This window comes from Micrococcales bacterium (assembly GCA_009784895.1).
In the GTDB taxonomy this organism is placed as follows: domain Bacteria; phylum Actinomycetota; class Actinomycetes; order Actinomycetales; family WQXJ01; genus WQXJ01.
The window spans coordinates 1-45,405 of sequence record WQXJ01000016.1 but is presented as its reverse complement, the minus strand read 5'-3'; the positions used below and the strand labels follow the sequence as shown (position 1 = coordinate 45,405).

The 45,405-nt window shown below is 61.2% G+C and carries 39 protein-coding genes, 2 tRNA genes, 1 other RNA gene and 3 pseudogenes; 12 read left to right on the top strand and 33 right to left on the bottom strand.

Annotated features, from left to right (window positions below; all coding sequences use genetic code 11):
* Positions 1 to 328: 328 nt before the first annotated feature.
* From FWD29_04525 to dnaA, 10 genes are all read right to left on the bottom strand, one after another.
* Positions 329 to 469: a hypothetical protein gene (locus FWD29_04525; GenBank protein MCL2803200.1), complete on the bottom strand. Its 141-nt coding sequence runs from the start codon at positions 467 to 469 to the stop codon at positions 329 to 331.
* A gap of 70 nt (positions 470 to 539) precedes the next feature.
* A complete protein-coding gene (locus FWD29_04520) occupies positions 540 to 659 on the bottom strand; it encodes a DLW-39 family protein (protein ID MCL2803199.1) in 120 nt (39 codons plus the stop codon).
* 144 nt (positions 660 to 803) lie between these two features.
* Positions 804 to 877: transfer RNA gene (locus tag FWD29_04515), tRNA-Ile, on the bottom strand.
* Between the two features lie 90 nt (positions 878 to 967).
* Positions 968 to 1,768, bottom strand: a complete 801-nt coding sequence (locus tag FWD29_04510) for a DUF3566 domain-containing protein (protein MCL2803198.1) — start codon at positions 1,766 to 1,768, stop codon at positions 968 to 970.
* Positions 1,769 to 1,851: 83 nt separating this feature from the next.
* Positions 1,852 to 4,374 carry a DNA gyrase subunit A gene (gyrA, locus tag FWD29_04505; GenBank protein ID MCL2803197.1) on the bottom strand — a complete coding sequence of 841 codons (2,523 nt, stop codon included), beginning with the start codon at positions 4,372 to 4,374 and terminating at the stop codon, positions 1,852 to 1,854.
* Positions 4,375 to 4,473: 99 nt separating this feature from the next.
* Positions 4,474 to 6,477, bottom strand: coding sequence for a DNA topoisomerase (ATP-hydrolyzing) subunit B (gene gyrB, locus FWD29_04500; protein ID MCL2803196.1), 2,004 nt, complete (start codon positions 6,475 to 6,477; stop codon positions 4,474 to 4,476).
* A 218-nt stretch (positions 6,478 to 6,695) separates the two neighbouring features.
* Positions 6,696 to 7,196, bottom strand: a complete 501-nt coding sequence (locus tag FWD29_04495; protein MCL2803195.1) for a DciA family protein — start codon at positions 7,194 to 7,196, stop codon at positions 6,696 to 6,698.
* The gene (gene recF / locus FWD29_04490; GenBank protein ID MCL2803194.1) at positions 7,189 to 8,265 is read right to left on the bottom strand and encodes a DNA replication/repair protein RecF; all 1,077 of its coding nucleotides are present in this window, start codon (positions 8,263 to 8,265) and stop codon (positions 7,189 to 7,191) included. The genes FWD29_04495 and recF overlap by 8 nt, the downstream gene beginning before the upstream one ends.
* Positions 8,266 to 8,355: 90 nt before the next feature.
* Complete coding sequence (gene dnaN, locus FWD29_04485; protein ID MCL2803193.1) at positions 8,356 to 9,492, bottom strand: DNA polymerase III subunit beta; 1,137 nt, start codon at positions 9,490 to 9,492, stop codon at positions 8,356 to 8,358.
* 491 nt (positions 9,493 to 9,983) lie between these two features.
* Positions 9,984 to 11,369 (bottom strand): chromosomal replication initiator protein DnaA, encoded by a 1,386-nt coding sequence (dnaA, locus tag FWD29_04480; protein MCL2803192.1) that lies wholly within the window; start codon positions 11,367 to 11,369, stop codon positions 9,984 to 9,986.
* Between the two features lie 499 nt (positions 11,370 to 11,868).
* Between dnaA and rpmH the strand changes: the two genes are divergently transcribed.
* The 9 genes and pseudogenes from rpmH (at position 11,869) to FWD29_04435 (ending at position 17,705) form a co-directional block, all read left to right on the top strand.
* The gene (gene rpmH / locus FWD29_04475) at positions 11,869 to 12,006 is read left to right on the top strand and encodes a 50S ribosomal protein L34 (GenBank protein MCL2803191.1); all 138 of its coding nucleotides are present in this window, start codon (positions 11,869 to 11,871) and stop codon (positions 12,004 to 12,006) included.
* Between the two features lie 26 nt (positions 12,007 to 12,032).
* Positions 12,033 to 12,353 carry a ribonuclease P protein component gene (gene rnpA, locus FWD29_04470; protein ID MCL2803190.1) on the top strand — a complete coding sequence of 107 codons (321 nt, stop codon included), beginning with the start codon at positions 12,033 to 12,035 and terminating at the stop codon, positions 12,351 to 12,353.
* Positions 12,354 to 12,435: 82 nt separating this feature from the next.
* Positions 12,436 to 12,594: pseudogene (yidD, locus tag FWD29_04465) on the top strand (membrane protein insertion efficiency factor YidD).
* A 190-nt stretch (positions 12,595 to 12,784) separates the two neighbouring features.
* A complete protein-coding gene (gene yidC / locus FWD29_04460) occupies positions 12,785 to 14,002 on the top strand; it encodes a membrane protein insertase YidC (GenBank protein ID MCL2803189.1) in 1,218 nt (405 codons plus the stop codon).
* A 93-nt stretch (positions 14,003 to 14,095) separates the two neighbouring features.
* A complete protein-coding gene (locus FWD29_04455) occupies positions 14,096 to 14,614 on the top strand; it encodes a single-stranded DNA-binding protein (GenBank protein MCL2803188.1) in 519 nt (172 codons plus the stop codon).
* A complete protein-coding gene (gene rsmG, locus FWD29_04450) occupies positions 14,614 to 15,318 on the top strand; it encodes a 16S rRNA (guanine(527)-N(7))-methyltransferase RsmG (protein MCL2803187.1) in 705 nt (234 codons plus the stop codon). Before FWD29_04455 ends, rsmG begins: the two co-directional genes overlap by 1 nt.
* A complete protein-coding gene (locus FWD29_04445; protein MCL2803186.1) occupies positions 15,315 to 16,304 on the top strand; it encodes a ParA family protein in 990 nt (329 codons plus the stop codon). The genes rsmG and FWD29_04445 overlap by 4 nt, the downstream gene beginning before the upstream one ends.
* A complete protein-coding gene (locus tag FWD29_04440; protein MCL2803185.1) occupies positions 16,297 to 17,307 on the top strand; it encodes a ParB/RepB/Spo0J family partition protein in 1,011 nt (336 codons plus the stop codon). Before FWD29_04445 ends, FWD29_04440 begins: the two co-directional genes overlap by 8 nt.
* 47 nt (positions 17,308 to 17,354) lie before the next feature.
* Positions 17,355 to 17,705: a VOC family protein gene (locus FWD29_04435; GenBank protein MCL2803184.1), complete on the top strand. Its 351-nt coding sequence runs from the start codon at positions 17,355 to 17,357 to the stop codon at positions 17,703 to 17,705.
* Positions 17,706 to 17,748: 43 nt separating this feature from the next.
* Here the strand turns inward: FWD29_04435 and FWD29_04430 are convergent, their stop codons facing one another.
* The 9 genes and pseudogenes from FWD29_04430 to FWD29_04390 form a co-directional block, all read right to left on the bottom strand.
* Positions 17,749 to 18,699, bottom strand: a complete 951-nt coding sequence (locus tag FWD29_04430) for a D-alanine--D-alanine ligase (GenBank protein ID MCL2803183.1) — start codon at positions 18,697 to 18,699, stop codon at positions 17,749 to 17,751.
* A gap of 73 nt (positions 18,700 to 18,772) precedes the next feature.
* Positions 18,773 to 20,065 carry a PLP-dependent aminotransferase family protein gene (locus FWD29_04425; protein ID MCL2803182.1) on the bottom strand — a complete coding sequence of 431 codons (1,293 nt, stop codon included), beginning with the start codon at positions 20,063 to 20,065 and terminating at the stop codon, positions 18,773 to 18,775.
* Between the two features lie 51 nt (positions 20,066 to 20,116).
* Positions 20,117 to 20,443: a thioredoxin gene (trxA, locus tag FWD29_04420; GenBank protein MCL2803181.1), complete on the bottom strand. Its 327-nt coding sequence runs from the start codon at positions 20,441 to 20,443 to the stop codon at positions 20,117 to 20,119.
* 79 nt (positions 20,444 to 20,522) lie between these two features.
* A complete protein-coding gene (gene trxB, locus FWD29_04415; protein ID MCL2803180.1) occupies positions 20,523 to 21,485 on the bottom strand; it encodes a thioredoxin-disulfide reductase in 963 nt (320 codons plus the stop codon).
* A gap of 11 nt (positions 21,486 to 21,496) precedes the next feature.
* A complete protein-coding gene (locus FWD29_04410; protein MCL2803179.1) occupies positions 21,497 to 23,398 on the bottom strand; it encodes a hypothetical protein in 1,902 nt (633 codons plus the stop codon).
* Positions 23,399 to 23,471: 73 nt separating this feature from the next.
* On the bottom strand, positions 23,472 to 25,064 hold the full coding sequence (locus FWD29_04405) for a murein biosynthesis protein MurJ (protein ID MCL2803178.1): 1,593 nt from the start codon (positions 25,062 to 25,064) through the stop codon (positions 23,472 to 23,474).
* A gap of 159 nt (positions 25,065 to 25,223) precedes the next feature.
* A pseudogene (locus FWD29_04400) lies at positions 25,224 to 25,355 on the bottom strand (4Fe-4S ferredoxin).
* A 206-nt stretch (positions 25,356 to 25,561) separates the two neighbouring features.
* Entirely contained in the window at positions 25,562 to 27,607 is a 2,046-nt protein-coding gene (locus FWD29_04395) for a DUF6049 family protein (GenBank protein MCL2803177.1), read from the bottom strand.
* The gene (locus FWD29_04390; protein ID MCL2803176.1) at positions 27,604 to 28,089 is read right to left on the bottom strand and encodes an NUDIX hydrolase; all 486 of its coding nucleotides are present in this window, start codon (positions 28,087 to 28,089) and stop codon (positions 27,604 to 27,606) included. The genes FWD29_04395 and FWD29_04390 overlap by 4 nt, the downstream gene beginning before the upstream one ends.
* A gap of 210 nt (positions 28,090 to 28,299) precedes the next feature.
* On the opposite strand from FWD29_04390, the gene FWD29_04385 reads away from it, so the two are divergent.
* Positions 28,300 to 29,721, top strand: a complete 1,422-nt coding sequence (locus tag FWD29_04385; GenBank protein MCL2803175.1) for a CCA tRNA nucleotidyltransferase — start codon at positions 28,300 to 28,302, stop codon at positions 29,719 to 29,721.
* A gap of 184 nt (positions 29,722 to 29,905) precedes the next feature.
* Here FWD29_04385 and FWD29_04380 read toward each other — a convergent pair.
* The 3 genes and pseudogenes from FWD29_04380 to FWD29_04370 form a co-directional block, all read right to left on the bottom strand.
* Positions 29,906 to 30,268: pseudogene (locus FWD29_04380) on the bottom strand (DEAD/DEAH box helicase family protein).
* A 699-nt stretch (positions 30,269 to 30,967) separates the two neighbouring features.
* Positions 30,968 to 32,047, bottom strand: a complete 1,080-nt coding sequence (locus tag FWD29_04375) for an inositol-3-phosphate synthase (GenBank protein MCL2803174.1) — start codon at positions 32,045 to 32,047, stop codon at positions 30,968 to 30,970.
* Positions 32,044 to 32,667, bottom strand: a complete 624-nt coding sequence (locus FWD29_04370) for a PadR family transcriptional regulator (GenBank protein MCL2803173.1) — start codon at positions 32,665 to 32,667, stop codon at positions 32,044 to 32,046. Before FWD29_04370 ends, FWD29_04375 begins: the two co-directional genes overlap by 4 nt.
* A gap of 175 nt (positions 32,668 to 32,842) precedes the next feature.
* On the opposite strand from FWD29_04370, the gene FWD29_04365 reads away from it, so the two are divergent.
* Positions 32,843 to 33,487, top strand: coding sequence for a TetR/AcrR family transcriptional regulator (locus tag FWD29_04365; protein MCL2803172.1), 645 nt, complete (start codon positions 32,843 to 32,845; stop codon positions 33,485 to 33,487).
* Between the two features lie 19 nt (positions 33,488 to 33,506).
* On the opposite strand, the gene FWD29_04360 is transcribed toward FWD29_04365, so the two are convergent.
* From FWD29_04360 to ffs, 9 genes are all read right to left on the bottom strand, one after another.
* Positions 33,507 to 34,235 (bottom strand): amino acid ABC transporter ATP-binding protein, encoded by a 729-nt coding sequence (locus FWD29_04360; GenBank protein MCL2803171.1) that lies wholly within the window; start codon positions 34,233 to 34,235, stop codon positions 33,507 to 33,509.
* Positions 34,236 to 34,255: 20 nt separating this feature from the next.
* Positions 34,256 to 35,065, bottom strand: a complete 810-nt coding sequence (locus FWD29_04355) for an amino acid ABC transporter permease (GenBank protein ID MCL2803170.1) — start codon at positions 35,063 to 35,065, stop codon at positions 34,256 to 34,258.
* Positions 35,066 to 35,098: 33 nt separating this feature from the next.
* The gene (locus tag FWD29_04350) at positions 35,099 to 35,950 is read right to left on the bottom strand and encodes a transporter substrate-binding domain-containing protein (protein ID MCL2803169.1); all 852 of its coding nucleotides are present in this window, start codon (positions 35,948 to 35,950) and stop codon (positions 35,099 to 35,101) included.
* An 81-nt stretch (positions 35,951 to 36,031) separates the two neighbouring features.
* On the bottom strand, positions 36,032 to 37,165 hold the full coding sequence (locus tag FWD29_04345) for a glycosyltransferase family 4 protein (GenBank protein ID MCL2803168.1): 1,134 nt from the start codon (positions 37,163 to 37,165) through the stop codon (positions 36,032 to 36,034).
* Between the two features lie 13 nt (positions 37,166 to 37,178).
* Positions 37,179 to 38,216, bottom strand: a complete 1,038-nt coding sequence (locus tag FWD29_04340; GenBank protein ID MCL2803167.1) for an aspartate-semialdehyde dehydrogenase — start codon at positions 38,214 to 38,216, stop codon at positions 37,179 to 37,181.
* The gene (locus tag FWD29_04335) at positions 38,213 to 39,523 is read right to left on the bottom strand and encodes an aspartate kinase (protein MCL2803166.1); all 1,311 of its coding nucleotides are present in this window, start codon (positions 39,521 to 39,523) and stop codon (positions 38,213 to 38,215) included. The genes FWD29_04340 and FWD29_04335 overlap by 4 nt, the downstream gene beginning before the upstream one ends.
* A gap of 121 nt (positions 39,524 to 39,644) precedes the next feature.
* Positions 39,645 to 40,238 (bottom strand): recombination mediator RecR, encoded by a 594-nt coding sequence (gene recR / locus FWD29_04330; protein ID MCL2803165.1) that lies wholly within the window; start codon positions 40,236 to 40,238, stop codon positions 39,645 to 39,647.
* 76 nt (positions 40,239 to 40,314) lie between these two features.
* Positions 40,315 to 42,555 (bottom strand): DNA polymerase III subunit gamma and tau, encoded by a 2,241-nt coding sequence (locus FWD29_04325; protein ID MCL2803164.1) that lies wholly within the window; start codon positions 42,553 to 42,555, stop codon positions 40,315 to 40,317.
* Positions 42,556 to 42,699: 144 nt separating this feature from the next.
* An RNA gene (ffs, locus tag FWD29_04320) (signal recognition particle sRNA small type) lies at positions 42,700 to 42,795 on the bottom strand.
* Between the two features lie 564 nt (positions 42,796 to 43,359).
* Here ffs and FWD29_04315 point away from each other — a divergent pair.
* Entirely contained in the window at positions 43,360 to 43,746 is a 387-nt protein-coding gene (locus FWD29_04315) for an SdpI family protein (protein ID MCL2803163.1), read from the top strand.
* Between the two features lie 130 nt (positions 43,747 to 43,876).
* On the opposite strand, the gene FWD29_04310 is transcribed toward FWD29_04315, so the two are convergent.
* Positions 43,877 to 43,960: transfer RNA gene (locus FWD29_04310), tRNA-Ser, on the bottom strand.
* Between the two features lie 49 nt (positions 43,961 to 44,009).
* Entirely contained in the window at positions 44,010 to 44,534 is a 525-nt protein-coding gene (locus tag FWD29_04305) for a GNAT family N-acetyltransferase (protein MCL2803162.1), read from the bottom strand.
* Positions 44,535 to 45,405: the final 871 nt, after the last annotated feature.

The following is a 45,405-nucleotide window of genomic DNA, read 5'->3' as shown; positions in this document are numbered from 1 at the left end:
TCCCGCCGTGAAAAGGACTCACCGGCGCAACACCGTGGTGGTCCCATAACTGGCAAAACAGGTGGTCCCATGCTCGTGGCAAAACAACCCCTCAACCGGTCCCATGCACGTGGCAAATGACATTCCCGAAACCCGGTATACACCGAGGCCACCAGCCTGAAACCCCTCAAACCAACCTGAAAGATGGGCGGCCAGGTGGAAGGAATCCCTAGTCTTGTCTACACGGTTTTCGGATCGGCGGGCTTCTGGTCTGCCTGGCGCCCAGGAATGATGGTGGTCGGGTCACGGCCGGCCGTAGTCCACGGCAAGAGGCCGCAAAACCGGAGACTCAGGTTTGACCGGATCGAGTTGAACGGTTGAATGACAAGTCCGGATCGACCTGTCCGGTTGAATGACTAGACCAGATCGACATGAACGGTTCAATCATCGAATCTGAGCGTTTGCCCAGGTGGGCGGAAATCGGCGTCATCGAGGTGTTCAGGTCGATTGGCCGGCGTCATCGAGACGTTCATGTCGACGGTGCCGGCGGCGGTTGAGAACTATGCCACTGGGTCGGTGACCTCGGCCCAAAGGTCAAGCTCAGCTTGATCCTTGGCGTACTTTCGGTAGGCCAACACGCCCACGGCCAGGACGGCCAGAATGATCAGAACCTTCTTCATTGAACTGCCTCCTCCGGGCCGGGTTCTGGTCCGGGTAGCCGAGCGGCCACTCCGGTGATCCTTGGGAATCTCCCTCGTCAACCCTAGCTCGCTCGGCCCAACCAACCCACCTGGCGGGCGGTCGTTGGCCTCACTCGCGTCGGGTGGGCCTAGGAGGACTTGAACCTCCGACCTCTTCCTTATCAGGGAAGCGCTCTAACCGCCTGAGCTATAGGCCCTTGGCGCCATGTTCAAGACGCCTGCGTGACATTACCCCAAGGCAGGCGTCCAAGCAACGCCGGACCGCCGGTGTGCCAATGGCCGCCGGCTCACCCGCGCTGCTCTTCGCGAAGGGTCATGTGGATGCCGCCAACTAGGGCGGACAAGACGTTGTAAATGACCGCGCCGAGCGTGGCCAATATGGTGCCAATAACCACATTGATGGCCCCAACCATCATGGCTCCGGACATGATCCGGCCCCGGCCAACGTACTGCATCAGATTCAGTTCCCTGGCCTTGGGTTCGCCGGCCAGGTCTTGGATCATCGAATCGATCTCGGCGAAGACGTGTTTTTGGTCTAACGCTGTCCACAACACCCAGATCATGACCACCCAGGCGATCCCGGCCGCCAATGAGATCAAGAATGACATTTTTGCCACTGACAAAGGCGAGACATAGCTCAGCGACAGCTTGATTTTGCGAATGGCCTTGGGCCCTTTTTTGCCCTTCTTGGCGGCCTTGCCAGTTGTGCCGGCCTCATCGCCCGGTACCAACGACGAGCCGGATAGCAAGGGGATTGGTGGGGGGGCCGGGCTGGCTGGTACTTCGCCAGGCGCGGCGGCGCCGGCCGCAGTTGATTTGGCAGCTGCGGCCTGGTCCGGCCCGGTGGCGGTCTTTGGAGTGCGGAATCGCCGGGGTTGTGGCGCCGAAGCGTCAATTTGGCCGCCCAGGCCCGGGGCCGGTGGTTGGCCAGGTGTGCCCGCGTCCGATGCCGGCAGGGCACCAACCGCTCTGACCTCACCTGTGGCGCGTTGCGGTTTGGCGGCCGGGCGAATGATTGGCGGCGGGTCCATGGCATGTCCGGCACCGGAACCGGCCCGGGAACGGCGGTCCGCGGCGGCCACTCTCATGGTGGCGGGTCCTGGCGCGAGCGGCCGGGCGGCAGCCCTGCGACCCGCCGGCTTGGCCGGTTGGTCCTTGACCTCTTCCGGACTCATCCGACACCTCCGTTGTCGCTCTGGGAGATCATTCCCCCAACGGTACCTGACTGAACAGCCTCAACGACGCTGTCTTGGCCACCATCCTCGCCCTCGTCATCGTCGCTAGTGGTGCCTTCGGCGTTACGAGCCAAGCCAATGATGCGATCGCCCGGGTCAGGTTTGGCGAAGACCACACCCATGGTGTCGCGACCTTTGGCTGGTACCTCGTCGACCCTGGAGCGAACCACTTTTCCGGCTTCCATGATCACCATGACCTCATCGCCGACCCCGGTGATCAAGGCCCCGACCAGGTCGCCGCGCTCGGCCGCCAATTTGGCCACCTTGACGCCAAGGCCACCGCGGCCCTGCAACCGGTACTGGTCAACCGGGGTGCGTTTGGCGTAACCGCCTTCCGTCACCACGAACACATCCGATCCTTCTGTCACCACGTCCATGGCCAGCAACTCGTCACTGCCACGGAACTTCATGCCGGTGACACCGGAGGTGGCGCGGCCCATTGGGCGCAGCGACTCATCCCAGGCCGTGAATCTAACCGACTGGCCTTTACGCGAAACCAGGATCAAATCATCACTGGCGTCAATTAGCCGGGCGGCGACGACCTCGTCGCTGACGCCAGTCTTGTCCTCGCGCAAGTTGATAGCGATGATTCCGCCGGATCTCGGTGAGTCGTAGTCTTGCAGCCTGGTTTTCTTGACCAAGCCGCGTTTAGTGGCCAAGACCAGGTAGTCGGCCTGTTCGTAGTCCCGCAGCGCCAGGACTTGGGCGATACGCTCATTAGGTTGGAAGGCCAGCATATTGGCGACATGCTGGCCCTTGGCGTCGCGTGAACCCTCTGGTAGTTCGTAGCCCTTAGTCCGGTAGACCCGGCCAAAGTTTGTGAAAAACAACAGCCACTGGTGGGTGGTGGTGACAAAGAAATGCTCGACAATGTCGTCTTCACGCAATTGCGCACCTTTGACGCCTTTGCCGCCGCGCCGTTGAGACCGGTATTGGTCAACCCGGGTGCGTTTGGCGTAGCCACCCCGAGTGATGGTTACCACGACATCTTCTTCGGGGATCAAGTCCTCGTCGGTAACCTCACCTTCAAATGGCAAAATCCGGGTGCGCCGGTCATCACCAAACTTTTCGACTACATTGGCCAGCTCCGAACCGACGATCTGCCGCTGGCGGTCCTGGCTAGCCAGAATTTCGTTGTAGTCGGCTATCCGAGCTTCGATGGCGGCGTGTTCGTCCAGGATCTTCTGGCGTTCCAGCGCGGCCAGGCGCCTTAGCTGCATTTCCAGAATCGCGTTGGCCTGGATTTCGTCAATCTCGAGTAGTTCGATCAACCCCTGACGCGCCACATCAACTGTGGCAGAGGCCCTTATCAGCGCAATTACATCGTCAAGACGGTCAAGGGCTTTGAGATAGCCGCGCAGGATATGGGCCCTGGCTTCGGCTTCCCGCAGCAGGAACTGGGTCCGGCGCACTACTACTTCAAGCTGGTGGCTGGTCCAGTGGCGAATAAACGAATCGATCGTCCTGGCCCGTGGCACCCCGTCGACCAGGGCCAGCATGTTGGCGCCAAAGGTTTCCTGCAATTGGGTCTGCTTGTAGAGGTTGTTCAGCACAACCTTCGGCACGGCGTCGCGTTTGAGCAGCATGACCAGCCGTTGGCCGGTTCGCCCTGAGGTTTCGTCCCGCAAATCAGCGATGCCCTGGATCCGGCCGTCTTTGACCAATTCGCCAACCCGACTGGCCAGGCGATCAGGGTTGACCTGGTACGGCAATTCGGTCACCACTAAGGCGTTACGGCCGTCGATTTCCTCAACTTCAACCACAGCCCGCATCACGATCGAACCGCGACCGGTGCGGTAGGCATCCTTGATCCCTTTGGTGCCCAGGATCAGCGCACCGGTGGGGAAATCAGGTCCCGGAATGCGTTCGATCAGAGCCTCGCGCAGGTCCTCGTAGCTGGCCTGGGGGTTGGCCAAATGCCACTGAATGCCGGCTGCAACTTCCCGCAAATTATGAGGTGGGACGTTGGTAGCCATACCCACGGCAATCCCGGCCGAACCATTAACCAGCAGATTGGGGAAGCGGGCCGGCATCACCACCGGTTCTTTGGTCCGCCCGTCGTAGTTGTCTTCGAAGTCAACTGTGTCGCGCTCTATGTCACGAACCATTTCCAGGGCCAGTGGTGCCATGCGGCATTCGGTGTACCTAGGTGCGGCCGGGGCATCGTCGCCCGGTGAGCCAAAATTGCCCTGTCCGTCAACCAGAGGGTTACGCAGTGACCAGGGCTGAGCCAAACGAACCAAGGTGTCGTAGATGGCCGAATCCCCGTGCGGGTGGTACTGGCCCATGACCTCGCCAACTACCCGGGTGCATTTGGAATAACCTCGGTCGGGACGGTAGCCGCCGTCATACATGGCGTAGATGACCCGTCGGTGGACCGGTTTGAGGCCATCACGAATATCTGGCAGGGCCCGCCCAACAATCACCGACATGGCGTAGTCCAGATAGCTACGCCTCATTTCGGCTTGTAAGTCAACCGGTTCAATCCGGCCTGTGGCTGGCGGTGGGTTAGGGGTCTGGGCCTGGCTCACAGGCGAACCTCTCTGCGATCGGTCATATCAAATATCAAGGAAACGAACGTCATGGGCATTGCGTTGGATGAAGGCCTTACGAGATTCGACATCGTCTCCCATCAGAATCGAAAAAGTCTCGTCGACGGCCGCCGCCGATTCCATGGTGACCTGCAGCAAAGTACGTGTGGCCGGATCCATGGTGGTCTCCCATAGCTCCTGGTAGTTCATTTCGCCCAGGCCCTTGTAGCGCTGGATGCCATTGTCCTTGGGGATCCGCTTGCCCTGCTCGGCGCCGAAGGCCAGCAGCGCGTCGCGTTCCTTATCGGAATAGGCGAACTCATGGGCCGAACCAGACCATTTCAAACGGTAAAGCGGCGGCTGGGCCAAAAAGACGTGGCCGTGCTCAATCAGCTGCGGCATGTAGCGGAAGAGCAAGGTCAGTAGGAGCGTTTGGATGTGTTTTCCGTCCACGTCCGCGTCTGCCATCAGCACCACCTTGTGGTAGCGCAGCTTGGCCAGGTCAAAGTCTTCGCCGATGCCGGTACCAAAGGCGGTGATGAGAGCTTGGATTTCGGTGTTGGACAAGGCGCGGTCCAACCTGGCCTTTTCGACGTTCAGGATCTTGCCGCGGATGGGCAAAATGGCTTGGGTCTCCGGGTTGCGTCCAGAGGAGGCAGAACCACCAGCCGAATCACCCTCGACAATGAATATCTCGCTGACCGCCGGGTCCCGGGAGGAACAATCCCTCAGTTTGCCCGGCATGCCACCCGATTCGAGCAGGCCTTTGCGCCGTGTGGCCTCGCGCGCCTTACGCGCCGCCATCCGGGCGGCCGAGGCCTGTTGAGCCTTTCGGATAACCGACTTGGCCTCACTTGGGTGAGCGTCGAACCAATCGGCCAAATGGTCGCCAACCATGCGTTGGACATAAGTCTTGGCCTCAGTGTTGCCCAGCTTGGTTTTGGTTTGACCCTCAAATTGCGGCTCAGTCAGCTTGACCGAAATCACCGCGGTCAAACCCTCCCGCACGTCATCCCCGGTCAGGTTTTCGTCTTTGTCCTTCAGCAGTCCCTTGTCGCGGGCGTAGCGGTTGATCAGCGAGGTCAACGCTGCCCTGAAACCTTCCTCGTGGGTACCGCCTTCAGTGGTGTTGATGGTGTTGGCAAAGGTATGGACGGCCTCGGAGTAAGCCGTGGTCCATTGCATGGCTATTTCCACCGAAATGGTCCTATCGCCAGCCTCAGCCTCAAAATAGATGATCTCTGGATTAACCGGCTCGGCCTTGCGGGCGGCGTTGAAGTGTCCAACGTAGTCGATCAGGCCGCGATCAAAACGGTAGGTCACCCGCCGGGAGGATTCTGGCTCCTCAGCGGCATGGTCCGACTCAACCTTGGAGAAGTGTTTTGGTCTCATGTCGATTAGCGAGATGGTCAGCCCCTTGTTCAAGAAGGCCATCTGCATGAACCGGATCCTAAGCGTCTCAAAGTCGAAATCAACTGTCTCGAAGACCTCTGGGTCTGGCCAGAAAGTGATGACAGTGCCGGTTTTTCCGGTCGGAGCGCCCTGTTCCAGTGGGCCCACCGGCTCGCCGTGGTCGAAGGTCATGTTCCACGTGAAACCATCGCGCCAAACCATGGCTTCAAGCCGCGAAGACAAAGCATTAACCACCGAGACGCCAACCCCGTGCAAGCCACCAGAAACGGCATAGCCGCCGCCGCCAAACTTGCCCCCGGCGTGCAGCATCGTCAGCACCACCTCCAGGGCTGGCTTCTTTTCGACCGGGTGCTCATCAACCGGAATGCCGCGGCCGTTGTCGATCACCCGCAGCGCGCCATCGGGCATGATGGTGACCTCAATGCGGCTGGCGAACCCGGCCAAGGCCTCGTCTACAGCGTTATCAACCACCTCGTAGACCAGGTGGTGCAAGCCGCGTTCTCCGGTCGAGCCAATGTACATCCCTGGTCGTTTACGGACCGCGTCCAAGCCTTCGAGAACCGTAATGTCACCGGCGTCATAACCGGTAGGCACGGATGTTGACTCGTCGATTGCCACTTCACCGTCTTTCTTGCCCGGGCACGCGCGCCGGGGGCGGGTCAAAAAGGGGCCCCACGGCGTCCGGATCCTAAGACACGTGCGAGCGATTGCAGTGACCTATTCTACTCGCCCGGCAAACCGGCTAACAACACCGCCAGGCCCAGGCCCTGGTGGCTTCGAAGTGGGCGTTGGCTCTGGTCAGCGCTTCGCGCTAGCCATCGTTCGGCTGGTCGTGGCTAGGGCGGCGGCTTGACCCGCCAGCGGCCCTTGGCTCTAGGTGGGCCGGCCGGGCCCCGGACTCTGATTCCAGTCACTAGGTTCTGGCCTATTTCCTGGTCAATCCGGCTTTGGATGGTTTCGACCAGCCAACCGATTTGGGTGGCCCAAGCTGAGGAGTCGGCTTCAATTGTCAGCAAACCATTGTCGAAGCCGGTTACCTGGCAGTGTTCGGCGTTGGCCGGGCCAACAATTTGGGCCCAGCGCACCACCAGTTCCGCCACCGAGACTTCACCGCCCCAGCCTTGGACTTCGATTAGCTCATCGACGGCATCTGCCAGCGGCTGTGGGTCGCGAGCCGAGGACCATTCGGCCGCCCTGGGTTTTGCTTGGCGCCGTTTGGCCCCTCGGGCCCTGATTCGGTCTAAAGCGGCTAGCTCGGCCGGCCGGCCGTTGGCCTGGCCAGGAGGCTGGTCATCTGGGCTGGCAGCCTTGCCGGTTGGTTCGGGTCTGTCATTCATCTTGTCCCACTTTGGCCGCAGCTACTTCGATCCGCTCGCCACCAAGCTCAGGCGGGATGTCGCCGGACACCGCCGTGGTCACCAGGACTTGCTCGACTGAACTGGCGATGTTAGCCAGGCGGGCGCGGCGAGTGCTATCTAGTTCGGCAAAAACGTCGTCCAGGATCAAGATTGGGTCACCGTGGCCTAGGTTCTTCAGCAGCTCGAAGGCACTGAGCCGCAGGGCCAGAGCCATTGACCATGACTCGCCGTGTGAGGCATAACCGCGGGCCGGATGGCCATTGATGGCCAGGGCCAATTCGTCGCGCTGTGGTCCCACCAGGTTGACACCCCGGGCGATCTCTTTGGCTTGGAGGGTGGTCATGGCGGCCTTTAGACCGGCTGCCACTTGGTCCGCTTCGACCAGGCCTGTCATTGGTATCGATGGCTGGTAGGTGGCCTCGGCTTGGTCGCCGGCCGGCGCGAAGGCCGGGTAGGTCCGCGCCAGAATCTGGTTCAGTTCACTGGCCACTGCAGCTCGTTGAACCATGATGATCCCACCAAGATTGGCAGCCTTGTCATTCCAGACCTCAAGCGCATCAAGAGCGTTTGGCCTGGCTGCTGCGGTCAGTTGGGCTAACGATTTCAGTAGTGCGCCGCGTTGACGCATGGTCTTGTCAAAGTCTTGGATTGTGCCCGCCAGCCCTGGCCGGCGTTGAACTAGGACTTGGTCCAGAAAACTCCTCCGCGCCTCGGGCCCGCCTTTGACCAGAACCAAATCCTCCGGTGCAAAGACAATCGCCTGAACCAACCCAAGCACGTCAGATAGTCGCCTGACCGGGGCCCGGCCCAGCCAGGCCCGCCTACCACCGCTTGATTTGATTTCGAGGTCAATTTGGACCGACCGGTCTAACCGGACCACTTTGGCCTTGATAATGGCCCGCTCGGCCTTGTGACGGACCAAGGGAGCATCTGAGGCAACCCGGTGTGACCCAAGTGTGGCCAGATAACCAACGGCCTCAATGATGTTGGTTTTTCCAGCGCCATTGGGGCCAACAAAGCTGGTCGCACCGTCACTTAGCCGCAGCACCAGTTTATGGTGGGATCGAAAATCGCTTAGCGCCAGATCAGTCAGATGCACTGTTCAGGGCCCCTTTTTTCGGGGTTGGTGAACAATAAGCTAGACAGTGAAACGAATCGGTACCAGCAGATACTTGTAGTCCGCCCGGGCTTCACCATCCAGATCGTCTTGGGCTTCGAAAAGAACTGCCTTGGTCGAATTGGTCATCGAGATCCGGACGTACTTGGCTCCAATCACACCCAACCCGTCAAGTAGGTAATGCGGGTTGAAAGCCACAGTCACCTCATCGCCGTTCAATTGAGCCTCGACCACCTCTGAGGCCTGGGCGTCATCCCCAGTACCGGCGTTCAAAGCGGCCTGCCCTTCGGTGAAAATGATCCGCACCGGCGTGTTTCGCTCGGCCACCAGGCTCATGCGGCGGACAGCCTCAATTAGCTGCTGGACATCCACCACGGCCGTAATCGGTGGGGATTCAGGCAGAAGCTTGCGCACCGGTGGGTAATCACCGTCAATTAGCAGGGAAGTGGTTTCCTTGCCGCCAGCGGCAAAACCAATAATGTCGGCAATGCCCGGCGCCGTCAGCGAGACTGAAACCTCCTCGGTGTGACCAAAGGCTTTGGCCACTTCCAGTAGCGTCTTTGCTCTAACTAGAGCCACTCGACTGACGTCGCTTTGGGCCGGCTTCCAGGTCAGCTCTCTGATGGCCAAGCGGTAGCGGTCGGTCGCCATCAGCACCAGGTTCTCGCCCTCGATCTCCATGCGCACACCAGTCAGCAGCGGCAAGGTCTCATCCCGGGTGGCGGCCACCGCCACCTGGCCAACGGCCTCAGTAAAGACATCCGCCTGGACCGCGCCAACTGTCGTGGGCAGTGGTGGCAAGGCCGGATAGTCGTCGATCGGCATGGTCAACAGGGTGAAGGCTGAGGCTCCACAATTGACGTGAACCTTGGGACCCTCGACTGACAAGGTCACCGGCTTGGCCGGAAGGGACTTGGCGATCTCGTTGAGCAACTTGCCCGAGACCAGTACCTCACCTGCTTCATCAACCTGCGCCGGAACGTCGAACTTGGCCGAGACCTCATAGTCGAAGGTGGTCAAGGTGACGTGTCCGGCATCTTTTGTCTCTGCCTTTATCCGGACACCAGACAGCACCGGGCTGGGCGGACGCTGGGGCAGCGCCCGGGCCACCCATGAGGCAGCCTCAGCCAATGTGTCGCGGTCAAGCACAAGCTTCATGCCACGTCTCCTTCGTAAATTACTGTCCACCAACCTTAGCGGGGCAACGACCCTATCGCCTGGTCGATCTGGCCACGACCGCCGAGCGGACCTAGCCAACCGGCCGCCGGGCCAAAGCGTTTGGGGGCCGATCAGTTATCGCAGCGCACCTTCTACCGGGCTTCAGACCGGGCTAGGGGGCTGGTGAACAATTCCCTAGGTAGAGCCAGGTTGCTCAATGCGGGTGATCCACAAGCTGTCATTAAGAGATACTACGTTAAGCGTCGTAGGGCCTGTGGGTAGTGTGGAAAACAGCTATTGCCACAGGTCAAAGGGCGCTCGGGGCTGTGCAAGCGGCTGTGGGCAGGCTGTGGGCGGCGAGGCTGGGCTGGGGAGAAAACCGCAACATGGGTGCCCTGTCCACAGAAAACAACTGGGCTGTACACATCGGCGATGGCGATATCCACCGCCATCCACAGGTTTGTACACAGCTGTTAATAAATACCACCGGTTTAGGAATCGGCCGCCTGTTGCTTTATGCGGTTGGTCAGTTCGGTCACGCGGATGAAGACTGAACGTTTCTCGGCCATTGATTCCTTGACCCGTTTTTGGGCGTGCATCACCGTGGTGTGGTCCCGCCCGCCAAATTCGCGGCCAATAGCTGGCAGCGATAGGTCGGTCAGCTCGCGGCATAGGTACATGGCAATTTGGCGGGCGTTGACCAGATTGCGTGAACGAGACGGACCACAAAGCTCGTCAATGGAGTAGTCATAGTACTTGGCAGTGTGGGCAATGATGGAGGCCGTGGTGATTTGGGCCGGGTGGTCGGTGATGAGGTCGCGTAGGACGATTTCAGCCAGCGACAGGTCAACTGACTGATGATTGAGCGAGGCAAAGGCAGTTACGCGGATGAGCGAACCTTCGAGTTCGCGGATGTTGGTGGTGATTCGTTGGGCGATGTACTCAAGGACATCAAAACTGGCCGTGATGCCTTCGCTGTCGGCTTTTTTGCGCAGGATAGCAATTCGAGTCTCAAGATCCGGCGGCTGAACGTCCGTCAACAAGCCCCACTCGAAGCGCGAGCGCATCCGGTCCTCAAAACCGTCAAGTTGTTTCGGGGCTAGGTCAGAGGTGATGACGACCTGACTGCCAGAGTTATGCAAGGCGTTGAAGGTGTGGAAGAACTCTTCCATGGTTTGACCTTTGCCTTTGAGAAACTGGATGTCGTCAATCAACAGAATGTCGTTGTTGCGGTACCGGCGCTGGAAGTCTTCCATCTTGCCGTCGCGGACAAAGTTGATGAAATCGTTGGTGAACTCCTCCGAGGTGGCGTAGCGAACCTTGTGAGCGGTTTCGAGGACCTGGGCGTAGTTGCCGATGGCGTGCAGCAGGTGGGTTTTACCCAGTCCGGAGCCACCATAGATAAACAGCGGGTTATAAGCCTTGGCTGGAGCTTCAGCTACGGCCACGGCGGCGGCGTGGGCAAAGCGGTTTGAGGGGCCAATGACAAAGGTGTCAAAGGTGTAACGGCCACGCAGCTGGCTGGGATGGGGCCGGTTGCGGTCTGCTGGGTCGTTCGGCTCGACCTGGCTGGCTGGGGTTTCGGCTGGCTCAGCTGGGGCCAGCTCGGTGTCCACCGTGGGGTCGATCGAAATGGCGATGTTCATCGGTTTTGAGGTAATGCGGCTAAGTGTTGTTTCGATCAGACCGGCCAAGTTGGCCTCGAGGTAGTCCTTGGCGTACTGGGAGCCAACCGCCAATAGTGCCGTGTCTTGGACCAGGGCAACCGGTTTGATCAGGGAAAGGAAGCCGAGGCGCTGGCCAGACAGGCTGCCCTCGTCATCCCAGATTTGCCGGGCTTGCTTCCAAATTTGGCTAATCTCGCGAGGTTCATCCACGGTTGGTCCTTAGGTTCGGCTTTGGCGCGCAGGCCGTGTACGAATGCTAATGGCCCAATCGCCTCGGTGTCTGCCCCAGACCTGGCAAAGAGAACCAAGTGACTGCTGGCCCAAGCCCCGATTCCGCTCCGCACCAGGCGTGTAACGGCTGGTCAACGGATCGAATGAAGCTGGTCGTGAACGGCCGCCAGAGCCTCGAAAGTGTTGGCTGGGGTTGGGCTGGCAAGACGCGGTCGAGCCGGGCTTAGGCAGTCAACTAGACAACGGGCCGGGCCCTGGCGCCTAAGCGCCTCAGGCCAGGCGTAACTTCGGTCGGTGGCCAAGCCAGTAAGAGGTTGTGGTTTGACCAAATGCGGCTTCAGACCGTACCTTTGTGCCCGGCTATGCACTAATGACGAATCTTCGTGCCCAGGGGCGCGACGCGACGCTGCCTTGGCAGATGTCGCGGGCAAGCGCGGGGTCCAAATGGGCCTGGGGGACAAAGTGGTGGAGTAGGACCGTGAGCAAGAGAACCTTTCAACCCAATAATCGCCGCCGGGCCAGAACCCACGGCTTCCGGCTGCGTATGCGCACGCGGGCCGGGCGAAGCATCTTGGCGGCCAGGCGGCGCAAGGGCCGCAGCCAACTTTCGGCCTAGCTGACGTGCTCTCCAGGGCCAACCGGATGCGGCGCCCGGCCGATTTCGTGGCTACGCAAGGCGGTGGCAGGGCAGGCTCAGGCCTAGTTGTGGCCTACGCCTCACGGCGCCAGGACAACCAACGGTTACTTGGCTTGGCTGTCTCCAAGGCGGTCGGCAATTCGGTTATTCGTCACCGCGTGACCAGGCGACTACGCGCCATCCTGGCTAGTCAACTGGTACAAATCCCTAACGGCACGGGCGTCGTGGTCAGAGCCCTGCCACCAGCGGCGACAGCTGAGTATTCGACCCTGCGAAGCTCTGTGTCCAACTGCCTTGGGCGGGCCATTGAAAAGGCAAGTAGGTGACGTGAGTTACCAACGGTTGATCAGAGGGCCGGCACTGGCCCTGGCTGGACTGGTGCGCCTGTACCAGCGACTGATCTCACCGATGTTCGCGCCAAGCTGCCGCTACTATCCGTGTTGTTCGCAGTACTCGATCACCGCACTCAGGCGGCTGGGACTGGTCAAAGGGTTGGCGCTAACAGCCTGGCGGCTGTTGCGCTGCAACCCTTGGAGCCCAGGCGGGGTTGATCATGTACCGGAGCGCTGGCCGGCCCCAAGCAGCGCCAGCTTGTCGACCGTAGCCGGCCAGTCAGCAGCCGGCCAGTTAACGCCGAGCCCAACTCAGGCTGCCATACCAGCTGCTAATCCCGGCGTTCGCTCAGGTCAGCGCTTGGTGCTGGCTATGTCAACGGGGCCAGAGCCTGTTGTACAAGAGGCTACCAGGAAGGTGTACAATGGGTTGGTTTGATTCGATTCTAAGCCCCATCATGTGGTTGGTGGCCTGGATCATGTACGGCTCTCACAAGGCCTTTGCCTTGGTGTTTGGGGCCAAGAGCTCGGTCGCTTGGATCCTGGCAATTGTCATGTTGGTGGTAGTGATGCGCATGATCATGATCCCGTTGTTCGTCAAGCAGATCCGATCTTCACGCGCCATGCAGTTGATTCAGCCGGAGGTTCAGCGGCTACAAAAGCGCTATAAGGGCAAAACCGACCCGGTGTCGAAACGACGCCAGCAAGAAGAGCTGATGGCGTTGTACAAGAAGCACGGCGCCAACCCGCTGAGCTCCTGCCTGCCCATCTTGGCCCAGTCCCCTTTCTTCTTTGCGCTGTTCCGAGTGCTTTACTCAATGCCACTGCTGCAGAAGGGAATCTACAAGGGCGGCTCGATTACTTCGATTGGCCCAATCGACGCCAAAGTGGCCGGCCAAGTCATGGAGTCAAAGCTTTTTGGCGCGCCACTCTCGGCTACTTTCATGAACCCCGAGACCTGGGCCGGCGCACCGGCAGTCACCGTGCGCATAGTCACCATGGTGTTGATAGTGGCCATGTCAGTGACGACTTTCACCACGCAGCGTCAGCTGACCATGAAGAACGTCCCGGCCATGGCGGCCGACAACCCGATGTACCGGACCCAGAAGATCATGCTCTACGGCATGCCCTTGATCTTCTTTGTCACTGGCGTGAACTTCCCTATTGGCGTGCTGATTTACTGGCTGACCACCAACCTGTGGTCGATGGGCCAACAATTCTTTGTCATTCGCCGTATGCCAACTCCAGGCACAGAGGCGGAAAAACGCTTAGAAGCACGCAAAGCCAAGAGACGCGCCAAGCGGGGCGAACCAGATCAGGTGGAGGATGAGCCGCCGCCGGCCATCATTGAGCCACCTTCGGGCCAACGTGTCCAGCCGAAGCGGACCAGCCGAGCGGATCGCAAAGGCACCGGGCCAAAACCCGGCGGTCCAAAGCCAGAGCCTGAGCCGGCATCGGCCGTTGACGGCCCGTCAGCAGGCAAAAAGGACACCGCCAAACGAGCCAATGCCGGCGGCCAAGATAGCCAGTCGAACCAAGCTAGCGGCAGCCAAAAGGGCAGCCAGGCTGGCCCCAACCAAGCCAAACCACAAAGTGGGCAGCGTCAACAACCAAAGAAGACCTCGCGCAAGCAGCGCAAATGATTGAGGAGCCAGGTAGTGAGTCAAGACAACGATGCCCTCAGCCAACCAGCTGAGAACCAAGTTGAGACAGACGAGGCCACCGAGCTGGCCGAAGTGGCCTTAGACCAGAGCCAAGACGCCGATGAGACGTCCAAGTCAAGGTCTTCTCGCCTTGAAAACGAAGGCGAGGTTGCGGCCGACTATTTGGAGGAGTTCCTCGACATTGTTGATATGGACGGCGATATCGACATTGATGTCGATCACGGCCGAGCCGTGGTGGCGGTTGTCAGTGAGGAGTCCTCTGGCGGTGAGTTGAAGAAACTGGTCGGCCGGGACGGAGAGGTGCTTGATGCCCTGCAGGAATTGACTCGGATCGCCATCCAAAACAGAACTGGCGACCGGTCGCGGCTGATGCTGGACGTGGCTGGGTACCGAGCTGGGCGGCGTGAGCAATTGCAGCAAGTGGCTGACCAGATCATCACCGAGGTCAAGACCAAAGGCGTCCACCTGTCGCTAGAACCAATGAACGCTTTTGAACGCAAAGTGGTCCATGACCGTGTGGCCGAGGCTGGGCTGGTTTCTGAATCGAGCGGCGTTGACCCCGAACGGTTCGTGGTTGTCAGGCCGGCTTGATGAGGCCGGTCGCTACCGGCCCGGATGATGACGCCAAGCTGGACCACCAGGCCGTGCGCAGGCTGTTTGGACCGGCCTACGATCAGATGGCCGTTTTCGCGGCCATGCTGGCCAGCCAAGGACCGAAACGGGGACTGATAGGACCGCGTGAAACTGGGCGGTTGTGGTCCAGGCATTTGGCCAATTGCGCCAGCCTGGTGCCCCACCTACCGGCCGGGGGCACCGTTATGGACATTGGGTCGGGGGCCGGCCTACCTGGAGTGGTGTTGGCCTTGGCTCGGCCGGACCTCTGCTTCGAGCTGGTTGACTCAATGAAACGGCGCATAACTTGGCTTGAGGAGGTTAGGACTCGACTCGGTCTGTCCAATGTCACTTTGACATGGAGTCGAGCGCAGGAACTGGCCGGCCATCGACAGGTCGAGGCGGTGGTTTCGCGGGCCGTTGGCGCCCTAGATGAGATGGCCGCCTGGGCGGCCGAGTTACTCAAACCCGGTGGACTGTATTTGGCCCTGAAAGGCCGCAGTGCTGGTCAAGAACTCAATCGTTGTCAAGAGGCGATGCACCACCTGGGTTACGAGGGACTAGCAGTGATTGAGGCCACGCCGCTGGCCAACGACAAAACGTTCGTGGTGCGGGGGCAACTGGGCCCCGGCAAGGTTGGTGCTGTGGCCCATACTGGTGGCGGGGAAAGGAAGGCGACGTGATGCCGAGCGACCAGATGGCGCCATCAGGCGGGGCCAGAGCCGGTGGCCGGCACGCCAATGTTTCACGTGAAACGTGGGTCTCTGACACGCCGGTTGGCGACGAGGTCGCCCGCGACGCTCGCCGGCGGGCCAAACTGCAAGGCGTGGCCTTTGATAGGCCGGCTCGTACCCGGATCGTGACCGTGGCCAACCAAAAAGGCGGTGTCGGCAAGACCACAACGGCGGTCAACTTGGCTGCGGCCCTGGCCATTGGCGGCTGCCGCGTTTTGGTGGTGGACTGCGACCCTCAGGGCAATGCCTCAACTGCCTTAGGCATTGAGCTGCGCCCGGACAGCGCCACTGTCTATGACGTCTTGCTGGATGGCAGGGCCATGATTGAAGTCATGGCGGCATGTCCTGAGGTAGACGGACTCTGGTGTGTGCCGGCCACAATTGACCTTTCGGGAGCCGAAATTGAACTAGTCGCCATGGCTGGCCGCGAGCACCTACTCGACCGTGCGCTCGAGCAGCTCAGAGTGGACTGGCATCTCAGGGGCGAAAGACAACTGGACTACATTCTGATTGACTGCCCGCCAAGTTTGGGCCTGCTGACCCTCAACGCCTTTGTCGCCGGCCGCGAGGTCTTGATCCCAATTCAGTGTGAGTACTACGCCTTGGAGGGGCTGAGCCAATTGATCCAGACGGTCAACTTGATCCGGGACTCGCTCAACCCCGAACTCCAGCTTTCGACCATCCTGCTGACGATGTTCGACCAGCGGACCAAATTGGCGCATGACGTGGTCAACGAAGTGCGCCAGCATTTCCCGGCCCAGGTGCTCGACCCGCCCATTCCGCGGTCGGTTAGGGTCAGCGAGGCACCTGGTTACGGGCAGACGGTTTTGACCTACGATCCATCTTCAAGCGGCGCTTTGGCCTACTTGGAGGCGGCCAAAGAGTTGACCAAGAGAACTGTTCACCAGCCCTTCGAAGGAGCAAGTCATGGCTAACCGGCGGCGCGGCTTGGGCAAAGGCCTAGGCGCGTTAATCCCGCAAGAACCGGCTTCAACTTCGCGGCCTGGTGGCCCGGCCGAACGCGTCGATAGACCGGCAGATGTCTTCTTCGGTGGCACCGGTTCAAAGCCCGGCCTCACCTCAACCGGTCAAGCAGACCTAGTCGAGGTGCCCGGTGCCTACTTTGCCACCGTGGCGGTGGCCAAAATCAAACCAAACCGGCACCAGCCACGGCAGGTCTTTGACTCCGACGAGCTAGACGAGCTAGCAGCCTCGATCAAGGCGGTTGGACTACTCCAGCCTATTGTGGTCCGGCCTTTGGCCAAGGACCGCTACGAACTGGTCGTGGGGGAGCGTCGCTGGCGGGCGGCCCAGCGGCTGGGCCTGGCCGAGATCCCCGCCATCGTCCGCCAAACCGATGACGGCGACATGCTCAGAGACGCTTTGCTGGAGAACCTGCACCGGGCGGAACTCAATCCGCTGGAGGAAGCCGCCGCCTATCAGCAGCTGATGGACGATTTTGGCTGCACCCAGGAAGAGCTAGCCGGACGCCTGGCGCGCTCGCGGCCACAAATCACCAACACTTTGCGACTGCTGAAGCTGCCAAGCCTGGTGCAGCGCCGCCTGGCGGCCGGAGTGCTTTCAGCCGGGCATGGACGGGCATTGCTCGGACTTGAAGACGCCGCCGCCATGGAGCGCCTAGCTCAGAAAATTGTGGCGGAAGGTCTCTCAGTGCGTTCAACCGAGCAGATGGTGGCCGTCGGTGACATCCCACCGCCCAAAGCAAAAAGCCGGGCCAGCTCGCGGGCGGGTTCACGCACCGAGGCGCTAGATGAGTTGCAGGACAAGCTGATTGACCACCTAGATACGAATGTCAAAATCACTTTGGGCAAGGCCAAAGGTCGCATAACCATTGAATTCGCCTCGGTTCAGGACCTCGACCGGATCCTGGGCTTGATCGCGCCAGATCAACCAAGGCTCAGACCAGGGGGCTGGTGAACAATTCCCGCCGGCTGCGGTCGCCCCAACTGCCGTAGGCTCGGGTTATGGCAATCAACATTGGAATGGTCACGTTCGATACGACTGACGCCCGGGCCCTGGCTGCTTGGTGGGCCGAAGCCCTTGAAACACAAATCGTTTACGACGGCGATGGCTTCTTTGTGATGGTCGCCGCCGGCGAAGGGCTGTCATTGGGTTTCCAGAAGGTGACTGACCCGACGCCGGGAAAAAACCGGCTTCACCTGGACATGTCGGCCCCCAACCGGGATGCCCAAGTCGAGCGGCTGAAGTCACTTGGCGCCAAGTTTGTGGCCGCCCACCAAATGGGACCACTCGACTGGGTGGTACTCGAGGACCCAGACGGCAACCAGTTCTGTCTGGCCGCCCCTGAAAAGTAGCCCAAGGACTCCAACTAGCCCTTTAAAACGTCGATGGCGATTCCTATTGGGCCGGTGACGCCAAGGCGGCCTCAACCATGGCGGAGTACAGCTTGGGCAGTGTCTGTCCGGCCGCCAGGGCGCCTTGGGGCAGCAGCGAGGTTTCCTGCATGCCTGGAGAAACGTTGACCTCAAGGAAGTAGACCTCACCGTCATGGCCCAGAAACATGTCGGTCCGTGACAAATGCCGTAAGCCCAGGCCAGTGTGGCATTTGACGGCAATTTCCCCGGCCCTAAGGGCGGCTGCGGAGCTGATCCGGGCCGGCGCGAAGAACTCGGTCCGGCCAGGGTTGTAGCGGGCGTCGTAGTCATAGGGACCGTCAGTCTCAATCTCCACCGCCGGCAAGGCTTCAGGGCCATTACCCCGGTCAACCACCGACACGGCTAGTTCAACCCCGTCAACGACCCGTTCGAACATGGCGTAGTCGCAATAGGAGAAGCAGTCCATCATGGCATTAGGCAACTGGCTGGGTGAATCGACCCGGGTGATTCCCAGGGCCGAACCACCCATCAGCGGTTTGACCATGACTGGCAATCCAAAAGAGGCCTCCAGCAGTTTCAACAGTGCGCCGGCGCCCAGCTCGCGGAACAAAGACTGCGGCAAGGTGACGAAGTCAGGCGTTTTGATGCCTTGACGGCGCAAAGTTGTTTTGGCGATGGCTTTGTTCCAGGCGATACGTGAGGCCCGTGGGTCGGCTCCCAGGTAGGGCACGTTAAGCAATTCGAGCACATCACCGACCGAACCGTCTTCGCCGCTGGCGCCGTGCAGCAAAGGCCATACCAGGTCGACTTGGTCGACAGACAGGGTTGTGATGAGGCCAGCCTCAAGGTCGGTTTCGATGACGTCATAGCCAGCCTGTCGCAGCGCTGCGGCTGTCCGTCGCCCGGACCGCAACGACACCTCGCGCTCGTGCGAAAGCCCACCTGCCAGCACCATTACCGTTCTTGACGACATCTTCTATCCTTCCAATGAGGCGCCTGGCACCAGTGGCTCAAGCGCGTGGCTGTACTGGGACGCTGCCATCACGTCACGCTGTATCGGGCGCGGGGAAGTTGACGTTGTCGCCGTGTTCAACCCTCTCAGAGCCAAACATCTGCACCAGCTGAAGTTCTTGGTCCAAGACTCCGCCCAGGCGCCGCACACCTTCGTTGATCCGCTCAGGCGTGGGGTAGCAGAAGGACAAGCGCATTTGGTTGTGCCCCTGGCCGTCGGCGTAAAAGGCCGTACCGGAAACGTAGGCCACCAGCGCGCTGGTAGCCCGTGGCAGCATCGCCTTTGTGTTTATGCCCGATGGCGTGGTCACCCAGGTGTAGAAGCCGCCCGTCGGTTTTGTCCAGTGGCAGGACGGCAGATGTTCTCTCAGGGCCGCCATCATGGCCTGGCAGCGCACCCGGTAGGCCTGGCGGTAGGCCTCGATTTGGCCGCGCCAATCACAGTTCTCTAAATAAGCCGCAATTGACAGCTGGGAAGCATGGGACGGACACAGAACTGACGCCTCACTGGCCAGGACCAGCTTCTCGCGCACGGCATGAGGGGCGGCCACCCATCCAGTGCGGTAACCCGGGCCCAGGGTTTTGGAAAACGAACCCAGGTAGAGCACGCCTTCTTCGTCCATAGACCGGATGGCCGGAGTGATAGTGCCGTCGAAACTAAGCAGCCCGTAAGGGTTGTCTTCAACTAGAAGTAGGCCGTGGCGTTGGCAGACCTCCAGCACCTCGATGCGCCGGTCAAGTGGCTGAGTGACACCGGCCGGGTTGTGAAAACTCGGTACGGTGTAAACGAACTTGACCGGCCGGCCACCGGCCTGGGCTTGGATGACGGCCTGGTCCAGGGCTTCGGGGATCAAGCCTGAATCGTCCATTGCCACATGGATAACCGCAGCTTGGTAGGAATGGAAAACTGACAACGCCCCGACATAGCTCGGCGCCTCGGCCAAAACGACATCGCCAGGGTCGATGAAAACCCGTGTGACCAGGTCTAAGGCGTGTTGTGAGCCGGTTGTGACAACGACATCGTCAGCGTGGGTGAAGGCCTTTTCCTCGGCCATGACCATGGTGATGAGCTCGCGCAGTCTGGGATGTCCCTGGCCGCTGCCATATTGCAGCGCCACGGCGCCTTCAGTGGCGATTAGGTCGTGGGTGACCTTGGCGATCATATCCATAGGCAGGGCGTCCAAGAACGGCATGCCACCGGCCAGTGAAACCACCTCAGGCCGGTTGGCCACGGCAAAAAGGGCCCTGGTCTCGGAGACCTTGAGCCAGTGGGTGCGTTCGGCGTAGGCCTCGAACCAGGGATCTAGACGAGTGCCACGGTGGGTCATTTTGGCCTGACCGCCGCGCCCGGAACCACTTGAGTGTTCAACCAACCCAAATCAGGTCAGATACTCAGATAGCTCGGCCACCAGCATTGGCTTGGGCCTGGCTCCGACGATTGCCTTGACCAATTGGCCGTCCTTGAAAACGTTCAGGGTTGGCACCGAGACCACGTTCTGCTGGCGGGCCGTTTGCGGGTTTTCGTCAATGTTGATCTTGACGAACTTGATTTTGTCGCCGTGCTCGGTGGCCAGCTGCTCCACGATTGGCATGAGTTGGCGGCATGGGCCGCACCAGGGCGCCCAAAAATCGACCAGTACCGGCAAGCTTGCCTGGATTACCTCGGCCTCAAAGGTCTGGTCGTTGACGTCTGCTAATGCGCTCATTTGATGGTTCTTCCTCGCTGTTTGTCTTTAGGCACAATTATCCTCGCATACCGGGACCGGCCCGGCACTGCGACCTTCTCTAGTTGCCGGAACCGGCCTCAAGTTCGGTTAGATAGCCTTGTACGTCCAGGGCGGCCTGGGCGCCCGAAGCGGCCGCCGTAATGGCTTGCCGATAGGTGTGGTCAACCAGATCACCACAGGCAAAGACACCCGGCGCTGAGGTGGCTGTGACTTGGCTGGATTCTCCTGGGGCGGCACTGCCGCTGACCACGACATAACCCTTGGGGTCAAGGTCGACTTGGTCTTTGAACAGATCCGACCTGGGCGTGTGGCCAATAGCCACGAACAGACCATCGGTTGGCAGGTGTCGGATTTGGCCGGTGCGCACATCTTGTAACTGCACGCCGTCGACCACGTCTTGGCCAGTCACATCGGTCACCACAGAATGCCATTCGAAATCGATGGCCGGGTGGTTCATGGCTCGCTCGGCCATTATCCGGCTGGCCCTGAGCTCGCCGCGCCGGTGTACTACTGACACTTTGGTGGCGAATTTGGTCAGGAATAGGGCCTCCTCCATGGCGCTGTCGCCACCGCCCACTACCACGATCTGTTTGTCGCGGAAAAAGAATCCATCGCAGGTGGCGCAGTAGCTGACACCTTTGCCCATAAGTCGCTTTTCGGCTTCCAGACCCAGCTCAAGATAGGCCGAGCCGGTGGCCAGAATCACGGCCTGGGCTTGAAAGACTTTGCCTTCACCGGTGGTGATCTGCTTGACCGGGCTAGTCAACTCGACCTCAACGACATCGTCGTAGACAATCTCAGCGCCAAAACGCATGGCTTGAGTCGCCAGTTTGTCCATCAGATCAGGGCCTTGGACGCCTTCGGGGAAGCCAGGGAAGTTCTCTACTTCGGTGGTGGTCATCAGCGCACCTCCGGCCGTCACCGATCCGGCCACAACCACCGGCTCAAAGCCGGCCCGGGCGGCGTAAATCGCCCCCGTGTACCCGGCGGGGCCTGATCCGATAATAGCCAGCTGTTTCATGCCTCTAACTCCTATGTCAGAATGGCGCCAAAAGCGCTTGAGGCCGGCGCCGCTTCGAGTGGTCCAATTCCGAACTGGAGCACCCCGGCCTGTCCCAAAACGACTAGGCCAATGACCAGGGCCACAACCAGAATCAGGACCAGAATCATTATCCCCCTGAGATTGATGCGGCTCCGTGTCACCCGTGCAGGCGGGGACTCCAACACCTCCTCGAAACTGTCCTGGTCGCCTGAATATTCCCCTTCTAGTCCGGCCACCTCGTCACTGTCCGGTGCCCCGGGCAGGCTCTGGGCCTGGGTTTGGTCGTCAATAGCACCTAGATCCACCACTGTCTCTTCGGCTGAAATCGGTGATAGCAAGTCGGTTGGTTCGTCGCTGGCCCCGCGGCCTGCCGCTTCTTGGCCAAGCGCCGTATCTTCGGCGCTGGCTTGGTCGAACTCGGCCGCCGGCTCAAGCCCGCTGTCATCAAATTGGCTTGGTTCGTCTTGGAACAAGGTGGCAGGGGCAGCGACCGTGGAACTGGCCTCTTCGCCCGGGCCTGGCACCCAATCACCCAGCGTCGATTCGGCTAGGGCACGGGCCTCGGCCAGAAGGGATTCGATTTGGGCCAGTTCGTGGTCCAGGTCAGGATCGTTGCCAGCATCCTCGTCCGGGCTGGCGAACCGGTCCGCCTCGTCTCCAGGCGGGCCAGCCAGCCTGTCTAGATCCTCAATCACGTCATTGAGCCGCCTGGCTGGCTCGGCCGGGCTGAGGCCCTGGTCAAGCTGGTTTTCCCCGCTCGCCTCAACCACTGGCGGGGCCAGCGTCTCGGTCGCCTCGGCCAACAGTGACGAAGCGGCCACAGTTTCGGCTGGTAGGGGCAGGGCTTGGATTGGCGGCTCGTCAGGGGTCTGGTCGTCTGGGTCTGGGGCCTGGTCGGCCTGGGGCGGGGCAGCTGGCTCGGCCTGGGCCTCAGTCTCAGTTGCAGCCTCAACTAGTGCCTCGGGCGCTGGCTCGGCTGGGGCCACCGGCCCAGCGGGATCTACCTGGTCTGGTTCGGTGACATCAAGGTCGGTAGTGGCACTGGGCAAGTCCTCGGTTTGGGCTAAAGGTTCGAACTCCGATAGCGCTCCAAGGGTCGTAGAAGGTCCCAGGCCGAGTGGCATCGGCACCTCGAGTGTGGGCCAAACTCCCAGGTCAGAGACGACCTCGGCTGGCTGGCTGGGCCCCAGCCCGCGGCCGGCCAAGGTGACCGAACAAAGTGTGTTGAGGTCACCGGGCACACCGCTGACCAGCTCGATCGGGGCGACCGGCTGGCCGTCCCAAACTGGCGGTCCGGGCTCTTGGCTGGGTACGTCACCCGGCCAGCGGGCCGTCAAAGCACTGTAGAGCACGGCCACCAGGCCACGGGCATCAGCCAGCAGGGCGGTGGCCGTCTTGTCAAGCTCTATCCCGCGCAAGGCAGCTTCCCAAGCCAAGCCCAATATGGTCAGAGATTTGCCATCACCTAGGGCGATGTTCTCAGGCCGCAGGGCCAGGTGGTGGACGTCGCGCTCGGCCGCAACTTGCAGGGCAGTGGCGGCCTCGCCGGCGATGGCGCGGGCCTGGGCTGCCGGAACGGGGCCTAGATCGGCCAGGGAGACGCCATCGGCCGGGGAAGTCAAAATGAACCAGGTGCCGGAATATGAACCGGCATCTATGACGCGGGCCAAACGCGGATCGTCAACCAAGGCGGCTCGTCTGGCGGCGTCAACTGCCTCTTGAACCCTGTCACCCCAGATTAGGTAGACGTCGACCTCTCGGTTCAATATCCGGTCTGTTGCCCGGTAGCGGGCGCAACTGGGAAGTGAGACAACCAGCTGGCCAGTCAATCGGTAGCGTCCCATCAACTGATCGCCCACGGCCAAGGAGGGCCTCGACGCTTCAGAGTCCATGTGTAAGAGGTCCTCTCAGTAGGGCGGCTGCCAGGTGGTCGCGCCCATCCTAGTGGTCACCTCTCTGGCTTTGTCAGCCCGCACTACGGTGTCGCAGTTTGGACAAGGCCGGAGCTAGGAAGTCACTCAATTCCCTCACCCGCATCAGGCGAAGGCAAAGTAGGTACACCACCGTCATGGCCAAGCCGACCACGACGACGTTGCCCAGCGCGGCGCCGCGCGAGGCGATCGGCGAGGCGAACGGTAGCCAACGGCCAAGCAGATAGCCAAACAGCCCGGTGACGACAGCGGCCGCACCGGTGCGCAGGTGCATCCAAGCCAAGCGGCGTCCGTCGACTCCGCCCAGGCGGTCGTGAAGGGAATTCAAACGCAGAACGGCCCCAGCTAGGAATGACAAGGTTTGGCCCAAACCCACCCCGATTACCCACCACGACGGTGGCAGTAACTTGATCGACAGAAAGGCGAAGCCAATCCAGACCAGTGACATGGGGACCTGGAGCCAAAAAACCGTCCGTCCGTCGTCCAGGGCGAAAAAGACCCGGCGTACCAACAAAGTGATACCCAATGGGACCAAACCAAGGGCCAGTGGCACCAACACGGCCGCCGCCGGGGCAATACCGTCGGGGCTCGAGGTGAACAACAACAGCCGGGTGATCGGCAGAGCCAGAGTGACCAAGACGGCCGTGAAGAAGCAACTGAAGACTGATGTGGTGCGAATGCCATAAGACAGATCGCGCCGTACGGCCGCCATGTCTCCGGCCACGGCGGCCTGGGACATGCGCGTGAATATGGCTGTTGTCAGCGAAACCGTGATCAGTGAATGGGGAATGATGTAGGTCGAAAGGCCATAGGTCAAAGCCCAGTTGGAGGCGACCAACTGTCCATTAGGGGCGGCATGCTGGGCGGCCGAGGAAAACCGCACCGCCACTAACATGGCGGTTTGGTCCACCAGTGTGGCCAGGGTGGTCCAGCCGGCTATGGTGGCGGCTCGGGACAGACCGTAACCCCTGAAACCGAAGCGCAACCGCGGCCATAATCCCAGCCGTGCCATTGGGATTAGCAGCACCAGCGCCTGCAAGGCGATGCCGGCGGTGGCGGTGCCGGCAACCAAGAAGACCTGTCCGCCACTCCAGCCGGTGACGTCAGTTTTCTGTTTGAAAACAATGGCGAAGGTGCCGAAACCGATAATCGAAATGACATTGTTCAGCACCGGTGCCCACATCACGGCGGCAAAGGAACCACGGGCGTTGAGCACTTGGCCCCAAAGCGTGTATAGGCCGTAGAAAAACACCTGCGGCACACACCAGTAGGCAAAGGTGGTGGCCAGGGCGAGCTGGTCGGCTGGCCAGCCGGAAGTAAAAGCTAGTACCAGCCAGGCCGCGCCCAGGGTCAGCGCGATGGTTAGCACCGCCAATATGACAGTGCCCAGGGTTAGCAGCCGGTAGACATATTCGTTGCCCCGGCCATCGGCGAAGGCGCGGACAATTTGTGGCACTAGGACGGCGTTGAGCACGCCGCCAGCCAAAATGGCGTAAATGAAATTGGGCACACCATTGGCCACGTCAAAGGCGTTGGCCGCCGCCGTCAAGCCGCTGCCAAAGACCCCGACCATGACGGCCATTCGGACCAAGCCGAGCAGGCGGCTGGTGAGGGTGCCAGAGGCCATGGCCATTGTTGAACCCAGGATCGACTTGGGTCTTTCACCACTCGGATGCTGATTGACGGGCTGGTCAGTTGGCACCTGGCCAACTGGCGGAGCTGGCAGAGCCGGTGGTGGAGGCGGAGTTGGCGGCGCCTGTGGAACTGACGGAGCTGGCAGAGCCGGTGGTGGAGGCTGGGCTGGCGGCGCCTGTGGAACCGGCGGGGTTGGCGGCGCCTGTTGAACTAGCGGGGCCAGGGGGATGTCGGCATCACTGGCGGGGCCAGCGGTAGGCAACGGCTCAGGGGCGGGTGGTTCGAGGTCAGCTACCGCTGCAGGCTCGACCGCCCCAGCCAATTGGGCTTCGGCTAGGTTCTCAGCTAATCGTTGGCGCCAAGGAACCCGTTCGAACTCAGGCAGCTTGACCGGTGCGATTAGTTCGGTCGGCGAATCTGAACCGACCGGTCCTTCCCATGAACCGAAAGGCCTGATCTGGTAGTCGAAATAGTTAGGGTCCCGGCGCGTCACGTTGTGGCCTTAACCCGCTCTAGGTCCCCTTGGCGGCGCCGGCCCCGCTGTCGCACCGCCTGGATCAGGCCAACGATCAGCACTCCGAGCACTAGCGCACCGCCAATAGCGGTGAAGACGTCTTCCCAACCGGCTCTAACCCGCATGTTGAACTCGGCTGGCACCATAACCGAGTCGCCGGCCTGATTAGACAGGTCCACCATGACCGGCACCATGCCGTTGGCGACAGCCTGGACCTCAATGCGGACAGTGGCCGATTCGCCAGCCTTAATGTCGACACTTTGGGCCTGACCGGCCCGCACGGCCGTGGTTTTTGGCTCAAGACTGACGCGTAACCCGGCCACATCATCAATCGAGCGGTTGGCGATGATAACCGGCACCTTGCCATTGTTGCTGATCAGGTTGATGTCTCCGCCGGTGACCACGGAAACCTGATCCATCCTGGTGTTGGCAGCGCCCGTGGCCTTGACGGCAGCGGCATCGCAAGCCGGGCGGCTGTGGCAGGCGCCAGACAAAGCCATCAGCAGGTCTGGCAGAACTTCTTGGTAAAAGGCCACCGGATCGCCGGTAATAGTGGAAAAAGCCTCGGCTCGTTGGACAGTCAGGGCAACCTGGCGTAACTGGCCATCGCTGGGCCCGGAATCTGGCCCAGCCGAACCGGCCACATCCAGACGGCTGGCCGGCTTGGTTTCGATGGTTTGGTCCAAGGATGAGGCCGCCACCCAAGGTGAGTTCATCAGCCCGGCTAGACGCTGGGCCAAACCGGCGCTGGCCTCGGCATCGCGCGGCAGGGTGATGGCACTGCGGCCAGGCCGGTCGGTTAGCTGCTGCTGGGCGGCTTCAAGCGCCAAAGTGGCCGAGGCGTAGCCCGTTATCAGCGAAGCCTCCTGCGGCGACACGACAGCGCTAGTCAAGGAGGCGTCGGCCACCAAAGCCGGGACCCTGGCGCCACCGGAGGCCATTTCAACCATTTGACCAATCTGGTCGTTGGCCGGCGAATGCCCCTCAGCTGCCAAAACCAGGGCGCGGGCGCCGGTGCGGCTAGCTAGGGCCAAGGTGTTGGCGTCGACGCTGCCTTCGACCCAATCAACCCCGGTGCGGATCAAGGCCGCCGTTGGTTCGCCCAACAGCTCGATCAGGCGGGCCTCACCGAAGACAAGGGCCTGGTCGACCAGGGGGAAAGCCTGGTCTTGGATCTGGGCCAGCCGGGCTAGAGACGGGTCGCCATAGGGCAAGGCGTAAATGGTTTTACCGTCTTCAAGAGCCTGGCTGACGGATGTGGCCAAAGGCCTGGCCCCATTGGGGCTTTGGGTGGCTTCCTGGTCCAGCACCGCCGGGTCGAGCAGCCAAGTGATATCTGGGCTGTTGGTGGCCCGCATCAGGCCGGTTAGCCGGGTGACGGTTTCTGGCCAGGCCTCATTGGGGGCAATAACCAGACCGGCGGTCACGGTCAGCCTGGCTCTGGCGGCGACCTCTTCGGGTGGGGCAAAGGTCAAATAGCCAGGGGCGGCGGCGACCAAACCCTGATTGGTGGAGAAACTGATGGCGAAACCGCGTGGCCCCCAGCCCGGCTCATCGTCCAAGTTGCCCAGGTTCAAGGCGTTGGCTTTGACTGCCAGGCTGAATTCGAGCTGGCCGCCCGCGGTTAGCAACTGGCGGCTTTCCGCCACGGCCTCCCATGAGGCTTCGTCCAGGCCGGCTAAATCCAGCCCGCGCCAATCCTCAAGTGACTGGCGATCTACGAAAGCGTCATTGGCCACTCTGAACGAGATATCTCCACGCAAGTCTTGTTCCGAGTGGCTGATGACCTGGCCACTGACTTCGATCATCTGTTCGGTACTGGTAATGGCGGTGGTGGCAGCCTCGATTACAACCTCGGCCTCGGCCCCGGGCGCCGCGCCCGGCAAAGCGCCATAACCGGCCGGCTGACCGGTCGAGGCCAGGGCCGGCATCGGCCTTGGGGCCGCCCCAGCCGGTAGCGCCAAGACTAGGCCAAGCAACACAGCCAAGCTGCTGGCCAGTAGAGGTCGCCTAGCGCTCACGCTTCACCGTTCAACACAGACCGGGCAACTTGGACCAGCCGGCGTTCATTGGGATAAGCCAGGCGGGTCTTGAGGTGGTCCAGCGGCACCCAGGCGACCACCTCGGCCTCTTCATCTGGATCGTTTTCGCTGGTCAAGCTGCCATCTATGGCGCAAAGCAGGTAGTGATGGACAATTTTGTGAATGCGGGCAGTCTCACCTTGAAACCAATAGTCGATTGTGCCCAAATGCCGCACCACGGTGCCACGAATACCTGTCTCTTCGTGAACCTCCCGTACGGCGGCCTGAGCTGGGGTTTCACCTGACTCCAGATGCCCCTTCGGTAGGCACCATTCGAGCCGGCCGCCCCGATTGCGCCGGGCGATGACAGCGGCCTGGGCGATGCCGTCAATCGCATCGACTACCAAGCCACCAGCCGAAACCTCTTTGGTCACCGGTAGGTCGGCGCAGGCGCGCGCCTGACCCAGACCTAAGGAAGCCATGTACGCCAGCCTAGGGCACTGGAGAATATCCCCAACAACTGGGCATAGTTACGGTGTCGGCACGAGCCGGCGCCTGGCGCCGACCCGGTCAAAGTGGGTGATGCGTCTTTGGTGCCGCGCCCGTCGCGATTAGCGCCGTTAGGCTGGAGCATCGTGGGAAATGATGGCAAAGGCCCTTTGGCCAATAACCAGTCCGCCGCCCGTGGCGAATTGATCGAGCGGGCGCTGGAGCGACTGCCGGCGGCCGCGCTTTCGCTGGGTCAGGCCTTTGCGGCAGCGGGCCACGAATTGGCCTTGGTCGGTGGCCCGGTGCGGGATCTGATGTTGGGCCGGGACATAGCAGATCTGGATTTTGCGACTTCGGCTAACCCTGATCAGTCAGTGGCGGTGCTGGGCACTTGGGCCAATACGCATTGGGAGATTGGCAAAGAATACGGCACGGTCGGGGCCCGGCGTGGCGCCGAGGTGGTCGAGGTCACTACCTACCGCTCAGACAATTACCAAAGCCATAGCCGCAAACCGGCGGTTGACTTTGGCAAAGACCTGCCCGGGGATTTGTCGCGGCGTGATTTCACCGTCAACGCCATGGCCGTGGCCCTAGGACAGGCCGGCTCGATCAGCTTTGTTGACCCGTTCGATGGCCTGGCTGACCTGGCGGCGCGGCGGCTGTGCACGCCGGTAAGTGCGGCCCAATCGTTCGATGACGACCCCTTGCGGATGCTGCGGGCGGCCCGCTTTACCAGCCAACTAGGCTTTGAGGTCTGCCAAGACGTCATTGGCGCCATGACGTCTATGGCCGAAAGGCTGGCGATCGTGTCGCCGGAGCGAATTCAAGGCGAGCTGGTCAAGCTGCTTTTGACCGAAACGCCGCGGCACGGACTTGAGTTACTGGTGTTTACCGGACTGGCTGATTCAGTCCTACCTGAACTGCCGGCCTTGAAGCTTCAGGTCGACCCGTTGCACCGGCATAAGGATGTTTACGAGCATTCGCTCAGGGTGCTGGAGCAGGCGATCGAAATGGAGACTGGGCCTGACGGTCCGGTACCAGGGCCAGACCTGGTCCTACGCCTGGCGGCGCTGCTCCATGACATTGGCAAACCGGCGACTCGACGTTTTGAGGCCGGCGGGGCCGTCAGTTTCCATCACCACGAAGTGGTAGGGGCAAAACTTGCGGCCAAACGACTGAAAGCCTTGCGCTTTGATAGCGCCACGGTCAAGGCGGTGGCTCGGTTGATCGAGTTGCACCTCCGGTTTCACGGTTATGGCCAAGCCGGATGGACCGATTCGGCCGTGCGTCGCTATGTCGTTGATGCCGGCGATCTGCTCGAACGCTTGCACCGGCTGACGCGGGCGGATTGCACCTCGCAGAACCGCCGCCGGGCCGAGGTCCTGGCTTTTGCCTACGACGACCTTGAGGCTCGGATCGAAGAGCTGAAGCAGAAAGAAGAGTTGGCCGCGATTAGACCCGACTTGGATGGCGAGCAGATAATGGCACTGCTGGGGCTCGAGCCGGGCCCGGTGGTGGGCCAGGCCTATAGGTTTCTGCTGGAGCTGCGAATGAACCAGGGCCCCCTGGGTGAAGCGGCCGCCGTCGCGGCGTTGAAGCAATGGTGGCAGGAGCGTTCGGTTTAGCCGAGTGCTGGTCAAGAACTGGCCATTGGGAGAAGTCGTCCTGTTTGGCCTGTGCGGCGGTGTAGAGGTACAAGGGATTGCCGTAGTAGGCGTAGGTCTCAGCCGCCTCGGCGCGGGAGGCGCAGGTCATGCCCAAATGAAAGGCTCGGTTGAAGTACTGCAACAGCCGGCCCAGGCCAGGCCGGTCGAAGGAGGAAGTCCTGGCTTCGTCGACCACCACCAGGTCGAAATGGCTACTTGGATAGCGACTTGGAGATTCGTCAAAGCTGGCTAGCTCCCGCGCGGTGGCGAATAAGACCGGATTGGCCGGCCCGGCTGGCCAGCTCAGGTCGACCGGCCCAAAGGCTGGGGCAAACTGGTCAGATAAGTCCGAGGCCACGGCTATGGCCCGGTCGACCAGGTAAAGCACACGCAGGGGTTCCAAGCTGCCTGCGGCCGCCCGAGCCGCCCGGGCCTTGGCGGCGACTTGGAGGGCCACTGTGGTGCGTCCGGCCCCAGGATCCATCACCAGCAGAGCGCGGGCATGGTCTTTGGCGATTGCCGCCATGACCCGGTTGATGGCGACAATCTGGTAGTAGCGCAGCTGGTCATCAGGACCGTTGAAGAGTTCGGGGTCAAAGGGCTGAGCCAGCCAGTCGCCTTGTGACCGGTCCAGTTGGCGGTCTTTCAGGTAGGTAGCCCAGGCCCGTTTTGGCGTTGCGAAAGCGGCAACGGCCCGGTGCCGGTTTGTGCGAGTCGAATGCTCAACGATGTCTTTGCCATTGGTGACGTAGACCAGCGGCACATCAAGCCTTTGGCCTTGGCGAATGGCTCGGCGCAGAGCTGTCTCCGGGTTGTGGTTGGCACCAACTGAAGCCACTATGGCCGTCGGTGTACCCGGCACGGCTTGAAGTACGTAGGCGACAACGTGATGTTGCGCGCCGTGGTGGCCCCGCCCGGGACCTTGGCGGGCCGGCGCTGCGGTCAGCTCGTAGTTGCGTGTGACTCTGGACCCGTCCCAACCGGCCTGGGACAAAGCCTGTTCGATGGCGCCGCGCCGCGAGCCGTTCCGGGCGCCGGGTCCAGCCGTGGTCGGATTTGCTTCAGGCCCGGTTGCGAGCGCGGGTTTGGTCTTTGTAGCCCCAGCCATGTGAACGAGGCTAGATCGGACCGGGAGGCCGCAACCCAGATCAGGCTAAAGCGTCCTCAGAGCGAGACAGCCGGGAGCCCTCGACCCACCACCACCCCAGCTGAGTGGCGCTGCCGCCTAGCGTTCCAGTTCGCCTTTGATGAACGACTCGACCATGGCCCGGCCTTGACGATCTTCGTGCTGAACTGGTGGGGACTTGAAAAAGTAGGTCGATGGCGAGGTAATGGCGCCGCCAATGCCGCGATCCTTGGCGATCATGGCGGCGCGCACGGCGTCAATGATGATCCCGGCCGAGTTGGGCGAATCCCAAACCTCAAGCTTGTACTCCAGGTTCAACGGCACTTCACCGAAGGCCCGACCTTCCAGACGGACAAAGGCCCATTTGCGATCATCGAGCCAGGCGACATAGTCCGATGGCCCTATGTGGATGTCGCGCTCAGCCAAAGTGTGGTCAATATTCGATGTCACGGCCCGGGTCTTGGAGATCTTCTTTGACTCAAGGCGCTCTCGCTCCAACATGTTCTTGAAGTCCATATTGCCGCCCACGTTCAGCTGATAGGTCCGGTCCATGATGACGCCCCGGTCTTCGAACAGCCTGGCCAGGACGCGATGGGTGATAGTGGCGCCAACCTGAGATTTGATGTCGTCACCCACTATCGGCACACCGGCGTCCTGGAATTTCTTCGACCAGGCAGGATCCGAGGCAATAAACACCGGCAGGGCGTTGACAAAAGCGACCCCGGCATCAATGGCGCACTGGGCGTAGAACTTGTCGGCTTTTTCAGAACCTACCGGCAAGTAGGAGACCAACACGTCGACTTTTTTGTCCCGCAGTTCCGCCACCACATCAACCGGTTCGGCGCTCGACTCAGTGATGGTTTCGCTGTAGTACTTGCCCAATCCATCCAGGGAGGGCCCGCGCTGGACCGTTATGCCTGTGGCTGGCACCTGACAAATCTCGATGGTGTTGTTCTCTGAGGCAACAATGGCATCAGCTAAGTCCAGGCCAACTTTGGCCGCATCAACGTCGAAGGCGGTGACGAAGTTGATGTCGCTAATGTGGTAGGGCCCAAATTGGACGTGCATCAATCCCGGCACCGAGCTATTTGGCTTGGCGTCTCGATAGAAATGAACGCCCTGCACCAGCGAGGCGGCGCAGTTCCCAACGCCGGCAATGGCGACGCGGATCGGGCTCATGTTGTCTCCTTAATAGATTGTGATAGGTGGGCCCCTCTGATCGGGGCGTGGACCGGAGTGAGAGACCTGCCGACCCGCCTACCAGCGCGTTCGGCATCGATCAAGCCTTCCAGCCAACGAACCTCACGCTCAAGTTGGTCGAGCGAGTGGCGTTGCAGTTCGGCGGTGTAGGCATCGGCCGGTTGGCCGCGGTTGATGGCGGTGAAGAGGGAATCGAGTCTCTCCGCCATGCGGATGCGCCGGCCCTCAAGGATTCTGACCCGAGTGTCGACATCGGTCTGGGCGAATAAGGCGAAACGAACGTCGAAGTTCTCGTCTTCCCAGCTAGCCGGTCCGGCTTCACCCAGCAAATGCTCCAGAAGTTCGGCCCCAGCCGTGGTCAGTTGGTAGACGATCCGTCCCCGCCTTGAGGCGGTTGGGGCTTGGTCCAGGTCGCCCGATGCCGTAATCGCACCTTTGTCCGCCAGTTCCCTCAAGCAGGGGTAGAGCGAGCCGTATGAGAAGGGCCGCAGCAGGCCAAGCATTTCGTTTAGGCGCTTGCGCAGTTCGTATCCGTGCATCGGCGCGGCGTGGAGCAAGCCCAGAACGGCGAGTTCAAGCACTCTGGACCGATTGCGCACGGACTTTTGCTCCTTTGATCAGCTATGGCTACGGCAAGTCAATCTCGATGTATCGATTCGATACATCGCAACATTAGGTCATCTCGTTACATCACGCAAGTTGCCCCAGGTCTTGTGCGGCTGAGGGGCGCGTGGCACTGTTGTTGGGAAATAACAACGCTGGAGAGAGTGTCAGATGTCGCAGCCGGGTTTGGACCAACGCGAAGCCGAACGAATGCAGGTTGTGGTTGCGGCGGCACAGGTGATTGAGCAGGTTGGCGCATCGCGGGTGACTTTGGCGTTGGTGGCTGAGGCTTCCGGGCTGGCCTTGGGGTCGATTCTTGATCACTTCTCAACTCTCGAAGAAGTGATTGACGAGGTCATTGAAGAGCAAAACAGCTTGATGTACCAAACGGTTGAACAAGCCGTGGGCGAGGCCAGAGCCGGGGAAGCCTTGATCCGGGCGGCCGTGGCCCTTTTGGGATTGTTATCGAATGACGTCATCGCCCGGGCCGGTATGCGCCTGTCTTTGGAAAAGGGTGCTGCCAACGAGGAGCTGGCCTGGCGCTACTACCTTTGGATCGAGTCTTTCACCGACTACGTCACAGAGGGAATCGAGGCCGGTCAGATGCGGGCCGATCTTGATGCCTCGGCCGTCACTGTGCTGGTGGTGGCCTGGTTTAGCGGTGTCACGCTGCTATCCGGCCTGGTTGGCCCGGCGGTGGTATCGCCTAGGCAAATCGGGCCCATGCTGGACATTTACATTATTGGCATGGCCAATCCGGAACATGTCGAGCCTTTGCGGGACCTGGCTCGCCAGCTGCTAGACGAGGCAGACTGACGCCGCCCTGGCGCTAAGGTTAGCCGCCAAGAAAACGGGCCAAGAATTCCTTGGTTCGCGGCAGCTTGGGATTGGTGAAAACCTGATTGGGCGGACCTTGTTCGGCAATGACACCGCCGTCCATGAAGGCCACGCGGTCAGAGACATCACGGGCGAAAGCCATTTCGTGAGTCACAATGATCAGGGTTAGACCGGTGTGGGCCAGCGAGCCGATGACTTTGAGCACCTCGCCAACCATTTCGGGGTCAAGGGCACTGGTTGGTTCATCGAACAGCAGGGCTTCGGGCTGCATTGACAGTGCCCGGGCGATGGCGACCCGTTGCTTCTGACCGCCAGAGAGTTGATGCGGTTTGGCATTGACGTAAGGTGCCATGCCGACCTTGTCTAGGAAATCTTTGGCAATGTCGACCGCCTCGGCCCGCCTCCGGCCGGCCGCTCGCATCTGCCCAATGACGCAATTGGATAGAACCGACAAGTTGGCAAACAGGTTGAACTGCTGAAAGACCATGCCCAGTTTGGCCCGGTAATGATTAACGTCATAACCCGGGGCAAGCACGTTTTGGCCGTGGTAGAGCACCTCACCGCCAGTGGGCCAATCAAGTAGGTTGACACAGCGCAGGAAGGTCGATTTGCCACTACCAGAGGAACCAATGACGGAAACCACCTCGCCTTTGGTGATCGAAAAGTCGATGCCCTTGAGGATCTCGTTTTCGCCAAAGTCCTTGGTTAGTTGCTTAGTCTCGACCACCACGGTCGGTTCGTTCGTACTCACCGGGCACCTCCGTCACCGTGGCGGCGCAGCAGGATTGATTCCGGCATGGTCTGGGAAGTCGCCAAGGTGAAGTTTTCCGGGCCTTCCAGTCGCCGTTCAAGCACACGCAGAACTCGAGTGGTGGTGTAGGTCAGGACCAGGTAAATGGCGGCGATGGTGAGATAGACCTCGAAGGACCGGTAAGTGATCCCAAGTACGGCCTTACCCTGGGTGAACAGCTCGGTCACGCCAATCAAGAACAGCACCGAAGTGTCTTTAATGTTGATCACGAACTCGTTGCCTGTGGCCGGCATGATGTTGCGGATGGTTTGGGGCAAGATGACACCGCGCATGATTGACCAATGCTTCATGCCGACGGCCCGCCCGGCTTCCATTTGGCCCCCGTCAATTGCTTGGATGCCACCGCGCACAATCTCGCTCATATAGGCACCAGTGTTGATTGACACCACCAGCAAACCGGTCGGTAGCGGGGCCAAGTCAAGGTCGATAACCGCTTTGAGGCCAAAGAACACCACCAGGGCTTGGACCAACATAGGTGTGCCCCTGAAAACCTCGATATAGACCGCCAGCAGGGCATTGATCACCCGCAGCACCACCCGCCTAAAGCGCGTACCGTCATGTGGTCCGGTCGGCAGGGTCCTGACGGTGCCAATCATCAACCCAATGCCCGTGCCCACAATGGTGCCGATAATGGCGATCATCATGGTGTAGCCGGCGCCTTTGAGGAACCAGCCGCCGTATTCAACCAGTTGGTACCAGACCTGGGCAAAAAACCCTCGGCTACCGCCGGCCGCCAGGATTGTCACGCTAACCGTTCCTGATTAGCGCCCCGCAAGAAATCATCCCTCTGGCTGGTTCGCAATCGCCTGATCCATCATCTGGGCCCGCTGATCCAGGCTGATGCTGGCCAGCGCCTGGTTGATCTGTTCGGTCAGTTCAGAGCCTTGTTTGACACCCACCGAGATGGCGATCTCGTTTTGGTCAACATCAAAGCCCTGGCCTTGTTCAAAGGCCACAAAACTCAATTCTGGGTTAGCCGCCACGGCCGAAAGCGCCCCGGGACGTTCAGAGATATAGCCGTCGATTTTGCCGCTCTTGACCGCGATCACCATAGTGGGGAAGGAATCCATCGCCGTCTGCTGGTCCACCCCGGGAATCTGTTCGACCAGGGGGTAGTGGATGGTGCCTAGTTGGGCCGTGATCTTGGCTCCGGCGAAGTCCTCCAGCGAGGTGGCTTGGGCGTATTCAGAATCGCCGCGTACCACTATGACCGCATCAGAGGTGTAGTAGGGATCGGAGAAGTCGATGGCTTCGCGCCGCTCGTCAGTGGGCGACATTCCGGCCACAATCATGTCGATCTGCCCGGTAGTCAAAGCCGGAATCAAACCGTCCCAGTCCATTTTGACTACCACGATCTCGCGACCCATGTAGTGGGCCACGGCCTGGGCAATGGCCACGTCGTAGCCGCCGGCCCAGCCACCGCCGTCAATCGGCGCGGCGTTGTTGGAATCGTCTTTCTGGGTCCAGTTGAACGGGGCATAACCAGCTTCCATGCCTACGCGCAAAGGCGAGGTATCAGCGGTGGCTTCATCGGTGCCTTCGCCGCCGGAATCACTGCCGCAGGCAGCCAGGGTCAGGGGTAGGGCAGCAGCTAGGCTCAGGGTGGCCAGGGTCTTGAACAACGACTTCATTGGGGGCCCTTTCGTTTTCGTGGCCCGTTGGCCACGCGCAAGACCTTACCCCGCCAAGTCAGGTGGCGGTCAAGTCGATCGCTATTGCGTTTCCAGCAGTGTCACCAGGGTGTCGTAACGTTGACCCCAATCCCACTGCGCCTGGGCCCAGCGGTGCCCGGCCTGGCCCATGGCTTGGGCTTCGTCCGGGTCATCTAGCAGCTGGATGATGCTGGCGGCAACCTCGCCTGGGTCTTTGCCGTTGACCAGCCATCCGGTTTGGCCGTCGAGGACAGCCTCGGGTGTGCCGCCAGAGTTGCCCACAACCGCTGGCACCCCACTGGCTTGGGCTTCTAAGTAGACCAGGCCAAAACCTTCAACCTCCAGACCACCTAAGCGGCTGCGTGAGGGGCCGGCAAAGACATTGGCCGCGGCGAAGTAACTGGGCAACTGTTCGAAAGGTACGCCGCCGGTGATGATGACCGAGTCGATTAGACCCAGACGGTAGGCCAGGCGCTTGAGGTGGTCGCTTTGCGGTCCGGTCCCGACAATCAGTAATACTGCCTCAGGCTGGCGCTGGAGAATCCGGGGCATGGCTTTGATCAGCGTGTCCTGGCCCTTGCGCCAAACCACGCGGCCAACGCACAGAATAATTGGCCGCCCGGCCAGGTCATAGCGTTCAAAGACCGGTTGTGGGTCAACCTCGGGGTTGAACGTTTGTGGCGATACAGCCGGGGACAGGCGGACCATCCGGTCGATCGCCTGCGGGCTAAGGGCTTGGCTGATGGCGTCCTTGGTGTACTGGGTGATGTAGGTCAAGTTGTCAACGTTTTCGCCCAGGTAATGCATCGCCTGGCGGGTACCAGGTAGTTTGGCCCACCAGACCTCGTGTGAATGGGAAGTGGCCACCTGGCGCTTAACGCCGCTGCGGCGCCTAACGGTCTTGGCCATCAAACCAAGTGGCACCGACGAGCCATACCAGATGGCCTCGATTTGGTGTTGGCGAACCAAGTCACAAACTCGTCCTACCGTGGTCCGCCCGGGCAAAAGAGTCCTGGACTTAGACCGCACCACTTCGAACGCCAATGCGGCATCGTAGGCTGCCGCGTTAGGCTTACTGGAGGTGTAAACCACAAGGTCAGCCGGGTCAAAGCGGCTGGCGATCTCGAAAACGAAGTTCTCAATACCGCCCTGGCGCGGCGGGAAGTCATTGGTGACAATAAGGGTTTTGACCACTTCGATGTCCCACCTAGCGGCCGGCTAGGACCAGCTCGGCGATTTGGACCGCGTTGAGGGCGGCGCCTTTACGCAGATTGTCGCCAACCACAAACAAGGCCAGCCCCCTGTCGCCTGGCACCGACTGGTCTTGGCGAATCCGACCAACGAAAACCGGGTCCTGCCCGGCGGCCTGCAGCGGAGTGGGTAGCTCCGACACAACCACACCTGGAGCCTGGCTCAGAATGCTGGTCGCCTCGGCTGGCTTGATGGGGCGGGCGAACTGGGCGTTGATCGACAAAGAGTGGCCGGTGAAAACCGGCACTCGAACGCATGTGCCGCTGACAGCCAGATCCGGCAGGCCAAGAATCTTGCGCGACTCGTCACGCAGCTTGCGGTCCTCACTGGTTTCACCCGAACCATCGTCAAGCATTGGCCCGGCCAAAGGCACCACGTTCATGGCGATCGGGGCGGCATAGACACTGGGCGGGGGGAATTCGACGGCCTGACCGTTGCGAGCCAGGGCGGTCGGGTCCTGCCCCATGGCGGCGTCGACTTGACCTTTGAGCTCATCGATTCCTACTCCGCCGCTGCCGCTGACGGCCTGGTAGGTCGAGATCACCATCGAGACCAGACCAGCGGCCCGGCTGAGTGGGCCAAGTACTGGCATGGCGGCCATGGTGGTGCAGTTCGGGTTGGCGATGATGCCCTTCGGTGCGGCGGCGACCAGCTCGGGGTTGACTTCGCTAACCACCAGTGGCACCTGCGGGTCCATGCGCCAGGCCGAAGAGTTGTCGATGACCGTGGCGCCAACGGCAGTGAAGCAGGGGGCATATTGCTTTGAGGCGCCGCCACCGATCGAAAACAAGGCCAGGTCTACCCCGGCCGGGTTGGCCTTGTCCAGATCCTCAACCGTGATGGTCTGTCCATCAAAGTCAAATTGGCGCCCGGCAGACCTAGCCGAGGCGAAAAACCGGATCGAGTCATAGGCAAAGGCACGATCAACCAATAGCTGGCGCATCATTGAGCCGACCTGGCCGGTGGCACCAACCACTGCGAGGTTGGGGTTCATCGGCCCGTCCCTCCGTAAACCATGGCCTCGTCTTCCATGGTGTCGAGGTCAAAGGCCGTGTGTACGGCCCTGACGGCGCCGTCGAGGGCGTCAAGCTCGGTTACCACCGAAATGCGAATCTCAGAAGTCGAAATCATTTCGATGTTGACCCCGGCCTGACTCAGCGCCTCGAACAGCCTGGCGGAGACACCTGGATGGGAACGCATACCAGCGCCAATTAGCGACAGTTTGCCGATCGAATCGGTGTGGACCAAACGTTGGTAACCAAGATTCGCCTTGGCCCCTTCCAAGGCGCTGACCGTGGTGGCAGCCTCAACCGAAGGCAAGGTGAAGGAAATGTCAGTCCGGCCGGTCACCTCGGTCGAAACGTTTTGCACAATCATGTCGATGTTGACCCCGGCGGCACTGACCACCTGGAAAATGGCGGCGGCCTTACCCGGAACATCCGGCACGCCAACCACAGTGATCTTGGCTTGTGAACGGTCGTGGGCCACGCCAGAGATAATGGGTTGTTCCATAGCGGTAGTGCTTTCTGGGTCGAAAACTGAAACAGGGCCAAGCGGGAAAGGTTTGGCGCCATCGACTATCAAGGTTCCTGGCAGGTCAGAGAAACTAGACCTGACATGCATGGGAACGTCGTAGCGGCGGGCGTACTCAACCGACCTGACGTGCAGGACCTTGGCACCGGCGGCGGCCATTTCGAGCATCTCCTCATGGGTGATGCGGGCCAGGCGGCGAGCCCGCCTAACCAGTCGCGGATCGGCCGAAAAGACACCGTCAACGTCGGTGTAAATCTCGCAAACACCGGCCTGAAGGGCAGCGGCCAAAGCCACCGCTGTGGTGTCGGAACCGCCGCGGCCCAAAGTGGTGACGTCTTTGGTGGTTTGGGAAACCCCCTGGAAACCAGCCACGATGGCGACGGCACCGTCATCGAGCGCCCCGCGAATCCGCCCCGGGGTGACATCAATGATGCGGGCCTGGCCGTGCGACTGATCGGTGATGACGCCGGCCTGTGAGCCGGTGAAAGAGCGGGCTTCGTGGCCCTGGTCATGCAGGGCCATGGCCAGCAGGGCCATCGAAATACGTTCACCGGCGGTCAGCAGCATGTCCAATTCGCGCCCGGGTGGGTTCGGGGTGATCTGTTCGGCCAGGTCAGTCAGCTCGTCGGTGGAATCCCCCATGGCGCTAACCACGACGACCACGTCATGGCCGGCCTGACGGTAGCCGGCGATACGACGAGCTACGCGCAGCACAGCGTTGGCGTCACTGATCGAAGATCCGCCGTACTTTTGGACCACTAGGCTCACAGTTGGGCCCCTCCTAGCTCGGTTTCGCGGTCTTGACTTGTCGCTGCGGGTAGGCGCCTGGGCGCCAGGACACGTTCGGTGATTCTCCCATAAGGGAAAGGCTGGGTTGTTCCAGGGCCCACTAGAGCGAACGACGGGCCTCAAAGGCGCGGGACAATGTGACCTCGTCGGCATACTCCAGATCGCCACCCACCGGCAGGCCGCTGGCGAGGCGGCTGACCGGGATATCAAGGGCCTTCAGCGCCCGGGCCAAATAGCTGGCAGTAGCCTCACCTTCGATGTTTGGGTCAGTTGCGATTATGACCTCTTTGACATTCGAATCCCCCAAACGTGACATCAGTTCGCGGATATGCAGTTCGTCCGGGCCAATGCCGCCAATCGGATCAATCACCCCTCCCAGCACGTGATACAAACCGCCAAACTCGCCGGTCCGTTCCACGGCAATGACGTCTTTTGGCTCTTCGACCACGCAGATCTGCGACTGGTCCCGCCGCGGGTCTTGGCAGACCACACAGAACTGGTCCTCAGCCACGTTGAAACACCTGGTGCAGAAGCGAACCTTCTCCTTAACCAGGGTCAAGGCGGTGATTAGCCGTTCAACCTCCGCTGTGGGCGCGGACAGCAAATGAAAGGAAATGCGACTGGCACCCTTGGGGCCAATTCCGGGCAACGCAGCCAGCTCATCGACCAAATCTTGCAGGGCACCGGAAAACACGCGCCAACCCTACCCGGCAGGGCCGACACGACGGTGCCGACACAGCGGTGGCCGAGTTCACCGGGGCTTTCGGCTGCTATTTGCCGTCGTCAGGCGGCGCGATTTCGTCAATGATGTCGGCGTCAAACATTCGCTGGATCAGCGGCACGCCGGTCAGACCGCGCAGTCCAGGGTCGCCCGAATCGTCGATCAGTTCTACCGGCTCGGCTTCGCTAGGTGCAGCCGTTGGCTCGGGCACGGCCAGGACCATGGGCTCACCTGGCCGGGCTGGTGCGGCAACGTTGGCCAGTGTTGGCTTAGCTGCGGCGGCCGATGCCGGCCCTGACGGATCAGGCGGCGGCTCGGCTTTGAGGTGGGCAGGCCCGGTTGGCTCCGGGCTTGGCTGCCTCACGGCCGGTGGACCGAGCTCCGGGATCTGGGGCATCAGGGTAGGTCCGGCGGCCTGTGGCGCTGCTGCGGCCCCCAGGACCGGGGGCACAGTGGTTGGTTGGGCGGCCTTGGGTGCGGCCGGCCGGTCTTGTCCAGCCGCAATGACCGTCAGTGGCCGGCCCAGAACCTGGCTGAAAGCCTCAGTGGCGGGGCCAGTGAAGCGATCGGTGAAGAGCTTGGCCAGCCCCGGGTTACTGAAGCCCAATTCGACCGTATCGCCCTGCGCCTGGGCCACAAAAGCGTCCTGGACCAGCAGGGCTGCGGCCGAAATGTTGATTGCCTTGAGCGTGGCGGCAAGCTTGTCCCAGGACTGGTTGACCTGGCTGACGGTCAGGCTGCTGCCGCCGGGAGCAACTGACGGTGCAGGCCGGTGAGGAGCAGTCGGGGCCAGCGGCCCGGCATCGGCCCGGGGTGGGTGGCCGGCCCCGTGGTCACCTGAAAGGGGACTCGATGGCCCAACCGAACCGGAACCGGTCGCTGGGTCCTGGGGTTCAACCCAGTCCACGAAGTTTGGGCGCTGCCGGCCCGCCGGGCCGGGGCCGGCAGAGGCGGAAGGGGTTTTGGTGGGAGGAGGTTGGGTTGGCATCTGGTTTGGTTCGCGCTCCGCCTGGGCCCGGCGGGCCGCGGTCTTGGCTGGGCCCTGGCTCGGTTCCGGCGCTAACGGCGCGGACGGCGCTGCGGGCGGAGCGGCGGTTTGACCCTGCCCGGCCGGTCGCATGGGCCGGGCCTGAGCCGCCGGGCCCGGCAACTCAACAGCGGAACTCGGCATTGGCGCCGGCACTGGACGTCCAATCGCCATCAAGGTCCTGGCCGCCAGCAGTTCAAGTTGTAGGCGCGGCGAAGTGGCGCCCATCATGGCGGCCAGGCCTTGGCTGACCGAATCGGCTGCGGCTGACAACCCGGCCAGCCCAATGGCGCTGGCCTGGGCTCGCAACGGGACCAATTGATCTGGCGGCAAGGCGCGCAGAGCCGCCTGGGCCTGGTCGCCACTAGCTGCCATTATTAGCAGATCGCGCAAACGCTCCAGCAGATCCTCGGCGAAGCGGCGAGGCTCTTGACCCGACTCAATGACCTGCTCAACCACATCAAACATGGCTGCGCCGTCACCAGAGCCTAGGGCGGCGACCATTTGGTCAAGCATGGCCGCAGGCGTGTAACCGAGTAAGGCCGCAGCCCCGGAGTAGGTGATATGCCCTTCGGCCGACCCGGCCATCAGTTGGTCCAGGACTGATTCGGTGTCCCGGACCGAACCGCCGCCAGCCTTAACCACTAGTGGCAAGACCCCAGCCTCGGCCGTGATCGACTCCGAGGCGCAAATCGTCGACATGTAATCCGTCATCAGGCCCGGCGGCACCAACCGGAAGGGGTAATGGTGCGAGCGAGAGCGAATCGTGGGCAGGACCTTTTCTGGCTCAGTGGTGGCGAAAACAAACTTGACGTGCGGTGGCGGCTCCTCAACGATCTTCAGCGGCGCATTGAGACCCTGCTGGGAGACCATATGGGCCTCGTCCAGGATGAAAATCTTGAAACGGTCTCTGGCCGGCGCGAAAACCGCCCGTTCACGCAGCTCACGGGTGTCATCAACGCCACCGTGGGAGGCGGCGTCAATCTCGACCACGTCCAGCGAACCCGACCCCGCCCGGCTCAATTCACCGCACGAGTCGCACTGGCCGCAGGGCTCAGCCGCAGGGCCCTGGGCGCAGTTGAGGCAGCGCGCCAGAATCCTGGCCGAGGTGGTTTTACCGCAGCCACGCGGTCCTGAAAACAGATAAGCATGCGACACCCGGCCGGAGCGTAGGGCCTGGCTGAGTGGTTCGGTGACGTGTTCCTGCCCAATAACCTCACTGAAGGTCTCCGGCCGGTAGCGGCGGTAAAGGGCTTGACTCACCCTATGAGCCTAGGCGCCCGGACCGACATTGGTCACATCGATCAACTCCAGCCCGCGGTTCGGGACCTCGTGGGCTGGTGCTGTATTCCTGGCTGTGGCACAGGCCCGCTGGCCAAACGCGCCTGGCCCAGGGACGGCATCGGACGCAAGGACCCCCCACGTACCCGACAGAGCCGCCCTACCCTTGCTACCTTCCGGTCCTGGGGGATTCGGGTGGGTGCCGCCACGTGGGGGGCCGGAACAAGCCTAACCGACTGGCCCTGGCCTGTGCCTGCCCGCCGGTTTGGGCGCAGCGGTCGGGCCCGGCAGCCGCAAGGTCTGCGCCGACCGCTGCGATCCTCTGGCCTGCCCCTTTGCCGCGAGATCGAGCTTTTGCATAACCGTCGATGACCCTGATTGCGAGCTATTGGCCTGCGCCGGCCGCTGCGATCCTCTGGCCTGTCCCTTTGCCGCGCCCCGGCCGCCCCTCTGCCGGCCAGGTCGACCCTTCCCACAAATCAGGCCTTGACCAGCTATCTCACCGCGAGACCGAGCTTCGGCATAATCCGACTTAGATCACATTGCGAGCTATTGGCCTGCGCCGACCGCTGCGATCCTCTGGCCTGCCCCTTTGCCGCGAGAATGAGCTTTTGCATAACCATTGACGACCCTGATTGCGAGCTATTGGCCTGCCCCTCTGCCGGCCAGTTCGACCCTTCCTACAAATCAAGCCTTGACCAGCTATCTCACCGCGAGACAGAGCCTTTGCATGACCTCCGATGACCCTGATTGCGGGCAATTGGCCGGCACCCTAGGGTGAATGCCGTGATCTTGCTGCCCATGACCGTGCTCCTGATTGCCGGCGTCGTTGTCTACTGGTTGGGCGGCAAAGCCGCAGCCGGCACCTTGCCCATCAACTACTTCGCTGGCATTCGCACGGCGCGAACTATGAAGAGCAAGGCGGCCTTTGAAGCAGGCAATAGGGCCGCTGCCCGGGCGGCTCAATTCGTTGGCGTAATGATGTGCGTCGAGGCCATCATCATGGGGTTGGCTTGGTCTTTTAGGGGCAGCCCGGACCGGCCAAACGTCATCTGGGGCACTGTGGTGATGATGGGCATTATTGTCATTTTGGTCGGTGTGCTGGTGGCTATCGCCAAGGCCCAGCAGGCCGCCCACGAAGTGCTGGAAGACGAACCTCCTGACGACCTCTAGGGCTGAGCCAAAACGCCCGGTTGAAAAGGCAGCCAACCTCTAGCACTGGCTGATCGCTGACCTGCTGCCAGGTAATGCCGCCCTGTCCAATTCGCACACTTCGGGCCAGGCGGGGCGGGGCCGGGAACGGCGGAGGTAGGGGATCCGAACCCCCGAGTGCTTGTACCCAACACGCTTTCCAAGCGTGCGCCATAGGCAACTTGGCGATACCTCCAATGCGGCCGTGACCGCCCCCTGAGGACTATGAAGTTTTGGCTGGCCGCCTAGTGCTTCAAGTCAGCACCGAGCCCGCGGCCACACCACTGGCTGGCGTTTTGCCTAGTGATGGCGAAGGCAAAGTGCGGCATGTCGATGCCGCGGAAGTGCTTGACAAAGCGGGTTCGGATGGTCATACCCAGCCGGATGGCCACGTTCATTGAGGCGACGTTGGTGTCGCGGACAATGGCGAATACTTCTTCGGCACCCAGCTGGCCAAAGGCCCAATCGAGGCAGGCTCGGGCCGCCTCAGTGGCGAAGCCTTGGTGCCAAAACGCCCGGTTGAAGAGGTAGCCAACCTCCAATACAAGTTGGTCGTTGACTTGCTGCCAGGTGATGCCGCATTGTCCAATCGTTTGGCTGCTCCGGCGCTCGACTACTGCCCAGAGCCAGTGGCCATGGGCCTTGTATTGCTCAATGGCCTTGTCAAGCCACTGCTGGACTTCTGTGTCATCGAACGGTCCTTCGTAGGCGACCATGGTGGCGGCATCTTGCATGATGGCCTTGAGGTCCGGTAGGTCGGCCACGGTCATCCGTCGCAGGATGAGCCGCTCAGTAGTTGGGGGCAGAGCTAACGACACGCCCGCATCTTCGCACACTCGAACCAGAAGGGGCGGGGCCAGGCGAACGACTCACGACCTAGCGCCGAAAGAGGCTGGTCCGCCGTGACCTAGCACCGAAACAGGTCAAGCCGCCACGACCTTGACCCAAAACAGGACTGAGCTCTGGAGGTGGAGCATTTAGGCTGGTCACAGCCGCGGTCTAGATGATAACCCTGTCTTTATGCTAAGTCGCGACTGTCGACCGTGTTTTCGCGCTAAGTCGCGACTGTTGACCCTGTCTTGGTGCTAAGTCACGGCCAGTCGCCCTGTTTTCATGCCAAGTCGCGGCCAGTCGCCCTGTTTTCATGCCAAGTCGCGACTGTTGACCCGGTCTTGGTGCTAAGTCGCGACTGTCGACCGTGTTTTCGCGCTAAGTCACGGCCAGTCGCCCTGTTTTTGGTGCTTGGTAGCTGCGGGACAACAATCGAACTGAACATTTTGATGACACCACCGAATCGACTTGACCACTTCGATGGCGCCGGCCAATCGACATGATCGTTTTGATGACACCGGCCAATCGACATGATCGCTTCGATGACACCGGCCAATCGACATGACCGCTTCGATGACGCCGATTTCCGCCCACCTGGGGAAACGCTCTGGCCCGATCATCGAATCGTTCACCTCGATCTGGTCCAATAACTCAGCCGTTCAAGTCGATTCGGCCGAACCGTGGCGCTGTCATTTGCCACGTGCATGGGACCGGTTGAGGGGTTGTTTTGCCACGAGCATGGGACCACCTGTTTTGCCAGTTATGGGACCACCACGGTGTTGCGCCGGTGAGTCCTTTTCACGGCGGGAG

What these genes read in the sequence shown, in the direction of transcription:
- FWD29_04425 (MCL2803182.1), bottom strand. Translation starts at nt 20,065, where the DNA reads ATGACCCACCGTGGCACTCGTCTAGATCCCTGGTTCGAGGCCTACGCC.
- FWD29_04495 (MCL2803195.1), bottom strand. Translation starts at nt 7,196, where the DNA reads ATGAATGACAGACCCGAACCAACCGGCAAGGCTGCCAGCCCAGATGAC.
- FWD29_04410 (MCL2803179.1), bottom strand. Translation starts at nt 23,398, where the DNA reads ATGGACTCTGAAGCGTCGAGGCCCTCCTTGGCCGTGGGCGATCAGTTG.
- FWD29_04365 (MCL2803172.1), top strand. Translation starts at nt 32,843, where the DNA reads ATGTCGCAGCCGGGTTTGGACCAACGCGAAGCCGAACGAATGCAGGTT.
- FWD29_04350 (MCL2803169.1), bottom strand. Translation starts at nt 35,950, where the DNA reads ATGAAGTCGTTGTTCAAGACCCTGGCCACCCTGAGCCTAGCTGCTGCC.
- FWD29_04305 (MCL2803162.1), bottom strand. Translation starts at nt 44,534, where the DNA reads ATGACCGTGGCCGACCTACCGGACCTCAAGGCCATCATGCAAGATGCC.
- FWD29_04375 (MCL2803174.1), bottom strand. Translation starts at nt 32,047, where the DNA reads ATGAGCCCGATCCGCGTCGCCATTGCCGGCGTTGGGAACTGCGCCGCC.
- FWD29_04440 (MCL2803185.1), top strand. Translation starts at nt 16,297, where the DNA reads ATGGCTAACCGGCGGCGCGGCTTGGGCAAAGGCCTAGGCGCGTTAATC.
- trxA (MCL2803181.1), bottom strand. Translation starts at nt 20,443, where the DNA reads ATGAGCGCATTAGCAGACGTCAACGACCAGACCTTTGAGGCCGAGGTA.
- FWD29_04520 (MCL2803199.1), bottom strand. Translation starts at nt 659, where the DNA reads ATGAAGAAGGTTCTGATCATTCTGGCCGTCCTGGCCGTGGGCGTGTTG.
- rnpA (MCL2803190.1), top strand. Translation starts at nt 12,033, where the DNA reads ATGCGGCGCCCGGCCGATTTCGTGGCTACGCAAGGCGGTGGCAGGGCA.
- yidC (MCL2803189.1), top strand. Translation starts at nt 12,785, where the DNA reads ATGGGTTGGTTTGATTCGATTCTAAGCCCCATCATGTGGTTGGTGGCC.
- FWD29_04435 (MCL2803184.1), top strand. Translation starts at nt 17,355, where the DNA reads ATGGCAATCAACATTGGAATGGTCACGTTCGATACGACTGACGCCCGG.
- FWD29_04510 (MCL2803198.1), bottom strand. Translation starts at nt 1,768, where the DNA reads ATGAGAGTGGCCGCCGCGGACCGCCGTTCCCGGGCCGGTTCCGGTGCC.
- FWD29_04390 (MCL2803176.1), bottom strand. Translation starts at nt 28,089, where the DNA reads ATGGCTTCCTTAGGTCTGGGTCAGGCGCGCGCCTGCGCCGACCTACCG.
- FWD29_04430 (MCL2803183.1), bottom strand. Translation starts at nt 18,699, where the DNA reads ATGTCGTCAAGAACGGTAATGGTGCTGGCAGGTGGGCTTTCGCACGAG.
- gyrA (MCL2803197.1), bottom strand. Translation starts at nt 4,374, where the DNA reads ATGAGGCGTAGCTATCTGGACTACGCCATGTCGGTGATTGTTGGGCGG.
- FWD29_04405 (MCL2803178.1), bottom strand. Translation starts at nt 25,064, where the DNA reads ATGGCCTCTGGCACCCTCACCAGCCGCCTGCTCGGCTTGGTCCGAATG.
- FWD29_04525 (MCL2803200.1), bottom strand. Translation starts at nt 469, where the DNA reads ATGACGCCGATTTCCGCCCACCTGGGCAAACGCTCAGATTCGATGATT.
- FWD29_04340 (MCL2803167.1), bottom strand. Translation starts at nt 38,216, where the DNA reads ATGAACCCCAACCTCGCAGTGGTTGGTGCCACCGGCCAGGTCGGCTCA.
- dnaN (MCL2803193.1), bottom strand. Translation starts at nt 9,492, where the DNA reads ATGAAGCTTGTGCTTGACCGCGACACATTGGCTGAGGCTGCCTCATGG.
- trxB (MCL2803180.1), bottom strand. Translation starts at nt 21,485, where the DNA reads ATGAAACAGCTGGCTATTATCGGATCAGGCCCCGCCGGGTACACGGGG.
- rsmG (MCL2803187.1), top strand. Translation starts at nt 14,614, where the DNA reads ATGAGGCCGGTCGCTACCGGCCCGGATGATGACGCCAAGCTGGACCAC.